This is a genomic window from Micromonospora cabrerizensis (assembly GCF_022230955.1).
Classification (GTDB): Bacteria; Actinomycetota; Actinomycetes; order Mycobacteriales; family Micromonosporaceae; genus Micromonospora; species Micromonospora cabrerizensis.
Window position 1 is genome coordinate 1 of record NZ_JAKKFI010000131.1, and the last position, 40,622, is coordinate 40,622.

A 40,622-nucleotide genomic window follows, 5' to 3' on the forward strand; every position below is an offset into this window, starting at 1 on the left:
CACGCGCCGGGCACGGCGGGCAGCCCGGCGCACACGGCGGGCGCGACAACGCGGGTGGATTAGTCGCGTTCGATGAGGTGGCCGACCACCGTTGGGCCGAGCATCACGGCGAAGCCGGAGCCGTCGCGGCGGGGGTCCGCCGCCGGCAGCTCCACCGGGTCGCCGGTGCCGGTCGCGCCGACCGGGCGCGGGCCCACCCAGGCAACAGCCACGTCCGTCTCACCCTTGAGGAAGCGGTGCGCGCGCACGCCGCCGGTCGCCCGACCCTTCGCGGGGTACGCCTTGAACGGCGTCACCTTGACCGTCGCCCCGGTGGAGGTGACCACCATCGGCTCGCCGTGCCCCGGGTCGTCGGTGCGGACCGCGCCGAAGAACGCCACCCGCGCACCGGCCGGCAGGTTGATGCCGGCCATCCCGCCGCCCTTGAGGCCCTGCGGACGAACCAGCCCCACCGGGAAGCGCAGCAGCGACGCCTCCGAGGTGACGAAGGTCAGCGTCTCGTTGCCGTCGGTCAGCCAGGTCGCCCCGACCACCTCGTCACCGTCGCGCAGACCGATCACCTCGAACTCGTCGGAGCGCACCGGCCACTCCGGCGCGCAGATCTTCACCACGCCCTGCCGGGTGCCCAGCGCCAGCCCCGGTGAGCCCTCTGCCTGCCCACCCAACGGGGCCAGGCCGACGACGGTCTCCCCCGCCTCCAGTGGCACCAGCTCGGCCGCGGACATGCCGCCCCGCAGCGACACCGTGCCGGCCTGCTCCGGCAACACCGGCAGCGGCAGGACGTCGACCTTGAAGGCCCGGCCCGCACTGGTCAGCAACAGCACTCGACCACGGGCCGTGGAGTGCGCGATGGCGCGTACCGTGTCGTGCTTGACCCGGCCGTTGCGTCGACGCCCCTCGGCGCTCTCCTCCGACTCGGCCGCGGTCCGGGCGACCAGCCCGGTAGCGGAGAGGATCACCTGGCACGGGTCGTCGGCGACCTCCAGCGGGCCGGCCGGTGCGGACGCGGCCAGCACCTCCTTGAGGTCGCCGTCGACCAGCGTCGTACGCCGTTCGGTGCCGAACTGCTTGACCACGGCGGCCAGCTCGTCGGAGACCAGCTTCTTGAGCACCCGCTCGTCGTCGAGGATCGTGCTCAGCTCGGCGATCTCGGCGCGCAGTCGCTCCTGCTCGGCCTCCAGCTCGATCCGGTCGAACTTGGTCAACCGGCGCAGCGGAGTGTCCAGAATGTAGGTGGCCTGGATGTCGGACAGGCCGAACCGGCTCATCAGCCCGTCCTTCGCGGCCTGCGCGTCGTCGCTGCCCCGGATCAGCCGGACCACCTCGTCGATGTCCAGCAGGGCGATCAGCAGACCGTCGACCAGGTGCAGGCGCTCCTGGCGCTTGCGGCGGCGGTACGAGGTGCGCCGGGTGACCACCTCGTACCGGTGGGCGAGGAACACCTCCAGCAGCGCCTTCAACCCCAGCGTGCGCGGCTGACCGCCGTCCAGGACCAGGTTGTTGACGCCGAACGACTGCTCCAGCGGGGTCAGCCGGTAGAGGTCGGCGAGCAGCGCCTGCGGGTTGACGCCCACCTTGCACTCGATGACGAGGCGGGTGCCGCTCTCCCGGTCGGTAAGGTCCTTGACGTCGGCGATGCCGGTCAGCCGCTTGGTCTTGGTGACCTCGTTGGTGATGGCCGCGATGACCTTCTCCGCGCCGACGCCGTAGGGCAGCTCGACCACGGTGATCGCCTGGCGACCGCGGCTGCCCTCGATCGGGCCGATCTCCACCTTGCCGCGCATCCGCACCACGCCGCGCCCGGTCTCGTACGCCCGGCGCACCTCGTCCAGACCGAGCAGCACCCCACCGGTGGGCAGGTCGGGGCCGGGGACGAACTCCATGAGTTTGTCCAGAGTGGCGTCCGGGTGGTTGATCAGCCAGCGGGCCGCCGAGACGACCTCCGCCAGGTTGTGCGGGATCATGTTGGTGGCCATTCCGACCGCGATCCCGGACGCGCCGTTGACCAGCAGGTTGGGGAAGGCCGCCGGCAGCACTGTTGGCTGGGTCAGCGACCCGTCGTAGTTGGGTTCGACGTCGACGGTGTCCTCGCCCAGCTCACCGACGAGCAGCATGGCCTCGCGGGACATCCGGGCTTCGGTGTAGCGCGAGGCGGCCGGGCCGTCGTCGGGAGAGCCGAAGTTGCCATGGCCGTCGATGAGAGGCACGTTGAGCGAGAAGTCCTGCGCGAGGCGGACCATGGCGTCGTAGATCGCCGTGTCGCCGTGCGGATGGTACTTACCCATGCAGTCGCCCACAATTCGGGCAGACTTCACGTGTCCGCGATCCGGGCGGTAGCCCTGCTCGTACATCGACCAGAGGATGCGCCGGTGCACGGGCTTGAGGCCGTCGCGCGCGTCGGGCAGGGCACGGGAGTGGATGACCGAGAACGCGTACTCCAGGTAGGAGTCGGAGACCTCGGTGACCAGCGGGTTGTCGAAGACCCGCGCGCCGGCCTGGTCGAACGAGGAGAGGTCGACCTTGTTTTCCTTACGGCGTGCCATGACTCAGCTCTCCACTGGAACTGGAACGGAACGGGCGCTCATGCGTCGATCGCATCCCGGTCGACACGGTCGGCGGAGTCGATGAGCCAGTTGCGGCGCGGCTCGACCTTCTCGCCCATCAGCAGTTCGAGGATGTGTTCGGCGGCGTCGACGTCGTCGAGGGTGATGCGTCGGACGGCACGGGTCGCCGGGTTCATCGTGGTGTCCCACAACTCGTCGGCGTCCATCTCACCGAGACCCTTGAAGCGCGGGATGGGCGTGACGATCTGCTTGCCGGCCTTTTCCAGCTTGCGGACCGTCGTCTCCATCTCGGCCTGGGTGTAGGTGTAGACCGTCTGCGGGCTGCGCCCCTTGGTGGTGATCTTGTGCAGGGGTGGCATCGCGGCATAGAGCCGGCCGGCCTCGATCAACGGCCGCATGTACCGGGCGAACAGGGTGATCAGCAGCGTACGGATGTGGGCGCCGTCCACGTCGGCGTCGGCCATGATCAGCACGCGGCCGTAGCGCAGCGCGGAGAGGTCGAAGGTGCGCCCCGAGCCGGCGCCGAGGACCTGCACGATGGCCGCGCACTCGGCATTGTCCAGAACCTGCTGGAGGTTGGCCTTCTGCACGTTGAGGATCTTGCCGCGGATGGGCAGCAGCGCCTGGTATTCCGAGGATCGGGCCATCCGGCTCGTCCCGAGGGCACTGTCGCCCTCGACGATGAACAGCTCGCTGCGGTCGATGCCGGTGGCCCGGCAGTCGACCAGCTTCGGCGGCATGGACGCGCCCTCCAGCGCGGTCTTGCGCCGGGCGGCGTCCTTCTGCTGCTTCTGGGTGAGCCGCACCCGGGCCGCGTCGACGATCTTCTGGAGGACCGTGCGCGCCTCGGCCTTGGTGCGCCGGTCTTCCAGCCAGGCCTTGACGTGCGCGTCGACCAGGGTCTGGATGACCTTGGTGATGCCGGTGGTGGAGAGCTCGTCCTTGGTCTGCGAGGTGAACTGCGGCTCGGGGATCCGTACGTGCACCACCGCCGTCATCCCCTCCAGGACGTCGTCGAGGGTGGGCGGCTCCTCCTTGGCCTTGAGCAGGCCGCGGGTGTTGCGGATGGCGTCGGCGAGGCTGCGGACGAGGGCGCGCTCGAAGCCCTTACGGTGGGTGCCGCCGTGTGCGTTGCGGATGGTGTTGGTGAAGCACTCGACGGTGCGCTCGTAGCCGGTGCCCCACCGGAACGCCACCTCGACCTCGGCGCGCCGCTGCACGTTGGACTGCATGACGCCGTTGGCGTCGGCGGCGTTCTCCCGGTAGGTGCCCTCGCCGTTGACCAGCAGGGTGCCGGAGACCGGCCGGTCACCGGCCGGAGCGAGGAACTCGACCATGTCGCTGAGCCCGTTGGGGTAGTGGAACCGCTCCTCGGCGGGCGCCTCGCCGGTCAGGTCGCGCAGCAGGTAGGTCACGCCGGGGACCAGGAAGGCGGTGTTGCGCAGCTTGGTGCGGACGGCGTCGACGTCGAGCGCCGCGCCGGTCTCGAAGTAGCGGGCGTCGTGCCACCAACGGATCGACGTGCCGGTGCGCTGGCCGCGCTTGACCGCGCCGACGACCTGGAGCCCGGGGCCGGCGGTGAAGGGCGCTTGCGGCCCGTCGCCGTCGAAGATGCCCGGGACGCCGTGCCGGAACGACATCGCGTGGATCTTTCCGGCCCGGCGGACGGTCACGTCGAACCGGTGGGACAGCGCGTTGACCGCCGAGGCACCGACGCCGTGCAGGCCGCCGGAGGTCTTGTAGCCGGAGCCGCCGAACTTGCCGCCGGCGTGCAGCCGGGTCAGCACCAGCTCGACGCCGGAGATGCCGGATTTGGCGTGCACGTCGGTGGGGATGCCCCGGCCGTCGTCGTCGACCTGCACCGAGCCGTCGGCGTGCAGGATCACCTCGACGGTGCTGGCGTGACCGGCGACACCCTCGTCGGTGGAGTTGTCGAGGATCTCGTTGACGAGGTGACCCACGCCACGGCTGTCGGTGGAACCGATGTACATGCCGGGCCGCTTGCGGACAGCGTCCAGCCCCTCAAGGTGGGTGAGGTCATCGGCCCCGTACAGGGTGTCAGGCTCTGCGGTCAACTGGTCGTACTCCCCGGTCTCGGCGGTGTGCAGCCGGTCACCGGCGACATCAGCCGGCGTGGCGCGCCGCAGCGAGCCTAGCCCGAGGCTAGGACAACTCCCGGAGGGCCCGCGCGACCCGCCGCGCGGGGGCCTCCGGACGTGAGCCAGGAAACACCCTGCGAGTGATCACGGGATCACGCGGAGACACCATCGTCGGTACGCTCTCATGATCGCGGCTGGTCGAGAGCATTCGTCGGGAGGCGACCGGGATGGACGAGACGATTCGTGACGCCGTGCGACGCTCCCTCGGCACCCGTGCCCGGCGCTGGCTGCTCGCGGGCACCCTGCTGGCGGGTGTCCTGTACGCGGTGGCGCTGGTGGCGGCGGCGGCTCCCGCCGACCGGACGTTCGCCGCGCTCTCGGAGACGGTCCAGAGCCTGATGTCGGTCGTGACGCCACTCTTCGGCATCCTGCTGGTGCGTGACCTGCGACGGGCTCCCGGCGATGTCCGAGTCCTGCCCAGCGTGCTCGCGGTGGGGCTGCCGGCCGTGGTCATCGGTGTGGTCGGGGTGCTGATCTGCGCGACGACGCTGGCGCTCACCACGGCCGAGGTCGCCGACGAGCCGTGGCGGCACGCCGGCACGGTCGCGGTGGGCAGCGTGCTGGTGCAGGTCGTCGCCGGCCTGGTCGGCACCGGGCTGGGTCTGCTGCTGCGGTCGACAGTGGTCGCGTTCCTCGCCACGATCGTCCTGCCGCTGGGCCTGTTCGGGCTGCTGGGCGCCGTGGACGCCCTCCGTCCGGCGCAGCCGTGGCTCACCCCGCTCGGCGGTGTCCGCAACCTGCTCTCGGGGGACATGACGGTGCTGCGGTGGGCGCAGTGGCTGTGCGTACTCCTGCTCTGGGGTGTCGGGCTGAACGCCCTGGGTGCGGCCCTGCTGAGCCGCCGCGACCACCCGACCGGTCGCTGACTCCGCGCGCAGTCGGGCGCGGGGTCGGCGGGGTCGACAACCCAGAGAGCGGGACACCCTCCTCGCCGTAGGGCCTCATGCCTACGCGCGCATGTCTTTCATCGAACGAATCTGTTACGGGCCATTGACGCCCGTTGCACAGGGGTGATCTGATCGCGCTCTCAGAGAATCTTTCATCTTTCGATGGATGGGGGCCCCATGCCCAGGTTCCGCCGTACCGCGCTCGCCGCGGGACTAACGATCGCCATGGCCGCGCTGTCGACCGCCGTCGCGCTGCCCGCACCCGCGTCCGCCGCACTGCCCACCGCCGCGGTGGCACTCGGGGACAGCTTCATCAGCGGCGAGGGCGCCGGGGCGTACACCCCGGTGGTCGACGTCAACGGAGTCAACCAGGGCTTCCCCGGTTGGACAGCCGCGAACAACAACGCGTTCTTCTGCCACCGGTCGGCCAACGCCTCGCTCAACCAGGCCAACCTGCCGGGCATCCAGAACCGGTTCAACCTGGCCTGCTCCGGCGGTCAGCCGCACGACATCGCCAACGCCTCGCAGGCGCGGACCAACGGTCGTACCGTGGCCGCGCAGCTCGACCAGCTCCGCGCCGTCGCACAGACCCAGGACATCGACCTGGTGCTGATCGGCCTGGGCTCCAACAACAGCTCGTTCACGTTCGGCAGCGTCGCGGAGAAGTGCGCCAACCGGTTCATCGCCGACGCGTGGACCGGCTGGTGGGAGTTCTGGGCGTACCTGAACGGCCCGGTGGAGCAGAAGCCGTGCAGCGACGCCGACCTGGCCACCGCCGCGCAGCTCAGCGCCGCGACCGCGGAGACCACCGCCGCCGTACGCCAGTTGCTGACCACCCTCGACCAGGTGGACGCGGACGGGCAGCACCGGGTGGTGTTCCAGGACTACACGAACCCGCTGCCGCTGGACCTGAACCCGCAGTTCCACGAGGAGGACAGCCGGGACGACACCCGCGACAAGTTCCGCGACCTGGGTGCCGAGCGGTACGCGGCCGGCTGCCCGATCCACCGGGCCAGCCTGGCGCCGGGGCACCGCTTCTCGCAGGGCCTGGGCACCATCGTGAAGTCCACCCGGGACACTCTGGCCGCCGAGTTCCCCGGCGACGACCTGGTGTACCTGAACGTGCAGCAGGCCTTCAACGGCGCCCGGCTGTGTGAGCAGACGAGCAGCCCGACGGGTGCTCTCGCCACTCCGATCCGGCTCCAGGACGGCGCGACCGGCACCTTCGTGACCAGCCTCGCCGGCAAGGACAAGATCGCCATCCAGCGGATCGCCAACACCTGTGTCACCTACTTCCAGACGTGCCAGGAGTCGTGGCACCCGAACGCCACCGGGCACCAGGTGCTCGGCCAGTGCCTGAGCGGCGCGGCCTCCACCAGCGCCCGGTCGGTGGCCTGCGTCCGCGCCGGCAACGGGACGATCTCCGTCTCCTGATCGCCGCGTCGTCTCGGAGGCCCCGCCGGTCGGCGGGGCCTCCGTCGTGTCCGACCACCTGCGGCTACCCGCCAGTAACGTCAGGCCGTAGGCTGGGCCGATGAACGGGGAGCCGGAGTACGCGCAGGAGTTCGTCGAGGTCGACGGTGGTCGGCTGGGTGTACAGGTCCATCCCGAGCCGACCGGCGTCACGGATGCGCCGGTGGCCGTGATCTGGCCCGCGATGGGGGTCCGCGCCCGTTACTACCGGCCCTTCGCCGCCGAGCTGCGTGCCGCCGGGCTGGCCGTGGTCGTCGCCGACCTGCGGGGCACCGGCGCGAGCACCCCCACGCCGAGCCGGGCCGACCGGTACGGCTATTCGGAGCTGGCCGACGACGTCGGCGCCGTGCTGGCCGCGCTCAAGCCACGACTGGACGGGCGCACCCGTCTGCTGGTCGGGCACTCGCTCGGCGGGCAGGCCGCGCTGCTGCACCTCGCCCTGCACGGCGGCGACGAGGTGGACGGGCTGGCGCTGATCGCGGTCGGCATTCCGTACTGGCGAAACTATCCGGGTCGGCGCGGCCTCGGCGTGCTGCCGTACACCCAGGGAATCGCCGCCACCGCGGCGCTGCTCGGGGTGTGGCCGGGCTGGGGGTTCGGCGGCCGGCAGGCGCGCGGCGTGATCCGTGACTGGGCGTACACCGCGCGCACCGGCCGGTTCCCCCGGCTCAACGGCACGGACACCGAGGCGGCGGTACGCGCGGTGCGGACACCGGTGCTGGCCGTCAGTGTGGACGACGACCAGTTCACCCCGCACGAGACAGTGGACAGCCTCTGCGGAAAGCTCGCCGCGGCACCGGTGTCCCGGGAGCGCTACACAGTGGCCCAGGCCGGCGCCCCGCTGGACCACTTCACCTGGGTCCGCGCGGGCGCGCCGCTGGCGCGGCGGGTCGCCGAGTTCGCCGGCGACCTGCCGCCACGCTGAGCCGTACCGGCCGGTCGTCGTGCGACGGCCCGGCCGGCCGGCTCACTCCTCCTGGTCCAGCGGCACCAGGGTGCCGTCGCGTTCCACCTGGATCGCCGCGTGGTCCTTGCGCGGCGCGACCTCCGCGGTGTTCTTGTGCGGGTCGTTGTCCGGGTGCATGAGCACGGCGTCGGTCTTGGGGGTCTTCTCTCGGCTCTCGTCCGGCTGTGACATCGCGTTCCCCTCTCGTCGGCGTCGCTCGGGATCTACCCGCCACCGCGCGAACGACTCCTGCTGGCGGCGATACCGCCCACCTGCGTCCTCGACGTCCCCTGGCTGCCCGCTCCGGCGTGGATCGGCCCGCACGGGGCGGGGTTAGCGGCCCGACCGGCGGGTAAGCCGCAGCGCCCGACACGGCGGAAGGGGATCACATGTCCGAACGGCACACCGCACTGCGCTCGATGCACGATCTGGGCCTGGCGGCCTGGTTTGGCGGCTCCCTCATGGGTGCCTTCGGCGTCAACGGCGCAGCGGCGAAAATCAGCGACTCGACCCAGCGACTCCCAGTCGCCTCGGCGGGGTGGTCCAAGTGGACCCCCGTCAACGCGGCGGCGATCGGCGCACACCTGGCCGGCGCGGTGGGCGAGCTGGTGACGGAGAGCCCACGGGTGGCGGCCCAGTCCGGCGTCGCCCGGACGAGCCTCATCAAGACCGCGTTGACGATCGGCGCGCTCGCCGTGACCGGCTACAGCCGGTTGATCGGTATGCGGCTGGAGAAGGCGGGTGGCCCGTCGGTGAGCGGCGCCACCGAACCGAACCACCAGACTCCGGCCAGCGTGGCCTCCTCGCAGCGGCAGATGAAGCTGCTCCAGTGGGCCATCCCGGCACTGACCGGGACCCTGGTGGTGGTCACCGCGTACATGGGTGAGCAGCAGAAACCGGGGCAGGTGTTCCGGGGGATGCTGGGCCGGGGTGGCGGCATGAAGGGCGCCTCGAAGACCATGATCAAGATGGCCGGGATGAGCAACGGCAAGCGGCCGATGGCGATGGCCGGGCGCTGAACGTCGGGCCGGCCGGCGTCCCGCCGCCACCTTGACGGCGGGGCGCTGGCTGGCCCTACGCACACCCCATCGGCGTGCCGCGCAGGGCAGGTGGCCACGCCGGTGGGCGGGGACGGCACATCGTCCGCCGGTGGCGGCGGACCGACGAGCGGGGTGGCCATGGCGGCGTACGAGGCACGCAACGGCGACAACGACCGGCAGGAGCCGGAGGCGGCGAAGCCGTGGGGCACCAGCGACGGCTTCGACGCCGACGCGCCCTGGGGCACCGACGAGGATTCACCGATGGACGAGGGCAGCGAGGAGACCGCGGTGCCCGAGGGGCGGCGCGGAGAGCGGCGCGCGGGCGCCCCGGCGGGCTCCTCCGACCCGGCGGGACGGCACGGCTTCGGCTCGGTGGAGCCGACCCGCACGACGATGGCCGGCCCCGGTGCCCCGCCCGACCCGGCACCCAGCGGCCGGACCTTCCCCGACGACGCGGACATCGGCGAGTCGACGCAGGACGCGTTCCGCGCCCGGGGCCGGCGCTCCTGACCCGAGGGCCGGCCTTCCCGACCGGGGCCGTCAACCGGCAGACGACGTCGCCCGCGCCGGGACAGCCTGATCGGCGATCATCGTCTCGGCCAGCAGTTGCGCCAGCCGGGTGGCGTCGCGTTGGGACTGCCCGGCGCAGCAGTTGTTGAACAGCACGTGCAGGTCGTCGGCCCCGGTGGCCAACTCGGCCAACAGAGCGGCCCAGTGCCGAAGCTCGTCGTCGGCGTACGCGTACCGAAACTTCTCCTGCTTGTCGCCGTCCCGCCAGGCCTCACTGTGGCCGTGGAACCGGACGATGGCCGGCTCGGCCGTCGTGGTCAGGATCGGTGGCACCGACGACGGGTGCCCCTGCGGCATGTCGACGCAGACCAGGGACAGGTCGTGCGCGCGCAGCAGCTCAACGGTGTCCTCCGCGGCCGGACCGTCGAACCATGACCCGTGCCGCACCTCCACGGCGACCCGCCACGGCCGGCAGCGCTGTGCCAGCTCGACGATCCGACGCTCGGCCGCGACGCCGCGGGCGAGCCACGGTGGGAACTGCAACAGCACCACACCCAGCTTGCCGGCCGCCGCGATCGGGTCGAGGGCCGCGCGAAACCGGGTCCACAGCTCGTCGTACGCCTCGGGCGGCAGGTCCCGGCGGCGGATCCGGCTCGGGCCGGTCGCCGGGCGCAGGTCCCGGGGCAGCGCGGCGACCGGCGTCGGGTGGCCGGTGAAGAGGCTGAACGCCTTGACGTCGAAGGTGAAGTCGTCCGGGGTGGCGTCGACCCAGCCCTGCGTGGTCTCCGGCACGGGGACGGCGTAGTAGGACGTGTCCACCTCGACCAGCGGGAACCGGCTGGCGTAGAAACCGAGCCGGCGGGCCGGCGTGTTGGCCGAGCGCGGGTACCACCCGGAGCGCAGCAGTGACTGGTCCGCCCAGGACGACGTGCCCACCTTGATTACACCCATGTCATTCAGTGGACGGCCGTGGGCGCGGATCGGCAACCGCTGGCGGGTCTCGCGTCGCACTGGTGTCGCGCCCGGGAAGTGTCGGTACCTGGCCCTACGGTGACACCGGGATGAGATTTCGAGTGTCGAACGGGCACCGACGAGAGGTGGCGGCATGACCAGCACGGAGCAGCTCACCGGTGAGCGGGCCGACCTGTTGCAGAGTCTGCGCAGGCATCGCGCTTTCCTCCTGCACACCGTCGACGGGCTCACCGACGAGCAGGCCGCCGCCTGTCCCACCGTCAGCGCGCTGAGCCTCGGTGGCCTCGTCAAGCACGTCGCCGGCGTCGAGCACCGCTGGATGCTCTTCGCCGTCGGCGGCGCGGAGGCGATGGAGCGCGAGCCCGTCGACTGGGTCGGTCAGTTCCGGATGGCACCGGGCGAGACCCTGGCCGGGCTCGTCGAGCGGTTCCAGGAGGTGGCTGACCAGACCGACGAGCTGGTCGCCACCCTCGACCTGGACGCGGCGCACCCGCTGCCGCAGGCGCCCTGGTTCGAGGCGGGTGCGAGGTGGACGGTCCGTCGGGTGCTGCTGCACGTGATCGCCGAGACGTCCCAGCACGCCGGGCACGCCGACATCCTGCGGGAGTCGATCGACGGCGCCAGGACCATGGGCTGACCCGGGCGCTCAGCGTGGCCGGGCGCGGGTCTCAGCGCACCCGCGGGCGGGCCCTGTGCGCGGTGTTCCGGTCTCTCGCGTAGGCGTCGGAGTGACCCCACCGACCGGGGATGTCCAGCAGCTCCAGTCGACCGAAGCCGGCTGGCACCGCCGGGTTCACCAGCAGGTTGTCGCCGGTGGGTCGCAGGCCCAGCATGGTGCTCAGCAGCATCAGCAGCGCCCCCGACGACCACGCCTGTGGGCGCCCGGCCGCCGGCAACTGCACCGGATACTTCGTCAGTCGGCGCTCGTGGCCGGCGATCATCTCCGGCACCGCCCCACCGAGGGTCTGCGCCATGTCCAAGATGGCGGCCGCGATGGTGGCCGCCTGGGCGTCGAAGCCGTAGCGGCGCAGCCCGGCGGCGATCAGGGCGTTGTCCGACGGCCACACGGCACCCAGGTGAGCGCCCATCGGGTTGTACGGTCGCTGCCCGGTGGCGAAGGTGCGCACCCCCCAACCACCGAACAACCGCGACCCGACCAGGTGCTCGGCGACCGCCTCGGCACGGTCGTCCGCGACGATCCCGCTCCACAGCAGATGCCCGATGTTGGATGACAGCGCGTCGACCGGCTCGCCGTACGGGTCGAGGGCCAACGCGTAGTACTCCTGGTGCGGCAACCAGAAGTCGCGGTTGAAGCGCTCCTTCAGCGCCGCGGCCTCCCGCTCCAGGCGATCGGCGTACGCGGGGTCGCCCCAGAACTCCCGGGCCAGCCGGGCGCCGCGCATCTTCGCGTCGTAGGCGTAGCCCTGCACCTCGCAGGTGGCGCGGGGAAGGGCGGGTTGCCGACCGTTCGCGTCGGTGATCGCCTCCGGGGAGTCCTTCCAGACCTGGTTGATCACGCCGTCGCGCTCGTTGCGACGCTGGTAGCGCACGTAGCCGTCGCCGGTCAGGTCGCCGTACTCGTCGATCCAGTCCAACGCCATCCGGGCCGGGTGGCGCAGCTCGCGGACCAGGTCCGCGTCACCGGACCAGCGCTCGTACTCGTCGAGCAGGACGACGAAGAGCGGGGTGGTGTCGGCCGAGCCGTAGTACAGCGCGTTCGCCCGGTCGCCGAACGCGCCGGACTCGCCGTAGCGCAGGTGGGCCAGGATCTTGCCCGGCTCCTCGTCGATGTCGTCGTCGAGGTGACCGCCCTGCATGAGCGCCAGCATCCGCAGCGTCGCGGGGGCCAGTTCGGGCGTGAACGCCATCGTCTGCAGGCAGGTGATGATGCTGTGCCGCCCGCACAACCACATCCTCCACGGCAGACCCGCGACGGGCACCCGCTCGTCGTACGACAACGGCCGGTACCGCAGTGCCGCCAGGTCGGCCAGGCTGCCCCGGTACATCTCCTCCAGCCCGCGGCGCTCGGCCACCAGCTGCGGCGCACGGTCCATCCAGTCCGCCAGGTCCTCGCGCATCCCCGTCCGCACGGCCCGCTGGTGGGACTCCAGGTGGTCGCGTACGTCCTGGCCGTCCTCGCCGCCCATGGTCATGGTGACGTGCAGGTCCGTCTGCCACTGCCCCTCGGCGGGGACCCGGATCCGGTACGTCATGCCCCCCTCGTCCACCTCGGCGGGTTCGGTGCTCCGCACGGTGGTCTGGCGGACGAACCGGTCCCGCTGGTAGCGCAGCACGAGCTGGTTGTTCGCCGAGTCCGCGGTGACCTCGACGGCCCGCTGTCGGAGCCCGAGCTCGGCGATGTCGGTGAAGTCGCTGCCCATCTCCACCCGGACGGTGAAATCGGCGGGCTGTGCCGAGTGGTTCAGCACGGTGATCTTCTCGTGGAAGCAGTCGTGGATCGACCGGTGCCGAATGATCGACACGTCGGCGTCGACGTAGTGACTCGCCGCGCCGGGCACCAGGAAGAACCGGGTCTCGGCGTACGTCATGTCGTCGCGGGAGAGTGCGTTGATCCGCTCCCCGTCGATGCTGAGCACCCAGTGGGACAGGAAGCGGGTGTCGAACGCGAAGAGACCGACCGGCTCCTGCGGGTCGACCTCCATGTCGCCCTGGGCGTCACTGATGGCGAACACGCTGCCGGCGATCACGTGGAGCTTTTCCTGCCTCACGGTCGCGCCTCCCCGGTGGCCGCCGCGCCCCGGCCCCTGCGCGCCAACGCGGCCCGGCCCAGCTCCCGCGGGTGGCGCGCGCCAGCCGGCCCCGGGAACACCCGCCGCAGCAGCATCAACAGTTGGATGTTGCCCTGCACGGTCAGCTCGTTGCGCAGCAGAGCCGCGCCCGGATGCAGCTCACCGTTGACCATCTGGTCGACGACCGACCGGTCCGCGCGGACCACCAGGTCGGCGTCGTCGGCGGCACGGGTCACATGGATGCGCTGGTCGGAGATGGTCAGATACCAGTGGTCGGTGCAGCCGTCGCCGCGTACGTCCAGCCGCAGTGTGCCCGCTGTGGTCTCCGGCAGGTCGGGGCGCCGGCCAGCATCCACCTGTCGCAGGTACTGCTCCGCCGTCGTACGCATCAGGTGCCCCTCCCCACGGTTCTCCGCAGGATCACCCGCGCCGGGGTGAGGCCGGTTCACCCGGATCGGGTGAGGGCCGTTGGGGTGTGCGCCGGCTCGGCGCGGACGGTCAGTCGGTGCCGATCAGACCGCGCACGTAGGCGGCCTGGCCCACGTGTTGCAGGTCGTCGTCGGCGATGCTGACCAGTCGGACGCCGAGGGTGACCGGCGGGTCCCACGCCTCGTCCACCACCCGGTCCAGGTCCGCGGGGCGCAGGCCGGCCAGGAACGATCCGGTACGCGACGCGACCGCCTCGTAGTAGTCGATCAGCGCCTGTGCGCTCTCCGGTCGCACCGCCGCGACCTGCGCGGGCGAGTGCCCGTAGCCGGTGTCGTCGGGGTCGGCGGTGAGGCCGAACCGGCCCGCCCAGTCGCCGCTCACCCAGATCTGCTCGGCGTCGAGAAGGTCGGCGACGTGATGGTCCTGCACCCGGGTGAGGTGCCAGACCAGCCAGCCGATCGAGTTGGTGCCCGGGCCGGGCTCGTGACGTAGTTGCTCCGGGCTGAGCCCGTCGACCGCCGCGCGGACGAGGTCGGGCAGCCGGTCGTACGTCTCGGTCAGCAGGTCACTCACGTCCACCGGGCACGCCTCCTGGTCGGTTTTCCGACCAGGTACCGCCGGAGGCGGGCGCTCAAACCTGGCCGCTACGGTGATCGAATGGTGGCGGCGCTGGAGTTGTATCTGGACCCGGACGCCACCCGCCGAATCCGGGTGCTGTGGGACGCGCTGGAGGCCGAGGGCGTGCAGAGCATGCGGTCGCTGCTGGAGCGGCGCCACCGCCCGCACGTCTCCCTCGCGGTGGCGCCCCGCTTCGACCCCGAGCAGGTCGCCGAGGCGTTGCGCGGGACGGTGGTCGCGGCCCCGCTGCGGCTCGATTTCCAACACGCCGGCCAGTTCGTCGGTCGGGTGCTCTGGCTCGGCCCGGCGCCCACCGCGGAGCTGCTGGCCCACCAACGCGTGGTGTCCGACCGGCTCACCGCCGCCGGCATCCCGCTGGCCGAGCACTACCAGCCGGGTCGCTGGGTGCCGCACTGCACGCTGTCCATGCGGGTGCCGAACGCGTTGATGGCCGCCGCGGTGCGGCGCTGCCTGGAGGTGTTGCCGCTGGCCGCGACCGTGGTCGGCGCGGCGCTCACCGACCACGCGCGCGGCATCGCCCACCCCCTGCCCTGACGACCCATCAGCGATCTGCCGACGACGGCGCGGAAGATACCGGCAAAATGTCCGGTTTGGCGGGCGACAGTCGGGAAACCGAAAACAAGCGGTGGTATCACGGCCCGACGTGGGATGGTTCGACATGGATGCCGTACCGGTGGTGACCTGCCCGAGCGCGGGTGGCCCGGCCGGTGGCGCGGGCGCACCCGCGCCGCCGAGGCGGCTTCGACGAGGAGGGGCAGTGCCTATGCAGGCTCAGCGCAGGCCACCGCGCGCGGAGCGGAGCCAGACCCGGGACGACCGGACCGGGGGCGGAATGACCGGGGCGGCCACGCCACTGACGATCTGGGCCGCCGCCGTGCTGCTCGGCCGGATCAGTGCCGGCGACGACGACATCGAGGACGAGCGGCACATCCTGCGCGGCATCGAGTGATCCCGGCGGCGCGGGCTCACAGCCAGCCGCGCCGCTTGAAGATCAGATAGAGGGTGCCGCAGACCAGCAGCATCAGCAACAGCGCGAACAGGTAGCCGAACCGCCAGTTCAACTCCGGCATGTGGACGAAGTTCATCCCGTACACGGTGCCGATGAGCGTGGGAGCGAACAGGATCGCCGCCCAGGACGAGACCTTCTTCAGCTCCTCGTTCTGCGCGTAGCTGGCCGCGGTGAGGCTGCGCATCTCCTCGTTCTGCTGCTGCGAGACGAGCGTGGCGTTGACGGTGAGGATGTTCTGCAACAGGTGCCGGAACCCGTCCACCCGCTCCACGACCTGCGTCAGGTGGTCGGTCACGTCGCGTAGGTAGCGGCGCAGTTCCTCGTCCTTGCTGGCGCTGCCGGCGCCGTCGGCCAGCGCGTCGAGCACCGTGAGCAGGGGGCGGGCCGCCCGCTGGAACTGGATGACCTCGCGGCTGAGGCCGTAGATGCGCCGGCTCGCGTTCGGGTCGCCCCCGAACACCTCGGTCTCGATCTCGTCGATGTCGTTCTCCAGCCCGGCCACCACCGGGGCGTACCCGTCGACGACCTGGTCGAGGATCGCGTAGAGCACCGCCTGCGGGCCCCGGGCCAGCATGTGCGCCTCGGTCTCCAGCCGCCGCCGCACCGCGACCAGGTCCGGTGCCTCACCGTGCCGGACGGTGACCACGAAACCCGGCCCGATGAACAGGTGCAGCTCGGAGAACTCGACCTCCTCGCGCAGGTCGTCGTAGCGGGCGGCCCGCAGCACCACGAACAGGGTCTCCCCGTACCGTTCCAGCTTGGGTCGCTGGTGGGCGTTGATCGCGTCCTCGACCGCCAGGTCGTGCAGCCGGAACTCCCGGGCCAGCGAGGTGATCTGCTCGATGTCGGGCCGGTACAACCCGATCCAGGCCATCGCGCCGTCCTGCTCCTGCAGGCAGCGGTACGTCTCGGCGAGGCCGGACGGCGAGGCGAACCGGTGTCCTCGGATGTAGACCGCGCTGTCCACCAGACCGATGGCCGGCGGGGCGGGCGCCTCCGTGGACGGCGGCACGCCGACCCTGCTCTCGTACTCGTCGAGTTGGCGACCGAAGCCACCACCCGGGCGGAAGCGACGGCCACCGACCATGCCCTGTCCCCTCCCCCGGCGACGCCGGGAACGGCGCACGCCCGCCAACCCGGGCGCGCTGGGTTCCCCCTGTCCCGGGCCCGAAACCCGCCGTGAGCCGGCCGGGTTCCGCGCACCGGCGGACGGGCGCGGTACTGCGGGCGGATACTCACGGTGACCATGGGCGGGATGACGGGGGACGCGCCGGTGGAGGTCGACAGACGCGCGGGCCGGTTGCGGGGGTGGCTGCTCGGCACCGGCGCGGAGGAGCCCGTGCAGCACCCGGGGCCGCACGGGCGACCGCCGGAGCACCGGCAGCACCCGTGGTGGAAGGTGATGTGCCTGACCGGCGTCGACTACTTCTCGACGCTCGGCTACCAGCCGGGCATCGCGGCGCTGGCCGCCGGGGCGCTCTCGCCGGTGGCGACCCTCGTGCTGGTGCTGGTGACACTGCTGGGCGCGCTGCCGGTCTACCGGCGGGTGGCGGTGGAGAGCCCACACGGTGAGGGTTCCATCGCGATGCTGGTACGCCTGCTGAGCTACTGGCCGGGCAAGTTGCTGGTGCTGGTACTGCTCGGTTTCGCGGCCACCGACTTCATCATCACCATCACCCTCTCGGCTGCCGACGCGACCGCGCACATCGACGAGAACCCGTTCTGGCCCAGCGGGCTCAAGGGCCACGAGGTGCTGGTCACGCTGGTGCTCGTGGCACTGCTGGGCGCGGTGTTCCTCAAGGGATTCACCGAGGCCATCGGGATCGCCGTCGTCTTGGTCGCGCTCTACCTGGGGCTGAACGCGGTGGTGATGGCCGACTCGCTGTGGCGGGTGGTGACGCACCCGAGCGCCGTCGAGGACTGGACGACCACGCTGAGCACCGGGCACGGCGATCCCTGGATGGTGGTCGGGCTGTCGTTGCTGGTCTTCCCGAAACTGGCGCTGGGGTTGTCCGGTTTCGAGACCGGGGTGGCCGTCATGCCGAGCGTACGAGGCGACCCGCAGGACTCCGAGGCGCGCCCGCTGGGCCGGATCCGCGGTGCGCGCCGGCTGCTCACCACCGCCGCGGTGATCATGAGCGTCTTCCTGATCACCAGCAGCGTGACCACCACCGTCCTGATCCCGCCGGAGGCCTTCCAGCCGGGCGGCCCCGCGAACGGCCGGGCGCTGGCCTATCTGGCGCACGAGCACCTCGGGGAGGTGTTCGGCACCGTCTACGACCTGTCCACCATCGGGATCCTCTGGTTCGCGGGGGCGTCGGCGATGGCCGGGCTGCTCAACCTCGTACCCCGGTACCTGCCGCGCTACGGCATGGCACCGACCTGGGCGCGGGCGGTCCGGCCGCTGGTGCTGGTCTTCACCGCGGTGGCGTTCCTGATCACGATCCTCTTCGAGGCCAGCGTGGACGCGCAGGGCGGCGCGTACGCCACCGGGGTCCTGGTGTTGATCACGTCGGCGGCGACGGCGGTGACGCTCGCGGCGGCACGGCGACGGCAGCGCGGCCGCACCATCGCGTTCGGAACCATCGCGGTGATCTTCATCTACACCACAGTGGCGAACGTGGTGGAACGCCCCGACGGCGTCAAGATCGCGGCCTGCTTCATCAGCGCGATCATCGTGGTCTCGGTGCTCTCCCGGTTGTCCCGCGCCTACGAGTTGCGGGTCGACCAGGTCGAGCTGGACCCGGTCGCGACCCGGATGATCGACGAGCGCACCGGGCGGCGGATCCGCCTCATCGCGCACGAACCCGACCGCCGCGACGTGGCCGAGTACCGCGCCAAGCTGGCACAGACCATGGCGGACAACGACTTCCCCGACGACAGCGACGTCATCTTCGTCGAAGTGCACGTCACCGATCCCTCGGACTTCGAGACCGAACTGCTGGTCCGCGGCAGCATGGCGGACGACCGCTTCCCGGTGCTCAGCCTGGCCAGCTCCTCGGTGCCCACCGCGCTCGCCGCGCTACTGCTGGAGATCCGCGACCGGAGCCGGCGACGCCCCCACATCTACTTCGAGTGGAGCGAGGGCAGCCCGGGCCGCAACATCCTGCGCTACCTGGTGTTCGGGCAGGGCGCGATCGCCTCGGTGACCCGGGAGATCCTGCGCCGCCAGGAGCCCGACCCGCGACGCCGACCGCACGTGCACGCCGGCTGACCTGCGGGTCGGCACCTTGCCGCGCACGGTGAGCGTCGTCATAACGACTGGACGACCCACCGGTGCCTGCTGCTAGCCTCGGCCCAGGTCATGAGCGCCAGCGCGAAGCCCCGGCTCGCTGGCCGGCAACCCTCCTCCGCGGTGGGGTGCCCCGGGTGAAGACCAGGCACCGGCACGACGTCGGTGCAAGCGTGGCCTGGCACCCAGGTCAGCACAGACCCGGGAGAACCATGCGCATCCTCAGCACCGCCCCACCGACCGACGACGCGGAACTCCGCCCCGGTTGGCCCTCGCCGGCACTGACCCGGCGACGGCACGTGGACATGATGCGAATGTGCAGCGCCGCCTGTCGCGGCACCACGCACTAGCGCCGCCTGTCGCGGCACCACGCACCAGCGCTGCACTTCTCCCGAACCCTCTCCCCCACCGGTACGCCCATCGGGCGCACCGTCGGCGACGCACACCCGTGCGTGCCGAGACACGACCCTCTCGGAGACACCCGTGCGACTTCTTCCTGCCCTGACCCGTGCCGCCGCCCTCGGCGCGGCCACCATCCTGGCTGCCACCGCGCTCACCGCCTGCGGCGACGACAGCTCGTCCGACGCCACCGCCAACCCGTACGGCCTGGCCCAGCCGGGTGTGCTGCGGGCCGGCACCCTGACCGACGCCCCGCCGAACGTCTTCCTCAAGGACGGGAAGTTCACCGGCTTCGACAACGACCTGTTGACCGCGGTGGCCGGCAAGCTCGGCCTCACTGTGGAGTTCGTCGGCACCGACTTCTCCGCGCTGCTCTCCCAGGTCAACAACCGCAAGTTCGACGTCGGCAGCTCCTCGATCACCATCACCGAGGCGCGGAAGAAGACCGTCGACTTCGGCAACGGTTACGACTTCGGCTACTTCGGTCTGGACGTCCCGGCCGGCTCGCCGATCACCAGCTTCGACCAGCTCGCCGGCAAGCGCGTGGTGGTGGTGCAGGGCACCGTGCAGGACGACTACGCCACCGGCCAGCATCTCGACCCGGTGCGGGTGCCCGACTACAACGGCGCGATCAACCAGCTCAAGGCCGGCACCGCCGACGCGTGGATCGCCCCGGCCGAGATCGGCGAGAAGTCGGCCGCCGACAGCAACGGCAAGATCACCGTGGCGGCCAAGCAGCTCAGCCCCGCGCCGACCGCGTACGCCGTCGCCAAGGGCAGCGACAAGCTGCGCGAGGCGCTGAACAAGGGCCTCGACGAGGTCATCGCGGACGGCACCTGGAGCCGGTTGCAGGCCCAGTGGTACCCGGGCCGGCCGATCCCGGCGGACTTCACGGCCGGCAGCGGCACGGTGAGCCCACCGTCCGCGTCGGTCGCGCCGTCGGCGTCGGCGTCGGCCGCGTCCTGAACCGGTGACGAGCGAGCAGGACGGTAGGAGGGGCGACCGATGGATCCGCTGAGCACCCTGTGGGAAACATTCTTCGACTGGGACGCGATGGGCGAGGCGCTGCCCGAGATGCTGACCGTCGGGCTGCCCAACACGCTGATCCTGGCGGTCTCCGCCGCCCTGCTCGGCTCGGTGCTGGGCCTGCTGCTGGCCGTCGCCGGGATCTCCCGCAGCCGGTGGCTGCGCTGGCCGGCGCGGGTCTACACCGACGTGTTCCGTGGCCTGCCGGCCGCGGCGACGATCCTGCTGATCGGCGTCGGGCTGGCCCCGCTGGGCATGCAGGTCTGGGGACCGGACCCCTACCCGCTGGGGATCCTGGCGCTGTCACTCATCGCCGCCGCGTACATCGGGGAGATCTTTCGCTCCGGCATCCAGTCGGTGGAGGCCGCCCAGCTGGAGGGCGCCCGAGCTCTCGGCTTCTCCTGGTCCGACGCGATGCGGCTGGTGATCATCCCGCAGGGCATCCGGCGGGTGCTGCCAGCCTGGGTCAACCAGCTCATCGCGCTGATCAAGGATTCCAGCCTGGTCTACTTCCTCGGTCTGGTGGCCAGTCAGCGGGAGCTGTTCCGGATCGGGCAGGACTACGCGGCCACCACCGGCAACGAGTCGGCGCTGCTGCTGGCTGGGCTGTTCTACCTGGCGCTGACCGTCCCGCTGACGCACGTCGTCAACTGGATCGACCGCCGGCTGCGCAACGGCCGGCCGGCCGCCGCGCCGACAGACGAGGACGACGACGACACCACCCCAGCGTCGTACGCCCCGACCGGAGGAGACCGGCGATGAGCACCGACACGACCACCTCGGTCAGCCTGGACGTCCGCGACGTGCACCTCGCCTTCGGACCGAACCGGGTGCTGCGCGGCGTCGACCTCACCGTGCCGCGAGGGGCCACGGCCTGCGTGATCGGCCCGTCCGGGTCGGGCAAGTCCACCCTGCTGCGCACCATCAACCGGCTGATCGAGCCGGACCGTGGCGACGTGCTGCTCGACGGGCGCAGCGTGCTGGGCGACGACCCGGACGCGCTGCGCCAGCGGGTCGGCATGGTCTTCCAGCAGTTCAACCTCTTCCCGCACATGAGCGTGCTGCGCAACGTCACCCTCGCGCTGCGCCGGCTCCGCAAGCTCGGCGAGGACGAGGCGGAGGCCGTGGCCCGGGCCCAGTTGGAGCTGGTGGGGTTGGCCGCCAAGGCCGGTTCTCGTCCCGCGCAGCTCTCCGGTGGTCAGCAGCAGCGGGTGGCGATCGCCCGGGCGCTGGCACTGCGGCCCGAGGTGATGCTCTTCGACGAGGCCACCTCCGCGCTCGACCCGGAGCTGGTCAAGGGTGTCCTCGCGGTGATGGCCGACCTGTCCGCCGCCGGCATGACCATGGTGGTGGTCACCCACGAGATGGGCTTCGCCCGGCAGGTCGCCGACACCGTCGCCTTCATGGACCGGGGCGTGGTGCTGGAGGCCGGCCCGCCCGGGCAGGTCTTCGAGCGGGCCGAGCACCCTCGGCTTCGCCGGTTCCTCGCCCAGGTGCTCTGAGCCCCGCCGAGGGCAGGGTCGCAGTTTTTCACTGGTTGTTGGGCCCGCGGCCCAGCAGCCGGATCTCCTCGTTGTCCAGCGCGGCCTGGAGTTCCTGAAGCACGAGGTCGTCGATCTCCCGGTTGTCCCGCAGTCGGGTCACCTCCCGACGCTTGTGGGCGAGCACCCCGAGGCGCAGTCGGCGTTCCAGCCGGCGCTCCTCGGCGGTGTTCCCCCCACTCTCGTCGAGGTCCTCCAGATGCCGCCGATACTCGGCCTCCAGCCGACGCACCGATTCATCCTGGGCGCCGATCTCCTCGGCGACCTGGGGCAGAGCGGCCAGGCCGACCTCCGTGGCCCGCCGCCGGGCGTTGCGGGCCTCGTCGACGCGTTCCGGGTCGCCGCTCAGCCCCGCCCAGCGCACGATCAACGGCAGGGTGGTGCCCTGAAGCAGCATGATCAACACGATCACCAGCGCGGTGACGAAGATGATCAGATCGCGTTCGACCACCGGTCGACCGTCGACCATCACCGTCGGGACGGCCAGGGCGGCGGCGAGCGAGACCGCGCCCCGGAAACCGGACCAGCCGGCCACGGTCCCCACCCGCCAGCTCGACGGACCTCGGCCGTCGTCGTCCACCATCCGACGGCGTCGCAGCCGCGCCGACTCAGCGGTGAGGTAGATGAAGAGCAGCCGGGTGCCGATCACGACCAGGGTGACCACCAGGACGATCAGCAGAGCCCGCTCGGGCGAGGTGCTGGTGATGCTCCGCACCGAGCGCGGAATCTGCGTGCCGAGCAGGACGAACAACCCGCCGTTGATCAGGAACGTGGAGAGGTCCCAGAACGCGTACGCCAGCACCCGGGACCGGGCGCGGATCACCCGAGGGCCGGCGTAGGCCAGCACCAGGCCGGCGACCACCACCGCCAGCACACCGCTGGCGTGCACCGAGTCGGCCAGCAGGAAAGCGCCGAACGGGGTCAGCACGCTGAGCGCGCCCTCGCGCAGCGGATCGTCGAGCCGTTTGCGGATCAGCACCACGGCGGTCCCCACCAGCAGACCGGCGACCACGCCGCCGACGCTGGCGCCGACGAACTCCTCGCCGATGCCCAGCACGCCCGGATCGGCGCTGTGGCTGAGCAGTCCCACGGTCACCGCGAAGATCACCAGGGCGGTGCCGTCGTTGATCAGGCTCTCCGCGTGCAGGGTGGTGAGGAGCTTGCGGGGCAGCCGCTTGGCCAGACCGGTGACCGCCGCCGCGTCGGTCGGGGCGAGGACCGCGCCGAGCACCCAGGCGGCGGCGGGGTTCACCCCGAACGCCTGTGCGGTGAACGACACCGTGACCATGGTGAGCACCACCAGGACCACGGCCAGCAGCCCGATCACCGGAAGGTTGGCCCGGATCTCGCGCAGGCTGATGGTGAGGCTCTCCCGGTACAGGATCGCCGGCAGGAAGATCAACAACACCAGTTCGGGTTCCAGGGTCACCTCGGACAGCGGCGGCGTCAGACCGAGCAGCACCCCGAACGCGATGAGCAGGACCGGCGGGGCGACCCGGTAGCGGCCGCCGAGGGTGGTGCCGATCAGGACGGTGGCGCCCAGCACCACGATCAGGATGAGCACCTCCACGGCGTACCCCCTTGATCGTCGACCGACGGTGGACGCGCCGGTGGTTCCATCTGACCGCACCGCCGCCGGGTTCCGACGCGAATCGGCAAGTCGCGGCCGGCAGCGGCCGACGGTCAGGGCGCGGGGGTGGCGGCGCGGGCCCGTTCGGTGACCGCGCGGGCGACGCGTCGGTGCGCGGCCGCCTCCTCGTGGCGGCCCAGCGCGTCGGCCAGGGCGGCGAGGTGCCCGGCCACCGGGCCGAGGGTGAGCACCCCGCTGCCGGCCACCACCTCGCCCGCCGCCGGGAGCAGCTCGACGTAGACCCGTTGCATCGTCACCCGGTCCCCGAGGACGCGCGCGGCCCGACCGACGAGGCAGAGCCGCGCCTCCCGCAGCAGGTCGTGCGGGCCGTCCGGAAGGGTCCGCAGGGCCGCTGCGGCGGCGTCCCGGTCACCGTCGGCGATCAACAGCAACGGCCGGACCCACGGCTCGTGCGGCCCCCAGTCCAGATCCGCCCAACCCGCGGGGTCCGATCCGGGGATCGGTTGGTCCGGGCCGTCGGACCCCTCGGCTCCGGGGGTCGACCGGTCACCGCCGACGGCATCGGCCAGCCGTAGGCCGAGCAGGGCGAGCGGGAGCAGGCCGCGGGTCAGTCCCGGCATACCGTCGGCACTCAGCCGGTCGGCAGCCCGCCGGTACGCGTCCGCCGCCGCGGCCGACTCGCCGTCCAGAGCCAGGCGCAGTGCCGCGTACCAGCGGGTGAAGACGCCGACCAGCGGCAGCTCGTACCGTTCGGCGAGGTGGTCGGCGGCGCGGGCGTGCGCGTCGGCGGCGGGCCGGTCGGCCATCGCGCAGTGCGCCTGGACCAGGACGAGGTGACCGAGCACCTCGAAGGTCACCAGCCGGTGCCGGGCCGCCAGGTCGACCAGTTCGGCACCGATCCGAGCCCGGTCGGCGGCCAGGCCGACGCGGTCGAAGGCGTGCATGAAGCGGGCGTTGAGCGCGAAGGCCAGCAGCCCCGGGTCACCGACGGTCCGGGCGATCGTCTCGGCCTCGTGCGCCGCACGACGGCCCCGGTCGGTGGTGGTGCCGCGCAGCTCCAGCGCGAGGGTGCTCAGCAGTCGGCTGCGCTGCGCCGACCCGGTCGGGCCGAGTGCGGTCAGGGCGTGCTCGGCAGCGCGCACGATGTGCCCGGAGAGCAGGTCGTCGTCGTTGCGCGTCCAGATCGCGGGCACGTCGAAGCCGGCCAGTACCTCCTCGATCAGCAGCGGATCGCCGACGGACTCGGCGGCGGTGATCGCCTCGGCACGCCGTCGCCGGGCCTCGGCCAGCCGGCCCGTCACAGCCAGCGCGCGTCCCAGACCGAGCAGAGCGCTCAACCGCTGGCGCGGCTCGACCGCACCGGCGCGGTCGTACGCCTCCACCGCCTGCCCCCACAGGCGGGCCGCCTCGTGCGGGTTACCGCCCCGTTCGGCCTGCTCGGCGGCTGTGCGGGCGTACGCCGCGGCGCGACCGGCGGCGATGGGGCCACCCGCGCGGAGCAGGTGGTGCGCGAGCGCGGCGGGCTCGACGGGCTCGCGTTGTCGCAGCACCTCGGCGACGGCCGCGTGCCAGGCGGCGCGGCGCGGTGTGGACAGGTCGGCGTAGAGCGTGTCGCGGACCAGGATGTGGGTGAAGCGCAACGGCCCGTCGGGCTCCCGCTCGGTGAGGAACCCGGCCCGCAGGGCGCGGTCGACGGCGTCCAGCACGGCGGCGGGGTCACCGGCCAACGCGGTGAGCACCTCCGGGTCGAGGTCCCGGCCGAGCACGGCTGCCTGCCGCAGCACGGTACGCGTCTGTGTGGGTAGCTGTGCCAACCGGTGCCGGATGACGTCACGCACCCCGGGCGGCACGGCGGCCAGCGCGGCCTCCCCCTCGCTCGCGTACAGCTGGGCCAGCTCGCGGACGAAGAAGGGGTTGCCGCCGCTGCGGTCGTGGATCAACTGGGCGGTGGCCGGGTCGAGCGCCGTCCCGACGACGGCACCGGCCAGCTCGTCGGTCGCCGACGCGGGCAGGCCGGCGAGATACTCCCGGATCGGCTCCAGCCCGGCGGCGCGAGCCAGGGCGGCGGTCAGCTCGGGGCTGATCTCGGTGGCCCGGTAGGTGCCGAGGATCAACACCGGCCCGGTGGCGGGCTGCGGGCCGGTGAGCAGGGCGGTCAGCAGATCCAGGGTGTCACCGTCGGCGCGGTGCAGGTCGTCGAGGACCAGCAGCACCGGCCCGCGGTCGGCGACCGCCGAGACCAGTGACGCCACCGCACGGTGCCGGCGGAAGCGTGCCCCGGCGGGGTCACCCGGGCCAGCCTCCGCACCAGGGCCGTCGGCGGCACCGGCATCGGCCGGTCCGGTGAGCGCGTCGGTGATCTGGGACCACGGCCAGGCCGGTGGGGCGCCCTCGTACTCCGGGCTGCGTCCCCACGCCGTGGTCCAGCCCTCGGCGGCGAGCCGCTCGGTCAGGGTCTCGGCCATCGCGGACTTGCCGGCCCCCGGGTCGCCGCTGAGGAGCGCGAGGGTGGGCCGACGGCGTCGGGACGCGGCCTCGGCGGCCTGTCGCAGGCGACCCAGCTCGGCGTCCCGGCCGACGAACGGGCGCTGCCGGGCCGGACCCGGCTCGACAGGTCGCACGAGGCCGGCGCTGGCCGCGTCGAGAGCCGGGGTGAGGTGCGGGGCGGGGGTGAGGTCTGGGGCCGGGGTGAGGTGTGGGGCCTGGGCCAGGATGTCGGCTTCCAACCGGCGCAGCTCGGGCCCCGGGTCGACGCCCAACTCGGTCACCAGGACGTGTCGCGCCTCGCGCAGCGCGGCAAGCGCGTCGCCCTGCCGGCCGGCGCGGTAGCGGGCCACCGCGAGCAACCGCCAGGCATCCTCGCGCAGCGGGTAGCTGGCCAGGTGGGCCGGCAGGTCGGCGGCGGCCTCGTCGGGCCGACCCAACGCCAGCAGCGCCTCCGCCCGCCGCTCGACGGCCAGCATCCGCAGCTCGTCCAGCCGGTTGATCTCGGCGACCGCCCAGGGCTCGTTGGCGCAGTCCGCGTACGCGGGGCCGCGCCAGAGCCGGAGCGCGCCGTCCAGCGCAGCCAGGGCCGGCGCGGGCCGCCCGGTCGCCAGCAACCGGCCCGTCTCGCCGACGGCCGCCTCGAACTGTCCGGCGTCCACCGCGTGCGGGGCGGCCCGCAGCACGTACCCGGGTGGTTCGGTGACCAGGATCCGGGGCGGTTGTCGGGGTGCTCGATCGGGCTCCAGGGCCCGGCGCAGGTCGGCGACGAAGGTCCGGATGGCGCCCACCGCGCCGTCCGGCGCGACCTCCCACAGGTCGTCGACGAGACGTTCCACCGGCACCACCCGACCGTGGGCGATCAACAGCCGGGCCAGCACCAGGCGCTGCCGGTGCCCGCGCAACGGTGCCGGGCCACGCTCGGTCACGGCGGTCACCGGCCCGAGGACGCCGAAGGTCACCGCGTCCGGTGCCGTCGGTTGCCTGGTCATGGCACCAATCTAGGCGCGCCGGGCGGCCGGCACTGATTCGACACTGACCGCCTGCTGATCACCACCGGGCAGGCTCGATGACGTTAGGACGGCGAGGGGTCACCCCCAGCCGGCACTGCTCACCAGGAAGGTTCCCCGTGGACCCCAGGATCAACGGATTCGACTACCGGCGTGTGACCGTCGCCGACGGTGTGACGCTCAACGCCGCCGTGGGCGGCTCCGGGCCGGCGATCGTGCTGCTGCACGGCTTTCCGCAGACCCACCTCATGTGGCGGCACGTCGCGGCCGACCTGGCCGCCGACCACACCGTCATCTGCCCCGACCTGCGCGGCTACGGCGACAGCGACAAGCCCCTCGACACCGACGGCGACGGGTACGCCAAGCGCACCATGGCCGCCGACATCGTGGCGCTGGCCGGCGCGCTCGGCCACGAACGGTTCGCGCTGGCCGGCCACGACCGGGGCGCCCTGGTGGCGTTCCGTGCCGGCCTCGACCACCCGGAGGCGATCACTCAGCTCGCGCTGCTCGACGTGCTGCCCACCCTGGACACGTGGGAGGTGCTGCACGGCACCTCCGCCGCCGTCGCGTTCCACCTGTACCTCATGGCGCAGCCGCCCGGCCTGCCGGAAGCCCTGATCGGCGGCAGCCCGGACGCCTTCTTCGGCCACTTCCTGGACGTCTGGACCCGTGATCCGGAGGCGCTGCCGGCGGACGTACGGGCGGAGTACCTGCGCGCGTCCCGGGAGGCGGTCACGTCGATCGTCGCCGACTACCGGGCGTCGGCCGGGATCGACGTCGCCCACGACACGGCCGACCGGGTGGCTGGCAACCAGCTGCGGATGCCGGTGACCGTGCTCCAGCAGGACTGGGGTGCAGCGCTGGGCTACGACGCGGCCGCGGTGTGGCGTGCCTGGGCCCCGGATCTGGAGCATCGGACGGTCACCTGCGGGCACTTCATGGCGGAGGAGGCGCCCGCCGAGGTGGTCCGGGCGCTGCGCGCCCTGCTCGCCCGCTGACCGATCGGCGACCCGGTCGCACCACTGTCACCCTCGGCAAGATATCCGACACTCATTGTCACCGGGGCCATGGTGCGGCCGGGTCGCCGCGTTCCGACCGACCCCGCGCGCTCGAATCGGCCCAAAACTGGGCCTGACCTGCGGCAACACGACGTTACACCTGGTGGACGACAACCGGTCATCGGTGCTACACAGGCAGATATCGGCAGCCAACGACGGCGAGTCGCAGCACCCTTCTCGCCCAACGACCGTCCATAGGCAACGCACCAACGGGCCTCGCCGCGCGGACCGCAGCTCGACAGTCGCGACCCACCGAATGGCACCGGCTCACCGGCCGCTGCTGGACGCCGGTCCTCGACCAAGGAGTTGCCGTGGGAAATCTCCGTATCCGATCCCGTCACCAGCCGTACGAGATCGCTGTCCTCGCTGCGGCACCCGTCTGCGGCGTGCTGATGTTGACCCTCGACGTCCGTCCGACGTCCGTGCAGACGTCCATGCCGGTGCCGATCCAGATCGCCTGGGAGCTGGGTCTGATCGCGGTGGGTGTGGGCGGGCTGTTGGGGATCGTGTGGCCCGGCCGGCTCTCCACCGGGCTCGGCATCGAGCTCGCGTCGGTGCTGGTGCTGGGCACGATCACGGGCATGTACGCGGTGGCCCTGGTGGCCGCGTCGGGCCGACAATCCATCGCTGCGACGTCGTTCGTCGCCGCGGTGGCGGTCGGGTCGCTCTGGCGGGCGGCGCAGATCGCCGTCGACCTGCGCCGGCTCGCCCAGGCCTGCGAGCTGGTGAGTTACGAACAGTTGCAGGCGGGTGTCACATGATTTCGTCTCCGGCGCCGGCCGCACCGCACTGGGTGCAGATGGCGCTCAGTGTGCTCGGCATCCTCGGTGGAAGCACCGGCCTGGCCGCCATCGCCACGGTGGTGGTGCAGCGCGGCAAGTTCAAGGCCGACGCCGCCGACACCCTCACCGAGGCGGCCCTGACCCTGGTGCAGCCGTTGCAGACCCGGATCACCCAGTTGGAGAGCGAGGCACTCAACGCACGCTCGGAACTCAACGTGCTCCGCGAGCAGGTCAACCAGTTGCAGTTCCTGGTCCGGGTCCTCAACCGGACGCTGGACCGCTGGCGGACCGCGATCCGTGCGCCCGACGCCACCCTGCGAAAGGTCCGAGCGACGGTGACGGAGACCGACAGGTCGACCCAGGACCGCTGACCCGTACGCGGCCGGCACGCCTCAGTGACCCAGGCGTCGGGCGAGTTCGCTCACCGCCGCACGGAACTCGGGATCTGACTCGCCCGGATGATGCCCGCGCACCGGTGGCGGACGGCGCTCCCCCGGGGCAGGCAACAGGCTCTGCGGGTCCCGCAACCGCCGGTCGACCCGGCCCGCCGGGTCGGCGGGGTCCGGAGGCGGATCGCCGGGCCGGTGGGCGGCGAAGATCCAACCACCGACGGGGTCGGTGTCCCGCCACAGGTTGAGCCACCGCCACTCGACCCGCTCCCCCACCGTGCGGAGCACCGTCTCGTTGAGATAGGCCGGAAAGAGCCGGGCGTACAGGCGGTCCAGCGGCGACCCGTAGGTGAGCAGGACGACACGCTGACGTACCCGCGGGGGCAGTCGCAGCACCGCGAGGGCCAGCAGCACCGACCCGTGGCTGTGCCCACAGAGCAGCACCCCGTCGTGCCGCTCGGTCAGCTGGGTGATCCGGTCGGCCAGCTCCGGCACCGCGCGGTCGGCGTAGCTCGGCGGTGCGAACGGATGCGCGGCCCGGGGCCAGAAGGTCCCCAGATCCCACAGGATGCCGACGTGCCGACGGAACCACGCCGTGCGGTAGGCGAACACCCCTCCCAGGATCAGGGCCACCACCATGGCAGCGACGAGATAGCTGCCCAGGGCGAGCCCCATGCCGACGGCCCCGGCCGGCAGCCCGAGGACACGCCACGCCAGTTGATCCGGTGCCAGGTCGGCCAGCCTCAACAGACTGGCGGCCAGACCGATCACCGTGAGCGCCGCGTACGTGATGGCGAGCAGTCCCAGCCACTCGGTGAACCGCGCCCGGGCGACCGTCTCCGTCACCTGCCGCAGGCGCCCGGCGCCCTCCGGCGTCACCTCCGGGAAGTCGCGGGCGATGATCGCCGCCGCCGCCCGCCACCGGCGGCGTCGCGACACGAGGGTCAGCCCGCCGCACATCACCACGCCCACGATGACGTGCAGGAAGAAGGCCAGCAGCGTCCACTGGTACGGCAGCGGCGGCCCGCCGTCGCCACGGTAGCCGTCAAGCAGGTCGCCGCTCTGGTATACGAGGTTGGCGGCGAACGCACTGCCGAGACCGACCGCGATGGCCGCGACGACCGCAGCGCCCAACCCCCGCGGCAGCGCGTCGCGGCCGTCGCCTCGGCCGTGGTGCCACAGCACCAGCCCGCTCAGCACCACCAGCAGCGTCATCTGCGTGAGCAGCGCCCAGCTCACGACCTCGTCGTAGCCCGGCAGCCCGTCCGACGACGGCCAGGCCCGCTCATCCCAGGCGACGGAGATCAGGGTGGCCACGCTCAGAGCGACTGCCACCGCGCCCACCCCGCTGGCGGTCCGGGTGACCATCCGTTCGGTCGCCGCCCGATCCAGCAGACCGGGGACGGCCAGCAGGCCGGTGCAGGCCAGCAGCACCGCCGCGCTGAGCGTCAGCAGCACGCTCGTCCAGGCCGTCGCGCCGCCAGCGGCCCGGGCCACGAGCAGCATCAGGTCGACCACCGCGAAAGCGGCGGCGACGTGGACCGCGCGCAGCCGCCCCACCAGCGGCTCGACGGCCCACAAGGGGTTGCCGGCCGGACGGGGCCGTCGGGTGCCCAGCAGTCGGAGGAAGATGACGGCGGCGATCGGCAGCAGAGCCAGCACCGCCAACCTCGGCCCGACCTCCCGTCCGTCCAGGCCGGCCATGGTGTCGAAGGGAGCGCGGCACCGGGCGGTGCCCAGACACCGCCAGGCGAGCAGGTCGAGGGCCACCCCGGCGATGGACACCACGTACACCACGGTGAGGTTGAGGGCGAGGAGCCGGCACAGCACGGTGACACCGGCGGCGCTGTGACGGCCGGTCGGCCGCATCCAGACCGCCACATTGCTGAGCATGAACGGCAGCAGGAAGACCAGCGAGAGCGTCCGGGCCACGGTGCCCGAGGGCAGGTCTCCCCACCGGTACGCCTCCAGCGTCACCCCGCCCGACTCGGCGTCCTCGGATTCGGCGGCGCGGTGGAAGCCACCGCTGTCGTCACCGGCGACCTGCCGGACGTGCGCCTGACCGAGCACCTGCTCCGGTCGCGCTCCCGACACGCCGTGGACCCGCAACTCCACGACGTCGTGCCGACCGCGCCGCTCGCGGTGCGGCGTGTCATCCATCGGTGCCCGCAGCGGGCCGACCCGGTGCCTCCCACCGTTGCGGCAGCCGCCCCGCACTCCCACTCGCCATCGCCATCCCCCCGGCCCGCGGCTGCCACCGCCGACCCAGTCGTACCACCCGGACGAGAGGCCCCGGGCGGGTTCGGTCAGGCCGGGTGGTCGTACTCAGCGGCCGGTGCCGCCGACGCGTTGGGAGACCAGGTCCGACGCGACATCCCAGAGCCGTTCGGCGTTGCCCGGGTCGACGGCGTACGTGGCCACGCCGGTGTAGTCGGCAGGGCGCTCGGTGACCACCGCCGCCTCGGCGCAGTCCTCGAAGTAGCGACCGCCGACGCCGTCCAGCAGGGGAGACGCGGCGAGCAGCACCGAGGTGGCGGCACCCTGCTGCGGGGTCTTCTGCCGTTCCTTGGGCGTCCGCAGCCCGCCGGTGTGCTTCTGCAACCCGGTGGCGATCGCGCCCGGGTTGAGCGCGTTGGCGTGGATGCCCTCGCCGGACCAGCGGCGGGTCGCCTCGACCGCGAGCAACGCCTCGGCGCTCTTGGACTGCCCGTACGCGAGCAGCGGGTCGTAGGGCCGGAACGCGAAGTGCAGGTCGTCGAAGATCACCGGGGAGAAGAGGTTGCCGCTGGAGCTGACCGACACGACCCGGGCGCCGTTGGCCGCGGCGAGCGCGTCGTGCAGGCCGACGGTCAGGGCGAAGTGCCCCATGAAGTTGGTGGCGAACTGCATCTCCCAGCCCTCTGCGGTGCGCTCCAACTCGGGCAGCGCCATGATCCCCGCGTTGTTGACCAGGATGTGCAGCGGCTGGTCCCAGCCGGCGACGAACCGACGTACCGATTCCTGGTCGGCCAGGTCCAGCTCGCGGGCGGTGACCCGGTCGACGCCGATGCTGGCCGCGATGTCGGCGGCGGCCTGCTCGCCGGCGCTGACCCGGCGTACCCCGAGCACCACCTCGGCGCCGGCGGCGGCGAGCGAGCGGGCCGTCTCGACGCCGATGCCGGCGGCGCCTCCGGTGATGACGGCCCGCTTGCCGGTCAGGTCGACCCCGGCGAGGACCTCGTCGGCGGTCGAGGCGAACCCGAAGGGAGTGTTGATGCGAGATGTCATTGCTGTCCCGTCTCTCGATCACGCTTACCCCGACACTGTCACCCAGCCGGCCGGTCGCAGCCGGATCCCTGCTTTTCCTGGGAGTGGCAGGACCAGGATGGGCGCCGGTGGCGGCTCCTACGATGAGCGGGTGAGCACAGCCGGCCCACTCGGCGACTACCTGCGTGCCCGGCGCGAGCTGATCAGGCCGGGTGACGTCGGGCTGCCCGCGCACGGGCGTCGGCGGGTGCCCGGCCTGCGCCGCGAGGAGGCCGCTCTGCTCGCCGGGATCAGCGTCGACTACTACCTGCGGTTGGAGCAGGGCCGGGACCGGCACCCGTCGACGCAGGTGCTGGATGCTCTGGCCCGCGCACTGATGCTGGACGCGGAGGCGGCAGCACACCTGTACGGCCTGGCCCGGCCGGCGCCGGCCCGCCCGGCGGCGCGGCGGCAGGAGCGGGTGCCCCTGGGCATCCGGCAGTTGGTCGGCTCGTGGAGTGAGACCCCCGCCTTCGTGCACGGTCGGCACCTGGACGTGCTTCTCGCCAACCCCGTCGCGACCGCGCTGGCGCCGATCTTCACGGCGGGCGTGAACCTGCTGCGCGCCGTCTTCCTGGACCCGAGCGTGCCGGCTCTGTACCCGGCGCTGACGGCCGTCGCGGCCAACGCGGTGGCCGGCCTGCGCGCACAGGTCGGCATCGAGGTGGACGACCCCCGGCTCACCGAGCTGGTCGAGGAGCTGACGGCCGGCAGCGAGCGCTTCCGGCGGTTGTGGGCCCGGCACGACGTCACCGTCCGTGCGGGCGGTGGCCTCCGGGTGTTCCGGCATCCGCAGGTCGGCGAGCTGGAGCTGCGCTACGAGAAGTTCACCATCAGCGGCACCACCCAGTCGCTGGTCGTCTATCACGCGGAACCGGGCGGCCCGTCGGCACGCTCACTCGCGCGGCTGGCCAGAAGCGCGGGCAGCCCGGCGGGTGCGGCGGCGGACGGCGAGGAGTCAGCCTAGCTCTGCGGGCCGGTCACCGGCGGGCCGCCCGCTCGGCGACCACGACCGAGATCCCGTCGAGGACGCGTTGCAGACCAAACTCGAACGCGTACTCCGGGCCGTACGCGCCACCGTGCTGCTCCCCGGCCGCGGTGCCGACCCGGGAGGCGGTCGGGTAGCTGCCGGCCGTCATGAACGTCTCCAGCCAGGGCGCGTGCGACTGCCACCACTGGCCGTCGGTCATGCCGGTCTCGCGCTCCAGGTCGACCACCTCGGAGGCGGCCCGCGCCGCGCTCTTCACGTGGCCGAGCACGAGCGTGAGCACCGCGTCCATCTCGACGTCGCTGAGGCCGATGTCGACGATCGCGGCCAGCTCGTAGTCGTACTTGGCGATCAGGTGCGGGCCGAGCACGGGTCGGGTCGTCTCGGCCCGCAGCATCCAGGGATGCCGCTGGTAGAGCGCCAGGTTGTCGCGCGCGATCCGCTCCAGTCGGGCCCGCCAGTCACCCTCGACGGCGGGGCGCGGCATCTCGCCGTACGCGGTGTCGATCATGACGGCGACGAGTTCGGCCTTGCCCGGCACGTAGGTGTAGACCGACATCGTGCCGACACCCAGCGCCTCACCGACGCGGCGCATGGTCAGCGCGTCGAGACCCTCCGCGTCGGCGATGTCGATCGCGGCCCGGACGACCCGGTCGACGCTGAGCCCGGGCCCGGCGCTGCGGCTGGTCGGCTCCCGGGTGCGCCAGAGGATGGCCAGGCTGCGGGCCGGGTCCGCGGTCGCCTTGCGCTCACTCGCCATGGTGCGGCCATCCTAACAACGCGGGCGTACGACGTACGCCGCGCGGCTGGCCCCCTTCCCGGCGCTCGGGCGGTCCCAGCAGAACCCGGTCACACGGCCTCGCGGTCGTCGGACAGCGCCGGGCCGGCGGCGGCGGGCACCAGGTGCCGTACGTCCGGTTCGCCGTCGGTCAGCTCCCGGGCCCGTTCCTCGGCCGCGCGGTCCTCGCCGGTCAACCGGCCGCCGTGCTGGCGCAGGTGCTCGTCCCAGGACGGCACCAGATACACCTCGACGAACCGGTCCGTGGTCTCCGCCGGCCGGAACAGTCCCCAGCGCATCGCGCCGGTACGCTGCCGCGCGCCGCGCACCAGGTCCATCGCCGCCAGGAACGACTCGGTCCGCTCCGGCCGCACGGTGTACTGCACGGTCACCAGCACCGGCCCCACCCCCGGGTCCGGCTCGTGTGCCAGGTGCAGTTGCGGCCAGTAGGCCGCCGGTTCGCGGTTGACCGACCGCAGGTCCGGCAGCGGCCAGATCCGACTCGTCACGGTGCCGACGAGCATCAGCGCCGCCGCCGCGAGGTAGGCGAGCGCCAACCCGGCCATCTCGGCCACCAGCCCCCAGAGAAGCGCGCCGACCGCCTGCCCACCGGCGAAACACACCTGGTAGACGGCCAGACCTCGGGCCCGTACCCAACTGGGCAGGAAGAGCTGCATCTCGGCGTTGACGTTGGCCAGCACCGTCACCCAGGCCGCCCCGGCGGGCAGCAGGGCGAGCAGCACCAGCGGCACCGCGTCCACGGTGCCGACCACGGTCAGCGCCACGGTGAACAGCGCCCCGGCGATCAGCAGGAGCTGGTTGGCCGAGAGCCGGGTGCGGATCACCGCCAGCAACACGCCACCGACGATGGCGCCCACGCCGAGGGCGGCCAGCAGCAGCCCGTACCCGCCGGAGCCCAACCCCAGTCGCCGGCTCGCCACCAGCGGCAGCAACGCCCACAGCGCGCTGGCCGGCACGACGAAGACCAGCGCACGGCGCAAGAGCCGGCGCACCGTCGGCGAGTGGCGTACGTAGCGGCTGCCCGCGCGCAACGCGGCAGCGAACCGCTCGGGCACCTCGACCGCGCGGGCGGTGCCGGGCCGCCAGCGCCACAACGCGTACGCGAAGACTCCGAACGCGATCGCGTTGAGGCCGAAGACCGGGGCGACACCGGTGCGGGCGATCAGCACGCCGGCCACGGCGGGCCCGACGGCCCTCGCCACGTTCACGCTGATCGAACCGAGTGCGGACGCCGAGCGCAGTTGGTCCGGTGGCACCAGCTCCGGGATCACCGCGGCCCAGGCCGGCAGGGTGAGCGCCTGCCCGACCCCGAACGCGAAGGTGAGGGTGAGCAGCAGCGCCGGAGGCATCCGGTCGGTCAGGGTGAGCAGCGTCAACGCCACCGCCACCGCCACCAGGAACAGCTGCACGGCGATCAGCAGGTGCCGGCGGTCGAAGCTGTCGGCCAGCACCCCGGCGGGCAACGCCAGCAGCAGCACCGGCAGCAGACTCGCGGTCTGGACCAGCGCGACCAGGGTGGAGGCGTTGGAGTGGTGGATCAGCAGCCACTGCGCGCCGACCGTCTGCATCCAGGTGCCGATGTTGGCGACGAGCAGGGCCAGCCACAGGTTGCGGTAGACCGCGGTCCGCAGCGGCGCCCACGCCGAGGCCGGACGGTCGTCTGGTCCGGCTACGGCCGTCACCACCGCCCGTCCGCGCGCAGCACGCGCTCGCCGGAGACGTAGAGGTCGTCGGGTTCGAGCAGCAGCAGCCGGACGACCTCGGTGGCGACCTGTTCCGGCATGGCGTACACCTCGTCCAGGAAGTCGGCCCCGACCCGCTCCTGCAGCCGCGTCGGCATCGGCCCGGGATGCAGTTGCATCACCTTGACCCGGTTGCTGTGCTGGGCCTCGGCCAGCGAGTCGACCAGGCTGTTGCCGTAGCTCTTGGTGGCCCGATAGACGGGGATGCCGGGCCGAGGAGCGGCCAGCGCCAGCGCGCCGATGTAGACGACGTTGCCGTGGCCCTGCCGGTGCAGGTGCCCGACCGCCTCCCGCAGCAGGTACGTGACGCCCAGGACGTTGATCTCCACGGCTCGGCGGATGTGCTCCACCGACAGGTCACCCAGGTCGCCGCCCGCCCACATGGAGGCGCAGGCGGCCACCCCGTCGATCGTGCCGTAGCGCTGCACCACCTCGGCGAAACCCGCACGGACCTGCTCGTACGAGGAGATGTCGCAGACGGCGCCGTCGCACCCCAGCTCCTCGGTCACGGCGGCGACCTCGGCCGGAACGTTGCCGAACACCACCACCTGGTGCTCGTCCACCAACAGCCGGGCCACCGCGAGGCCGAGACCGCTGGTCCCGCCCACCACCACCAAAGTCTTGGCACCCATGTCTCTCCAGCCGCCGCAGCACAGGTCACGCGAGCCGCGCGACGGCGCGTTCTTCCCGTTTCCGGACCCGGCACACCCGTTGGCCGGTAGTGCTGGGCATACCCCGGGGAGGGGATCTGGACGGCTGGGGCACCGGGTCGCTCCCGATTAGCGTCTTCCGCATGACCACGGAACACCCTTCGCACCTGGCCGAGGCGCTGCGCCGCCGCCGCTGGCTGATCTCCGCGTGGCCCTGGCGCGCGCTGGCCTACCTGGCGACCACCGTGCCGATCGCCGGCGTGCTCGGCGTCGGGCTGCTCGTCATCGGCGCGCCCCTGTTGGCCGCCGCCAACGGGCTCCGTCTGCACAGCCGACCGCCGAGCATCGCGCTGATGCTGTTCCTGGCGACCGGCAGCCTCACCCTGCTGGCGTTGGCACCGCTGGTGAGCTACCCGGTGGCCGTCGTCGAGCGGTGGCGGGTCCGGCTCGTGGACGGCCGCCCGCTGCCCACCTCACCGTGGCCGGGCCTGGTCGCCCGCTACCGCAGCGCCGCGACCTGGCGGGAGGTGGCGTACCTGTTCTGGCTGGGCGGGTTCGCTCCGGTCGCGTACTGGGTGTTCCTGGTGCTGGTGCTGCTCGACCTCGGAATGATCTCCAGCCCCTGGCTGGCCGGCGACGCCAACCAGCCCGTCGTGATCTGGCAGCCGATCGACACCACCGGCGAAGCCATTCCGTACGCGATCGTGGGGGTGCTGCTGATCCCGGTGCTCTGGTACGCCGTCGGTCTGCTGGCCGCCGTCCAGGCAGCCGTGGCCCGGTGGTTGCTGGCCCACCCGGTGGACGCGGCGGCCCTGCGTGAGGTCACCCGCTCGCGCACCCGGCTGGTCGGCGCGTACGAGGCCGAACGCCGCCGCATCGAGCGCGACCTGCACGACGGCGCACAGCCCCGGCTCACCAGCCTCACCCTCCAGCTCGGCCTGGCCCGACTGGACGTATCCGAGGACTCCCCCGCCTCCCGACCGCTCGCCGTGGCGCACGACCAGGCCCGGGGCCTGATGGTGATGCTGCGCCAGCTGGTGCACGGCATCCGGCCGCAGAGCCTCACCGACCTCGGCCTGGCCGGCGCCGTACGCGAGTTGGCGGACACGGCCACCATCCCGGTCACCGTGCACGCCGACCTGCACGACGAGTTGCCGGAGATCGTGGAGACCACCGCGTACTTCGTGGTCTCCGAGGCGCTCGGCAACGTGGTCCGGCACTCCGGGGCGACCCGCGCGGACGTCCGTCTCACCCGAGCCGGTGGCGACCTCGTGGTCGAGGTCTCCGACGACGGCCGGGGTGGTGCCGACCCGGTCCGGGGCACCGGCCTGACCGGGCTCGCCGACCGGGTCGCCGCCGTGGACGGCCGGCTGCTGCTGTCCAGCCCGCCCGGCGGGCCTACCCTGGTCCGGGTGGAGCTGCCGTGCCGTCGCTGACCCGGGTGGTGCTCGCCGAGGACGAGGTGCTGTTGCGGGAGGGCCTGGTCGCGCTCCTGACCCGCTTCGACTTCACGGTCTGCGCCGCGGTCGGCTCCGCGCCGGACCTGCTCGACGCGGCCCGCGAGCACCAACCGGACCTGGTGCTGACCGACATCCGGATGCCGCCCGGCCGCCGTGACGACGGGCTGCGCGCGGCCGTCGCGTTGCGCGCCGAGCGACCCCACCTGCCGGTCGTGGTGCTCAGTCAGTACGTGCAGACCGGGTACGCGGCGGCGCTGCTGGACAGCGGCGACGGCCAGCGGGTGGGCTACCTGCTCAAGGACCGGGTGGCCGAGGTCACCGAGTTCGTCGACACGCTGCGCCGGGTCACGGCGGGTGGCACGGCCATCGACCCGGACGTGGTCCGGCAACTGCTGCACCGCCCGCGCGATCCGCTCGCCGCGCTCTCCCCGCGGGAACGCGAGGTGCTGGCGCTGCTGGCCGAGGGCCGGTCGAACGCCTCGATCGCCCTCCGGCTGCACGTCACCGAGGCGGCGGTCGGCAAGCACGTCGGCAACATCCTGCTGAAGCTCGACCTGCCACCGAGCGACGACACCAACCGTCGGGTTCTCGCGGTCCTCACCTACCTGCGGGCCGACCCGACGAGCTGACCCGGCGTCGGGCCGCGACCGGGCTGGCCTGGGCGGGGCGATAGATTCGCCCTCAGGTACCGCCGCCACGTCGGGCGCGGACCAGGAGGATGGGGGCACGGCATGGCGGACGCGCTGCGGGTTGGGCTGCTGGGGTACGGGCTGGCGGGCCGGGTGTTCCACGCACCGCTGATCGCCGCGACGCCCGGGCTGCGGCTCGACGCGATCGTGACCCGCGATCCGCAGCGGCGCGAGCAGGCCCGGCAGCACTTCCCGGACGCCCGCCTGGTGGACGACGCCGACGAGTTCTGGCGTACGCCGGACGCTCTGGACCTGGTGGTGGTGGCGACGCCGAACCGGCAGCACGTGCCGATGGCACGGGCGGCGCTCGCCGCCGGCCTGCCGGTCGTCGTCGACAAGCCGTTGGCCCCGACGGCTGCCGAGGGTCGCACGCTCGTCGACGAGGCGACCGAGCGTGGGGTGCCGCTGACGGTGTTCCAGAACCGGCGCTGGGACGGCGACTTCCTGACCGCCCGCCGCCTGGTCGAGCAGGGCGAGTTGGGGCAGGTGCTGCGCTTCGAGTCCCGGTTCGAGCGGTTCCGTCCGACGATCAAGCCGGGCTGGCGGGAGCTTGCCGGCCCCGAGGAGGCCGGTGGCGCCCTCTTCGACCTCGGCGCCCACCTTGTCGACCAGGCGGTGCAGCTCTTCGGCCGGGTGGACCGCGTCTACGCCGAGGTCGACCGTCGCCGCGCGGGCGCGGCCGTCGACGACGACGCCTTCGTGGCGTTGACCCACGCGAACGGGGTGCACTCGCACCTGTGGATGGGCGCGATCACCGCTCAGCTCGGGCCCCGCCTGCGGGTGCTGGGTGACCGGGCCGGCTACACGTCGTACGGGCTGGACGTGCAGGAAGCGGCGCTGCACGACGGCGGCCGGCCGGACCAGCCGGGCTGGGGCGAGGTCCCGCCGGAGCGGTACGGCAAGCTCGGTGTCGACGGTGACCTGCGACCGGTGCCGACCGAGCCCGGGGCGTACCAGAGCTTCTACGCGCAGGTGGCGACGGCACTGCGCGACGGCACGCCGATGCCGGTGGACCCACGGGACTCGGTCGCCACGGTCGAGCTGATCGAGCTGGCCCACCGGTCCGCGGTCGAAGGCGCGGTGCTGCCGGTCCCGACCGTCTGACCCTGTCGTAGCCGGCACCTGTCCAGTCCGGCGGTCCTGCGGCGCTCGAAAACCAGTGGATCAGCGCCGCTGGGTGCCGTTACCGTGCCCGGAACCAGGTCGTCTAGGCAAGGACGTGCCGTTGTACACCCTGTGAGACCTCCCAAGCGCTGATCTGTCGCGCGTCGCGCCGTGTGCGCCGCGCTTCTTTTTGCTGCGGACCTCTCACTGAAACCGGTGTACCTCTGTGCTCAGAAACTGGGCCGTCGTGCCCACCTGCCTGCCGATCGTTCGCCGCCGTTGCCGCTCGTGCGCGTCCGAGCGCCTCCGGCCAAGCGGCAAGTTCCGCGTCAACGCCAACCACAAGCTGATCGACGTCTGGCTCCTCGCGCTCTGCACCGCCTGCGGGGAGACGGCAAAGCTCACCGTCCTGGAGCGGATGACCGTTCGTTCCATCCCACCGAACCTGCTGGACCGGCTGCACGACAACGACCCTGGGCTCACCGCCGAGCTGCTCCTGGACCCGGTCGTGCAGCACAGCAATCGCATCGCCCTCGACTGGGGTGGCGCCTGGCGCCTGGACACCGGCGGATCGGATCACCCGCACCACGAGACGATCGACGTCTCGGTCCGCTTCGCGGCGCGGATCCCCGTCCGACCGGCACGACTGATCGCGGAAGGGTGCGGTCTGACCCGAGGCGAGGTCGAGAGACTGATCGTCGAAGGGAAGCTCGTGTCGGCGGTCCGGTTGAGCGGCAAGCTCTCCGGCGACTTCACCTTCACCCTCAAGCAGCACTGACCGCCTCCGCTACGACCACGGGCCTGTCCGGCATCATCGGCCGGGCAGGCCCCGGGCGTTCCGCCAACGGCCGGGCAGACCCCCGGCGTTCCGCCAACGGCCGGGCAGACCCCCGGGCGTCCCGCCAACGGCCGGGCAGACCCCCGGGCGTCCCGCCAACGGCCGGGCAGACCCCCGGGCGTTCCGCCAACGCCCCACCAACCCCCCCCCAGCCCCCCAACCGCCCTGCCCCGCCCC

General features: G+C 72.4%; 35 protein-coding genes and 1 riboswitch. Of the genes, 20 read left to right on the forward strand and 15 right to left on the reverse strand.

The annotated features are described in order from the left end of the window. Positions 1–59: 59 nt before the first annotated feature. The gene (locus LADH09A_RS31280) at positions 60–2,543 is read right to left on the reverse strand and encodes a DNA gyrase/topoisomerase IV subunit A (protein ID WP_238649264.1); all 2,484 of its coding nucleotides are present in this window, start codon (positions 2,541–2,543) and stop codon (positions 60–62) included. 38 nt (positions 2,544–2,581) lie between these two features. Next, positions 2,582–4,639: a DNA gyrase/topoisomerase IV subunit B gene (locus LADH09A_RS31285; protein ID WP_238649265.1), complete on the reverse strand. Its 2,058-nt coding sequence runs from the start codon at positions 4,637–4,639 to the stop codon at positions 2,582–2,584. A gap of 251 nt (positions 4,640–4,890) precedes the next feature. Between LADH09A_RS31285 and LADH09A_RS31290 the strand changes: the two genes are divergently transcribed. From LADH09A_RS31290 to LADH09A_RS31300, 3 genes are all read left to right on the forward strand, one after another. Further along, complete coding sequence (locus LADH09A_RS31290) at positions 4,891–5,589, forward strand: hypothetical protein (protein ID WP_238649266.1); 699 nt, start codon at positions 4,891–4,893, stop codon at positions 5,587–5,589. A gap of 198 nt (positions 5,590–5,787) precedes the next feature. Beyond that, positions 5,788–7,044, forward strand: a complete 1,257-nt coding sequence (locus tag LADH09A_RS31295; protein ID WP_238649267.1) for an SGNH/GDSL hydrolase family protein — start codon at positions 5,788–5,790, stop codon at positions 7,042–7,044. Positions 7,045–7,144: 100 nt separating this feature from the next. Continuing rightward, entirely contained in the window at positions 7,145–8,008 is an 864-nt protein-coding gene (locus tag LADH09A_RS31300) for an alpha/beta hydrolase family protein (protein ID WP_238649268.1), read from the forward strand. A gap of 42 nt (positions 8,009–8,050) precedes the next feature. Here LADH09A_RS31300 and LADH09A_RS31305 read toward each other — a convergent pair whose 3' ends face one another. Then, positions 8,051–8,221: a hypothetical protein gene (locus tag LADH09A_RS31305; protein ID WP_238649269.1), complete on the reverse strand. Its 171-nt coding sequence runs from the start codon at positions 8,219–8,221 to the stop codon at positions 8,051–8,053. 197 nt (positions 8,222–8,418) lie between these two features. Between LADH09A_RS31305 and LADH09A_RS31310 the strand changes: the two genes are divergently transcribed. Further along, entirely contained in the window at positions 8,419–9,048 is a 630-nt protein-coding gene (locus LADH09A_RS31310) for a hypothetical protein (protein ID WP_238649270.1), read from the forward strand. A gap of 90 nt (positions 9,049–9,138) precedes the next feature. Then, a complete protein-coding gene (locus LADH09A_RS31315; protein ID WP_238649271.1) occupies positions 9,139–9,579 on the forward strand; it encodes a hypothetical protein in 441 nt (146 codons plus the stop codon). 30 nt (positions 9,580–9,609) lie between these two features. Here the strand turns inward: LADH09A_RS31315 and LADH09A_RS31320 are convergent, their stop codons facing one another. Then, entirely contained in the window at positions 9,610–10,530 is a 921-nt protein-coding gene (locus LADH09A_RS31320) for a DUF72 domain-containing protein (RefSeq protein WP_238649272.1), read from the reverse strand. A gap of 154 nt (positions 10,531–10,684) precedes the next feature. Here LADH09A_RS31320 and LADH09A_RS31325 point away from each other — a divergent pair, with 154 nt between their 5' ends. Then, on the forward strand, positions 10,685–11,188 hold the full coding sequence (locus LADH09A_RS31325; protein ID WP_238649273.1) for a DinB family protein: 504 nt from the start codon (positions 10,685–10,687) through the stop codon (positions 11,186–11,188). A gap of 31 nt (positions 11,189–11,219) precedes the next feature. Here LADH09A_RS31325 and LADH09A_RS31330 read toward each other — a convergent pair whose 3' ends face one another. From LADH09A_RS31330 to LADH09A_RS31340, 3 genes are all read right to left on the reverse strand, one after another. Further along, complete coding sequence (locus tag LADH09A_RS31330; RefSeq protein WP_238649274.1) at positions 11,220–13,280, reverse strand: amylo-alpha-1,6-glucosidase; 2,061 nt, start codon at positions 13,278–13,280, stop codon at positions 11,220–11,222. Continuing rightward, positions 13,277–13,690 (reverse strand): SCP2 sterol-binding domain-containing protein, encoded by a 414-nt coding sequence (locus LADH09A_RS31335; RefSeq protein WP_238649275.1) that lies wholly within the window; start codon positions 13,688–13,690, stop codon positions 13,277–13,279. Before LADH09A_RS31335 ends, LADH09A_RS31330 begins: the two co-directional genes overlap by 4 nt. Positions 13,691–13,799: 109 nt before the next feature. Then, positions 13,800–14,309 (reverse strand): mycothiol transferase, encoded by a 510-nt coding sequence (locus tag LADH09A_RS31340; RefSeq protein WP_238649276.1) that lies wholly within the window; start codon positions 14,307–14,309, stop codon positions 13,800–13,802. 78 nt (positions 14,310–14,387) lie between these two features. Here LADH09A_RS31340 and LADH09A_RS31345 point away from each other — a divergent pair, with 78 nt between their 5' ends. Together LADH09A_RS31345 and LADH09A_RS31350 are read left to right on the forward strand one after the other, a co-directional pair. Further along, on the forward strand, positions 14,388–14,903 hold the full coding sequence (locus LADH09A_RS31345) for a 2'-5' RNA ligase family protein (protein WP_238649277.1): 516 nt from the start codon (positions 14,388–14,390) through the stop codon (positions 14,901–14,903). Between the two features lie 223 nt (positions 14,904–15,126). Then, positions 15,127–15,318 carry a hypothetical protein gene (locus LADH09A_RS31350; RefSeq protein ID WP_238649278.1) on the forward strand — a complete coding sequence of 64 codons (192 nt, stop codon included), beginning with the start codon at positions 15,127–15,129 and terminating at the stop codon, positions 15,316–15,318. A 16-nt stretch (positions 15,319–15,334) separates the two neighbouring features. Here the strand turns inward: LADH09A_RS31350 and corA are convergent, their stop codons facing one another. Further along, a complete protein-coding gene (gene corA / locus LADH09A_RS31355) occupies positions 15,335–16,465 on the reverse strand; it encodes a magnesium/cobalt transporter CorA (RefSeq protein WP_238649279.1) in 1,131 nt (376 codons plus the stop codon). Positions 16,466–16,633: 168 nt separating this feature from the next. Here corA and LADH09A_RS31360 point away from each other — a divergent pair, with 168 nt between their 5' ends. The 4 genes from LADH09A_RS31360 to LADH09A_RS31375 all read left to right on the forward strand — a co-directional run bounded on the left by LADH09A_RS31360 (position 16,634) and on the right by LADH09A_RS31375 (position 21,537). After that, the gene (locus LADH09A_RS31360; protein WP_238649280.1) at positions 16,634–18,592 is read left to right on the forward strand and encodes an amino acid transporter; all 1,959 of its coding nucleotides are present in this window, start codon (positions 16,634–16,636) and stop codon (positions 18,590–18,592) included. An 86-nt stretch (positions 18,593–18,678) separates the two neighbouring features. Next, positions 18,679–18,790: riboswitch (SAM riboswitch) on the forward strand. 303 nt (positions 18,791–19,093) lie between these two features. After that, positions 19,094–19,975 carry an ABC transporter substrate-binding protein gene (locus LADH09A_RS31365; RefSeq protein WP_238649281.1) on the forward strand — a complete coding sequence of 294 codons (882 nt, stop codon included), beginning with the start codon at positions 19,094–19,096 and terminating at the stop codon, positions 19,973–19,975. 39 nt (positions 19,976–20,014) lie between these two features. Next, positions 20,015–20,797: an amino acid ABC transporter permease gene (locus LADH09A_RS31370; protein WP_238649282.1), complete on the forward strand. Its 783-nt coding sequence runs from the start codon at positions 20,015–20,017 to the stop codon at positions 20,795–20,797. Then, positions 20,794–21,537, forward strand: coding sequence for an amino acid ABC transporter ATP-binding protein (locus LADH09A_RS31375; protein ID WP_238649283.1), 744 nt, complete (start codon positions 20,794–20,796; stop codon positions 21,535–21,537). Before LADH09A_RS31370 ends, LADH09A_RS31375 begins: the two co-directional genes overlap by 4 nt. A gap of 28 nt (positions 21,538–21,565) precedes the next feature. Here the strand turns inward: LADH09A_RS31375 and LADH09A_RS31380 are convergent, their stop codons facing one another. Continuing rightward, a complete protein-coding gene (locus LADH09A_RS31380; RefSeq protein ID WP_238649284.1) occupies positions 21,566–23,146 on the reverse strand; it encodes a Na+/H+ antiporter in 1,581 nt (526 codons plus the stop codon). Positions 23,147–23,259: 113 nt separating this feature from the next. Beyond that, complete coding sequence (locus tag LADH09A_RS31385; protein ID WP_238649285.1) at positions 23,260–26,643, reverse strand: ATP-binding protein; 3,384 nt, start codon at positions 26,641–26,643, stop codon at positions 23,260–23,262. 137 nt (positions 26,644–26,780) lie between these two features. On the opposite strand from LADH09A_RS31385, the gene LADH09A_RS31390 reads away from it, so the two are divergent. The 3 genes from LADH09A_RS31390 (at position 26,781) to LADH09A_RS31400 (ending at position 28,872) form a co-directional block, all read left to right on the forward strand. Further along, complete coding sequence (locus LADH09A_RS31390; RefSeq protein WP_238649286.1) at positions 26,781–27,659, forward strand: alpha/beta fold hydrolase; 879 nt, start codon at positions 26,781–26,783, stop codon at positions 27,657–27,659. Between the two features lie 371 nt (positions 27,660–28,030). Then, on the forward strand, positions 28,031–28,480 hold the full coding sequence (locus LADH09A_RS31395) for a hypothetical protein (RefSeq protein ID WP_238649287.1): 450 nt from the start codon (positions 28,031–28,033) through the stop codon (positions 28,478–28,480). After that, positions 28,477–28,872, forward strand: a complete 396-nt coding sequence (locus tag LADH09A_RS31400; protein ID WP_238649288.1) for a hypothetical protein — start codon at positions 28,477–28,479, stop codon at positions 28,870–28,872. The genes LADH09A_RS31395 and LADH09A_RS31400 overlap by 4 nt, the downstream gene beginning before the upstream one ends. A gap of 21 nt (positions 28,873–28,893) precedes the next feature. Here LADH09A_RS31400 and LADH09A_RS31405 read toward each other — a convergent pair whose 3' ends face one another. After that, a complete protein-coding gene (locus LADH09A_RS31405; protein WP_238649289.1) occupies positions 28,894–31,050 on the reverse strand; it encodes a hypothetical protein in 2,157 nt (718 codons plus the stop codon). 165 nt (positions 31,051–31,215) lie between these two features. Beyond that, positions 31,216–32,157: an SDR family NAD(P)-dependent oxidoreductase gene (locus LADH09A_RS31410; protein WP_238649290.1), complete on the reverse strand. Its 942-nt coding sequence runs from the start codon at positions 32,155–32,157 to the stop codon at positions 31,216–31,218. 130 nt (positions 32,158–32,287) lie between these two features. On the opposite strand from LADH09A_RS31410, the gene LADH09A_RS31415 reads away from it, so the two are divergent. Then, positions 32,288–33,142: a helix-turn-helix transcriptional regulator gene (locus LADH09A_RS31415; RefSeq protein WP_238649291.1), complete on the forward strand. Its 855-nt coding sequence runs from the start codon at positions 32,288–32,290 to the stop codon at positions 33,140–33,142. 13 nt (positions 33,143–33,155) lie between these two features. Here LADH09A_RS31415 and LADH09A_RS31420 read toward each other — a convergent pair whose 3' ends face one another. The 3 genes from LADH09A_RS31420 to LADH09A_RS31430 form a co-directional block, all read right to left on the reverse strand. Continuing rightward, on the reverse strand, positions 33,156–33,923 hold the full coding sequence (locus tag LADH09A_RS31420; RefSeq protein ID WP_238649292.1) for a TetR/AcrR family transcriptional regulator: 768 nt from the start codon (positions 33,921–33,923) through the stop codon (positions 33,156–33,158). Between the two features lie 89 nt (positions 33,924–34,012). Further along, the gene (locus tag LADH09A_RS31425) at positions 34,013–35,647 is read right to left on the reverse strand and encodes an MFS transporter (protein WP_238649293.1); all 1,635 of its coding nucleotides are present in this window, start codon (positions 35,645–35,647) and stop codon (positions 34,013–34,015) included. Further along, a complete protein-coding gene (locus LADH09A_RS31430) occupies positions 35,641–36,336 on the reverse strand; it encodes an SDR family NAD(P)-dependent oxidoreductase (protein ID WP_238649294.1) in 696 nt (231 codons plus the stop codon). The genes LADH09A_RS31425 and LADH09A_RS31430 overlap by 7 nt, the downstream gene beginning before the upstream one ends. Positions 36,337–36,497: 161 nt before the next feature. On the opposite strand from LADH09A_RS31430, the gene LADH09A_RS31435 reads away from it, so the two are divergent. The 4 genes from LADH09A_RS31435 to LADH09A_RS31450 all read left to right on the forward strand — a co-directional run bounded on the left by LADH09A_RS31435 (position 36,498) and on the right by LADH09A_RS31450 (position 40,385). Further along, the gene (locus LADH09A_RS31435) at positions 36,498–37,790 is read left to right on the forward strand and encodes a sensor histidine kinase (RefSeq protein ID WP_238649295.1); all 1,293 of its coding nucleotides are present in this window, start codon (positions 36,498–36,500) and stop codon (positions 37,788–37,790) included. Then, positions 37,778–38,443: a response regulator transcription factor gene (locus LADH09A_RS31440; protein WP_238649296.1), complete on the forward strand. Its 666-nt coding sequence runs from the start codon at positions 37,778–37,780 to the stop codon at positions 38,441–38,443. The genes LADH09A_RS31435 and LADH09A_RS31440 overlap by 13 nt, the downstream gene beginning before the upstream one ends. A gap of 102 nt (positions 38,444–38,545) precedes the next feature. Further along, complete coding sequence (locus LADH09A_RS31445; RefSeq protein ID WP_238649297.1) at positions 38,546–39,607, forward strand: Gfo/Idh/MocA family oxidoreductase; 1,062 nt, start codon at positions 38,546–38,548, stop codon at positions 39,605–39,607. Between the two features lie 226 nt (positions 39,608–39,833). After that, positions 39,834–40,385, forward strand: a complete 552-nt coding sequence (locus LADH09A_RS31450) for a DUF1062 domain-containing protein (RefSeq protein ID WP_238649298.1) — start codon at positions 39,834–39,836, stop codon at positions 40,383–40,385. Positions 40,386–40,622: the final 237 nt, after the last annotated feature.

Bases quoted from the DNA above. Each gene is read 5' to 3' on its own strand.
- LADH09A_RS31305 (WP_238649269.1), bottom strand. From the start codon at position 8,221: ATGTCACAGCCGGACGAGAGCCGAGAGAAGACCCCCAAGACCGACGCC.
- LADH09A_RS31420 (WP_238649292.1), bottom strand. From the start codon at position 33,923: ATGGCGAGTGAGCGCAAGGCGACCGCGGACCCGGCCCGCAGCCTGGCC.
- LADH09A_RS31375 (WP_238649283.1), top strand. From the start codon at position 20,794: ATGAGCACCGACACGACCACCTCGGTCAGCCTGGACGTCCGCGACGTG.
- LADH09A_RS31300 (WP_238649268.1), top strand. From the start codon at position 7,145: ATGAACGGGGAGCCGGAGTACGCGCAGGAGTTCGTCGAGGTCGACGGT.
- LADH09A_RS31405 (WP_238649289.1), bottom strand. From the start codon at position 31,050: ATGGATGACACGCCGCACCGCGAGCGGCGCGGTCGGCACGACGTCGTG.
- LADH09A_RS31410 (WP_238649290.1), bottom strand. From the start codon at position 32,157: ATGACATCTCGCATCAACACTCCCTTCGGGTTCGCCTCGACCGCCGAC.
- LADH09A_RS31280 (WP_238649264.1), bottom strand. From the start codon at position 2,543: ATGGCACGCCGTAAGGAAAACAAGGTCGACCTCTCCTCGTTCGACCAG.
- LADH09A_RS31360 (WP_238649280.1), top strand. From the start codon at position 16,634: ATGACGGGGGACGCGCCGGTGGAGGTCGACAGACGCGCGGGCCGGTTG.
- LADH09A_RS31320 (WP_238649272.1), bottom strand. From the start codon at position 10,530: ATGGGTGTAATCAAGGTGGGCACGTCGTCCTGGGCGGACCAGTCACTG.
- LADH09A_RS31310 (WP_238649270.1), top strand. From the start codon at position 8,419: ATGTCCGAACGGCACACCGCACTGCGCTCGATGCACGATCTGGGCCTG.
- corA (WP_238649279.1), bottom strand. From the start codon at position 16,465: ATGGTCGGTGGCCGTCGCTTCCGCCCGGGTGGTGGCTTCGGTCGCCAA.
- LADH09A_RS31430 (WP_238649294.1), bottom strand. From the start codon at position 36,336: ATGGGTGCCAAGACTTTGGTGGTGGTGGGCGGGACCAGCGGTCTCGGC.
- LADH09A_RS31445 (WP_238649297.1), top strand. From the start codon at position 38,546: ATGGCGGACGCGCTGCGGGTTGGGCTGCTGGGGTACGGGCTGGCGGGC.
- LADH09A_RS31295 (WP_238649267.1), top strand. From the start codon at position 5,788: ATGCCCAGGTTCCGCCGTACCGCGCTCGCCGCGGGACTAACGATCGCC.
- LADH09A_RS31385 (WP_238649285.1), bottom strand. From the start codon at position 26,643: ATGACCAGGCAACCGACGGCACCGGACGCGGTGACCTTCGGCGTCCTC.
- LADH09A_RS31435 (WP_238649295.1), top strand. From the start codon at position 36,498: ATGACCACGGAACACCCTTCGCACCTGGCCGAGGCGCTGCGCCGCCGC.
- LADH09A_RS31400 (WP_238649288.1), top strand. From the start codon at position 28,477: ATGATTTCGTCTCCGGCGCCGGCCGCACCGCACTGGGTGCAGATGGCG.
- LADH09A_RS31345 (WP_238649277.1), top strand. From the start codon at position 14,388: ATGGTGGCGGCGCTGGAGTTGTATCTGGACCCGGACGCCACCCGCCGA.
- LADH09A_RS31370 (WP_238649282.1), top strand. From the start codon at position 20,015: ATGGATCCGCTGAGCACCCTGTGGGAAACATTCTTCGACTGGGACGCG.
- LADH09A_RS31290 (WP_238649266.1), top strand. From the start codon at position 4,891: ATGGACGAGACGATTCGTGACGCCGTGCGACGCTCCCTCGGCACCCGT.
- LADH09A_RS31325 (WP_238649273.1), top strand. From the start codon at position 10,685: ATGACCAGCACGGAGCAGCTCACCGGTGAGCGGGCCGACCTGTTGCAG.
- LADH09A_RS31335 (WP_238649275.1), bottom strand. From the start codon at position 13,690: ATGCGTACGACGGCGGAGCAGTACCTGCGACAGGTGGATGCTGGCCGG.